59 protein-coding genes (1 of these 59 running past the window's edge) are annotated in these 55906 nt (G+C 54.0%); 34 read left to right on the forward strand and 25 right to left on the reverse strand.

Annotation, left to right across the window (positions count from 1 at the left end; translation table 11 throughout):
* The 3 genes from I5P96_RS00260 to I5P96_RS00270 all read right to left on the reverse strand — a co-directional run.
* Nucleotides 1–267, reverse strand: the 5' portion of a protein-coding gene (locus I5P96_RS00260) for a hypothetical protein (protein ID WP_223382673.1). It extends 30 nt beyond the left edge of the window; 267 of the gene's 297 nt are visible here — the first part of the coding sequence; the start codon lies at nt 265–267; its stop codon lies beyond the left edge, outside the window.
* A gap of 18 nt (nt 268–285) precedes the next feature.
* Nucleotides 286–585 (reverse strand): helix-turn-helix transcriptional regulator, encoded by a 300-nt coding sequence (locus tag I5P96_RS00265; protein WP_223382674.1) that lies wholly within the window; start codon nt 583–585, stop codon nt 286–288.
* 85 nt (nt 586–670) lie between these two features.
* The gene (locus tag I5P96_RS00270; RefSeq protein ID WP_223382675.1) at nt 671–1000 is read right to left on the reverse strand and encodes a hypothetical protein; all 330 of its coding nucleotides are present in this window, start codon (nt 998–1000) and stop codon (nt 671–673) included.
* Between the two features lie 348 nt (nt 1001–1348).
* On the opposite strand from I5P96_RS00270, the gene I5P96_RS00275 reads away from it, so the two are divergent.
* From I5P96_RS00275 to I5P96_RS00290, 4 genes are read left to right on the forward strand one after another with little or no spacing between them, the layout of a single operon-like run.
* A complete protein-coding gene (locus I5P96_RS00275; RefSeq protein ID WP_223382676.1) occupies nt 1349–1579 on the forward strand; it encodes a hypothetical protein in 231 nt (76 codons plus the stop codon).
* Nucleotides 1580–1581: 2 nt separating this feature from the next.
* A complete protein-coding gene (locus I5P96_RS00280; RefSeq protein ID WP_223382677.1) occupies nt 1582–2301 on the forward strand; it encodes an SHOCT domain-containing protein in 720 nt (239 codons plus the stop codon).
* A 20-nt stretch (nt 2302–2321) separates the two neighbouring features.
* Entirely contained in the window at nt 2322–3164 is an 843-nt protein-coding gene (gene dinD / locus I5P96_RS00285; protein ID WP_411703341.1) for a DNA damage-inducible protein D, read from the forward strand.
* On the forward strand, nt 3161–3391 hold the full coding sequence (locus I5P96_RS00290; RefSeq protein WP_223382678.1) for a type II toxin-antitoxin system MqsA family antitoxin: 231 nt from the start codon (nt 3161–3163) through the stop codon (nt 3389–3391). The genes dinD and I5P96_RS00290 overlap by 4 nt, the downstream gene beginning before the upstream one ends.
* Nucleotides 3392–3856: 465 nt before the next feature.
* Here the strand turns inward: I5P96_RS00290 and I5P96_RS00295 are convergent, their stop codons facing one another.
* The 7 genes from I5P96_RS00295 to I5P96_RS00325 all read right to left on the reverse strand — a co-directional run bounded on the left by I5P96_RS00295 (nt 3857) and on the right by I5P96_RS00325 (nt 8807).
* Nucleotides 3857–4735 carry a sigma-70 family RNA polymerase sigma factor gene (locus I5P96_RS00295; RefSeq protein WP_223382679.1) on the reverse strand — a complete coding sequence of 293 codons (879 nt, stop codon included), beginning with the start codon at nt 4733–4735 and terminating at the stop codon, nt 3857–3859.
* Between the two features lie 484 nt (nt 4736–5219).
* Nucleotides 5220–5720, reverse strand: coding sequence for a hypothetical protein (locus I5P96_RS00300; RefSeq protein WP_223382680.1), 501 nt, complete (start codon nt 5718–5720; stop codon nt 5220–5222).
* Nucleotides 5721–5788: 68 nt separating this feature from the next.
* On the reverse strand, nt 5789–5956 hold the full coding sequence (locus tag I5P96_RS00305; RefSeq protein ID WP_223382681.1) for a hypothetical protein: 168 nt from the start codon (nt 5954–5956) through the stop codon (nt 5789–5791).
* Nucleotides 5957–5960: 4 nt separating this feature from the next.
* Nucleotides 5961–7157 (reverse strand): DnaB-like helicase C-terminal domain-containing protein, encoded by a 1197-nt coding sequence (locus I5P96_RS00310; RefSeq protein WP_223382682.1) that lies wholly within the window; start codon nt 7155–7157, stop codon nt 5961–5963.
* Complete coding sequence (locus I5P96_RS00315; RefSeq protein WP_223382683.1) at nt 7154–7894, reverse strand: DnaD domain protein; 741 nt, start codon at nt 7892–7894, stop codon at nt 7154–7156. The genes I5P96_RS00310 and I5P96_RS00315 overlap by 4 nt, the downstream gene beginning before the upstream one ends.
* Nucleotides 7895–7899: 5 nt before the next feature.
* Nucleotides 7900–8130 (reverse strand): helix-turn-helix domain-containing protein, encoded by a 231-nt coding sequence (locus I5P96_RS00320; protein WP_223382684.1) that lies wholly within the window; start codon nt 8128–8130, stop codon nt 7900–7902.
* A 344-nt stretch (nt 8131–8474) separates the two neighbouring features.
* Nucleotides 8475–8807, reverse strand: a complete 333-nt coding sequence (locus I5P96_RS00325; RefSeq protein WP_223382685.1) for a hypothetical protein — start codon at nt 8805–8807, stop codon at nt 8475–8477.
* Nucleotides 8808–9077: 270 nt separating this feature from the next.
* Here I5P96_RS00325 and xerC point away from each other — a divergent pair, with 270 nt between their 5' ends.
* Together xerC and I5P96_RS00335 are read left to right on the forward strand one after the other, a co-directional pair.
* Nucleotides 9078–10508, forward strand: a complete 1431-nt coding sequence (xerC, locus tag I5P96_RS00330) for a tyrosine recombinase XerC (protein WP_223382686.1) — start codon at nt 9078–9080, stop codon at nt 10506–10508.
* A 450-nt stretch (nt 10509–10958) separates the two neighbouring features.
* Complete coding sequence (locus I5P96_RS00335) at nt 10959–11210, forward strand: DUF6061 family protein (RefSeq protein WP_223382687.1); 252 nt, start codon at nt 10959–10961, stop codon at nt 11208–11210.
* 200 nt (nt 11211–11410) lie between these two features.
* On the opposite strand, the gene I5P96_RS00340 is transcribed toward I5P96_RS00335, so the two are convergent.
* From I5P96_RS00340 to I5P96_RS00350, 3 genes are read right to left on the reverse strand one after another with little or no spacing between them, the layout of a single operon-like run.
* Nucleotides 11411–12247 (reverse strand): NAD-dependent protein deacetylase, SIR2 family, encoded by an 837-nt coding sequence (locus I5P96_RS00340; protein WP_223382688.1) that lies wholly within the window; start codon nt 12245–12247, stop codon nt 11411–11413.
* Nucleotides 12248–12263: 16 nt separating this feature from the next.
* Entirely contained in the window at nt 12264–13145 is an 882-nt protein-coding gene (locus tag I5P96_RS00345; protein ID WP_223382689.1) for an NAD-dependent protein deacetylase, SIR2 family, read from the reverse strand.
* Nucleotides 13142–14122 carry an NAD-dependent protein deacetylase gene (locus I5P96_RS00350; RefSeq protein WP_223382690.1) on the reverse strand — a complete coding sequence of 327 codons (981 nt, stop codon included), beginning with the start codon at nt 14120–14122 and terminating at the stop codon, nt 13142–13144. The genes I5P96_RS00345 and I5P96_RS00350 overlap by 4 nt, the downstream gene beginning before the upstream one ends.
* A 127-nt stretch (nt 14123–14249) precedes the next feature.
* Here I5P96_RS00350 and I5P96_RS00355 point away from each other — a divergent pair, with 127 nt between their 5' ends.
* The gene (locus I5P96_RS00355; RefSeq protein ID WP_223382691.1) at nt 14250–14675 is read left to right on the forward strand and encodes an Rrf2 family transcriptional regulator; all 426 of its coding nucleotides are present in this window, start codon (nt 14250–14252) and stop codon (nt 14673–14675) included.
* Between the two features lie 475 nt (nt 14676–15150).
* On the opposite strand, the gene I5P96_RS00360 is transcribed toward I5P96_RS00355, so the two are convergent.
* From I5P96_RS00360 to I5P96_RS00385, 6 genes are all read right to left on the reverse strand, one after another.
* Complete coding sequence (locus I5P96_RS00360; RefSeq protein WP_223382692.1) at nt 15151–16497, reverse strand: MATE family efflux transporter; 1347 nt, start codon at nt 16495–16497, stop codon at nt 15151–15153.
* On the reverse strand, nt 16484–16939 hold the full coding sequence (locus tag I5P96_RS00365; RefSeq protein ID WP_223382693.1) for a MarR family winged helix-turn-helix transcriptional regulator: 456 nt from the start codon (nt 16937–16939) through the stop codon (nt 16484–16486). Before I5P96_RS00365 ends, I5P96_RS00360 begins: the two co-directional genes overlap by 14 nt.
* 173 nt (nt 16940–17112) lie before the next feature.
* Nucleotides 17113–17499 (reverse strand): transposase, encoded by a 387-nt coding sequence (locus I5P96_RS00370; RefSeq protein ID WP_223382694.1) that lies wholly within the window; start codon nt 17497–17499, stop codon nt 17113–17115.
* Nucleotides 17500–17636: 137 nt separating this feature from the next.
* Nucleotides 17637–18122 carry a hypothetical protein gene (locus I5P96_RS00375; RefSeq protein ID WP_223382695.1) on the reverse strand — a complete coding sequence of 162 codons (486 nt, stop codon included), beginning with the start codon at nt 18120–18122 and terminating at the stop codon, nt 17637–17639.
* 273 nt (nt 18123–18395) lie between these two features.
* On the reverse strand, nt 18396–18983 hold the full coding sequence (locus tag I5P96_RS00380) for a DUF2812 domain-containing protein (RefSeq protein ID WP_118529304.1): 588 nt from the start codon (nt 18981–18983) through the stop codon (nt 18396–18398).
* The gene (locus I5P96_RS00385; protein WP_117530195.1) at nt 18980–19303 is read right to left on the reverse strand and encodes a PadR family transcriptional regulator; all 324 of its coding nucleotides are present in this window, start codon (nt 19301–19303) and stop codon (nt 18980–18982) included. The genes I5P96_RS00380 and I5P96_RS00385 overlap by 4 nt, the downstream gene beginning before the upstream one ends.
* 1245 nt (nt 19304–20548) lie before the next feature.
* Between I5P96_RS00385 and I5P96_RS00390 the strand changes: the two genes are divergently transcribed.
* The 5 genes from I5P96_RS00390 (at nt 20549) to I5P96_RS00410 (ending at nt 26145) form a co-directional block, all read left to right on the forward strand.
* A complete protein-coding gene (locus tag I5P96_RS00390; RefSeq protein WP_128117557.1) occupies nt 20549–21514 on the forward strand; it encodes a tripartite tricarboxylate transporter substrate-binding protein in 966 nt (321 codons plus the stop codon).
* Between the two features lie 90 nt (nt 21515–21604).
* Nucleotides 21605–22120, forward strand: a complete 516-nt coding sequence (locus I5P96_RS00395) for a tripartite tricarboxylate transporter TctB family protein (protein WP_223382697.1) — start codon at nt 21605–21607, stop codon at nt 22118–22120.
* Nucleotides 22121–22131: 11 nt separating this feature from the next.
* Entirely contained in the window at nt 22132–23640 is a 1509-nt protein-coding gene (locus I5P96_RS00400; protein ID WP_223382698.1) for a tripartite tricarboxylate transporter permease, read from the forward strand.
* Between the two features lie 14 nt (nt 23641–23654).
* Entirely contained in the window at nt 23655–25010 is a 1356-nt protein-coding gene (locus I5P96_RS00405; protein WP_117535515.1) for a sulfatase-like hydrolase/transferase, read from the forward strand.
* Nucleotides 25011–25026: 16 nt separating this feature from the next.
* On the forward strand, nt 25027–26145 hold the full coding sequence (locus I5P96_RS00410; protein ID WP_118529301.1) for a GntR family transcriptional regulator: 1119 nt from the start codon (nt 25027–25029) through the stop codon (nt 26143–26145).
* A 41-nt stretch (nt 26146–26186) separates the two neighbouring features.
* Here I5P96_RS00410 and I5P96_RS00415 read toward each other — a convergent pair whose 3' ends face one another.
* Nucleotides 26187–27296, reverse strand: coding sequence for an anaerobic sulfatase maturase (locus I5P96_RS00415; protein ID WP_128117473.1), 1110 nt, complete (start codon nt 27294–27296; stop codon nt 26187–26189).
* Between the two features lie 146 nt (nt 27297–27442).
* On the opposite strand from I5P96_RS00415, the gene I5P96_RS00420 reads away from it, so the two are divergent.
* The 3 genes from I5P96_RS00420 to I5P96_RS00430 all read left to right on the forward strand — a co-directional run bounded on the left by I5P96_RS00420 (nt 27443) and on the right by I5P96_RS00430 (nt 30456).
* Nucleotides 27443–28030: a chromate transporter gene (locus I5P96_RS00420; RefSeq protein WP_117535512.1), complete on the forward strand. Its 588-nt coding sequence runs from the start codon at nt 27443–27445 to the stop codon at nt 28028–28030.
* Entirely contained in the window at nt 28027–28590 is a 564-nt protein-coding gene (locus I5P96_RS00425) for a chromate transporter (RefSeq protein WP_015536709.1), read from the forward strand. The genes I5P96_RS00420 and I5P96_RS00425 overlap by 4 nt, the downstream gene beginning before the upstream one ends.
* A 144-nt stretch (nt 28591–28734) precedes the next feature.
* Entirely contained in the window at nt 28735–30456 is a 1722-nt protein-coding gene (locus I5P96_RS00430; protein WP_223382699.1) for a recombinase family protein, read from the forward strand.
* A gap of 43 nt (nt 30457–30499) precedes the next feature.
* On the opposite strand, the gene I5P96_RS00435 is transcribed toward I5P96_RS00430, so the two are convergent.
* Nucleotides 30500–30715 (reverse strand): hypothetical protein, encoded by a 216-nt coding sequence (locus I5P96_RS00435; RefSeq protein WP_223382700.1) that lies wholly within the window; start codon nt 30713–30715, stop codon nt 30500–30502.
* Nucleotides 30716–30992: 277 nt separating this feature from the next.
* Here I5P96_RS00435 and I5P96_RS00440 point away from each other — a divergent pair, with 277 nt between their 5' ends.
* Nucleotides 30993–32075, forward strand: coding sequence for a LacI family DNA-binding transcriptional regulator (locus I5P96_RS00440; RefSeq protein ID WP_223382701.1), 1083 nt, complete (start codon nt 30993–30995; stop codon nt 32073–32075).
* A 107-nt stretch (nt 32076–32182) separates the two neighbouring features.
* Here the strand turns inward: I5P96_RS00440 and I5P96_RS00445 are convergent, their stop codons facing one another.
* Entirely contained in the window at nt 32183–33307 is a 1125-nt protein-coding gene (locus I5P96_RS00445; protein WP_223382702.1) for an enolase C-terminal domain-like protein, read from the reverse strand.
* Between the two features lie 403 nt (nt 33308–33710).
* Here I5P96_RS00445 and dctP point away from each other — a divergent pair, with 403 nt between their 5' ends.
* The 10 genes from dctP to I5P96_RS00495 all read left to right on the forward strand — a co-directional run bounded on the left by dctP (nt 33711) and on the right by I5P96_RS00495 (nt 42822).
* A complete protein-coding gene (dctP, locus tag I5P96_RS00450; protein ID WP_223382703.1) occupies nt 33711–34820 on the forward strand; it encodes a TRAP transporter substrate-binding protein DctP in 1110 nt (369 codons plus the stop codon).
* A gap of 103 nt (nt 34821–34923) precedes the next feature.
* Nucleotides 34924–35412, forward strand: a complete 489-nt coding sequence (locus tag I5P96_RS00455; protein ID WP_223382704.1) for a TRAP transporter small permease — start codon at nt 34924–34926, stop codon at nt 35410–35412.
* Nucleotides 35413–36714 carry a TRAP transporter large permease gene (locus I5P96_RS00460; protein ID WP_223382705.1) on the forward strand — a complete coding sequence of 434 codons (1302 nt, stop codon included), beginning with the start codon at nt 35413–35415 and terminating at the stop codon, nt 36712–36714.
* A 6-nt stretch (nt 36715–36720) separates the two neighbouring features.
* On the forward strand, nt 36721–37470 hold the full coding sequence (locus I5P96_RS00465) for an alpha/beta hydrolase (RefSeq protein ID WP_223382706.1): 750 nt from the start codon (nt 36721–36723) through the stop codon (nt 37468–37470).
* Nucleotides 37471–37476: 6 nt separating this feature from the next.
* On the forward strand, nt 37477–38190 hold the full coding sequence (locus tag I5P96_RS00470; RefSeq protein ID WP_005938401.1) for an RraA family protein: 714 nt from the start codon (nt 37477–37479) through the stop codon (nt 38188–38190).
* Nucleotides 38191–38193: 3 nt separating this feature from the next.
* A complete protein-coding gene (locus tag I5P96_RS00475) occupies nt 38194–38529 on the forward strand; it encodes a UxaA family hydrolase (RefSeq protein ID WP_223382707.1) in 336 nt (111 codons plus the stop codon).
* Between the two features lie 14 nt (nt 38530–38543).
* Nucleotides 38544–39770 carry a UxaA family hydrolase gene (locus tag I5P96_RS00480; protein WP_223382708.1) on the forward strand — a complete coding sequence of 409 codons (1227 nt, stop codon included), beginning with the start codon at nt 38544–38546 and terminating at the stop codon, nt 39768–39770.
* A 15-nt stretch (nt 39771–39785) separates the two neighbouring features.
* Nucleotides 39786–40586 carry an SDR family NAD(P)-dependent oxidoreductase gene (locus I5P96_RS00485; RefSeq protein ID WP_223382709.1) on the forward strand — a complete coding sequence of 267 codons (801 nt, stop codon included), beginning with the start codon at nt 39786–39788 and terminating at the stop codon, nt 40584–40586.
* Nucleotides 40587–40645: 59 nt separating this feature from the next.
* Nucleotides 40646–42058 (forward strand): glucuronate isomerase, encoded by a 1413-nt coding sequence (gene uxaC, locus I5P96_RS00490; protein WP_223382710.1) that lies wholly within the window; start codon nt 40646–40648, stop codon nt 42056–42058.
* Between the two features lie 14 nt (nt 42059–42072).
* Complete coding sequence (locus I5P96_RS00495; protein WP_223382711.1) at nt 42073–42822, forward strand: SDR family NAD(P)-dependent oxidoreductase; 750 nt, start codon at nt 42073–42075, stop codon at nt 42820–42822.
* A gap of 528 nt (nt 42823–43350) precedes the next feature.
* Here the strand turns inward: I5P96_RS00495 and I5P96_RS00500 are convergent.
* Nucleotides 43351–44301 (reverse strand): LysR family transcriptional regulator, encoded by a 951-nt coding sequence (locus I5P96_RS00500; RefSeq protein ID WP_223382712.1) that lies wholly within the window; start codon nt 44299–44301, stop codon nt 43351–43353.
* Nucleotides 44302–44428: 127 nt separating this feature from the next.
* Between I5P96_RS00500 and I5P96_RS00505 the strand changes: the two genes are divergently transcribed.
* The 4 genes from I5P96_RS00505 (at nt 44429) to I5P96_RS00520 (ending at nt 48690) form a co-directional block, all read left to right on the forward strand.
* Nucleotides 44429–44731: a UxaA family hydrolase gene (locus tag I5P96_RS00505; RefSeq protein WP_223382713.1), complete on the forward strand. Its 303-nt coding sequence runs from the start codon at nt 44429–44431 to the stop codon at nt 44729–44731.
* Nucleotides 44732–44744: 13 nt separating this feature from the next.
* A complete protein-coding gene (locus I5P96_RS00510; RefSeq protein ID WP_223382714.1) occupies nt 44745–45905 on the forward strand; it encodes a UxaA family hydrolase in 1161 nt (386 codons plus the stop codon).
* 21 nt (nt 45906–45926) lie between these two features.
* Nucleotides 45927–47165 (forward strand): dicarboxylate/amino acid:cation symporter, encoded by a 1239-nt coding sequence (locus I5P96_RS00515; RefSeq protein ID WP_223382715.1) that lies wholly within the window; start codon nt 45927–45929, stop codon nt 47163–47165.
* A gap of 244 nt (nt 47166–47409) precedes the next feature.
* Entirely contained in the window at nt 47410–48690 is a 1281-nt protein-coding gene (locus tag I5P96_RS00520; RefSeq protein WP_223382716.1) for a serine dehydratase subunit alpha family protein, read from the forward strand.
* Between the two features lie 58 nt (nt 48691–48748).
* On the opposite strand, the gene I5P96_RS00525 is transcribed toward I5P96_RS00520, so the two are convergent.
* Nucleotides 48749–49744 carry a LacI family DNA-binding transcriptional regulator gene (locus I5P96_RS00525; RefSeq protein WP_223382717.1) on the reverse strand — a complete coding sequence of 332 codons (996 nt, stop codon included), beginning with the start codon at nt 49742–49744 and terminating at the stop codon, nt 48749–48751.
* Nucleotides 49745–50158: 414 nt separating this feature from the next.
* Between I5P96_RS00525 and I5P96_RS00530 the strand changes: the two genes are divergently transcribed.
* A complete protein-coding gene (locus tag I5P96_RS00530; protein WP_118553767.1) occupies nt 50159–51130 on the forward strand; it encodes a dihydrodipicolinate synthase family protein in 972 nt (323 codons plus the stop codon).
* A 128-nt stretch (nt 51131–51258) separates the two neighbouring features.
* Nucleotides 51259–52563, forward strand: coding sequence for an Nramp family divalent metal transporter (locus I5P96_RS00535; RefSeq protein ID WP_223382718.1), 1305 nt, complete (start codon nt 51259–51261; stop codon nt 52561–52563).
* Between the two features lie 167 nt (nt 52564–52730).
* Here the strand turns inward: I5P96_RS00535 and I5P96_RS00540 are convergent, their stop codons facing one another.
* Nucleotides 52731–53384, reverse strand: coding sequence for an HAD family hydrolase (locus tag I5P96_RS00540; RefSeq protein WP_223382719.1), 654 nt, complete (start codon nt 53382–53384; stop codon nt 52731–52733).
* A 455-nt stretch (nt 53385–53839) separates the two neighbouring features.
* Between I5P96_RS00540 and I5P96_RS00545 the strand changes: the two genes are divergently transcribed.
* Together I5P96_RS00545 and I5P96_RS00550 are read left to right on the forward strand one after the other, a co-directional pair.
* Nucleotides 53840–54919 (forward strand): branched-chain amino acid aminotransferase, encoded by a 1080-nt coding sequence (locus I5P96_RS00545; protein ID WP_223382720.1) that lies wholly within the window; start codon nt 53840–53842, stop codon nt 54917–54919.
* Nucleotides 54920–55109: 190 nt separating this feature from the next.
* Nucleotides 55110–55877: an alpha/beta hydrolase gene (locus I5P96_RS00550; RefSeq protein WP_223382721.1), complete on the forward strand. Its 768-nt coding sequence runs from the start codon at nt 55110–55112 to the stop codon at nt 55875–55877.
* Nucleotides 55878–55906 lie beyond the last annotated feature (29 nt).

Raw genomic sequence — 55906 nt, forward strand, 5'->3', positions numbered from 1 at the left:
CAGTGTCTTTGCTGTGTCAAGCAGTTCAGCTTGTGACTTGTCAATGGCTTCGATGATGCTCCACAGAAGCGTGTAGTACATGGGCAGCTCACGCCAGAGGGCTTCCAAATCGTACTCACTACAATCAACTTCCCGCTTGAGTTCATCCACCTTCCCGCGGGTGCACATCCAGCTGTCCATGATAAAGAGAAGGTTCTTCAGGTCGGCCAGATGCCCCATCGTGGTTCCCACGTCCAACGCTTCCACTTGCTTTGCAGTCAGGATCATTATCTTGTCCCCCCCCCTTCAGGCTCTGATAATGCCGCTTGCGAAGATCCACACCAACTGCACTTTGTCCGGTGCCGCCTTCTGCAAACGGGTGTTGATTGCGTCGATTATGTTCTCCTTCTGGTCGCCCAGATCGCCAAAGAACAGTGCGTCCACGCTGGTGTCAAGCAGAGCTGCCAGTGTCTTGGCCTCGCAAAGCCGGAACTCGGTTTCCCCGTTCAGCTTCTTATTCAGCGTGTTGGTGGTGATCTGCAGCGCTCTTGCCACGTTCTCCTGCTTCAGACCGCGTTCCCGAATCATAGCACGAATATCGTTCATACCTCAACTCTCCTATCTGGGGCTGGATCGTGCCCCGCTCTACCCGGCGGGCTTCCATCTTCCCGCCGGGGATCCTCTGACTGTGTTACTGGACTTCCAGCGGCTTCACCTGCGATGCACCAAAGAACGATGCCCGGTAGGTCTGGCCGTCTCCCTTGCTGCTGTGGATAAGCACCGCCTGAAACAAGGCCTTTGCGCCATGCTCTACCATGTACCCGGCGGCCTTCCAGCCTGCCCAAGTGTTCACCGGCTCGGTGATCCCGGCGGTCTGCTGGGCTTCCTCGATGCGCTGGGCGTTGACCGGAGCAGCCTTTGCGCTGTTCCATGCCCGGTGCAGGGCTTCGGCAAAGCTGCTCACGCCCTTGCGGTACAGCTTCCATGCCTTGTGCATGATCTCGGAAAGATTGTACTTCATTTTAAGACCTCCGCTTTACTTTGCGGGTCCGCCTTGTTATAATGGGCTTGACCCTGTTGTGGGTTTGGCGTGGTGTGTAGTTGGTAGCTGGCACCGCGCCATTTTCTTTTATACAGCTTATCAGGAAGTGGGTTACTGTCTTAGCTGGCGTTCTGCTCTTGCGCTCCCGGTACATCCTTCGCCCCTTGCCTTCCGGTCGTGCTTCCCTTGCTGTGTTTTTATTATAGCACATTAACGTGCTTTCATCTATTGACAAATTGCATAACGTTAACGTTCGATAATCGTTCATATTGTACACGTTGACGTGCCGCACGCTTTGTGGTATAATCATCATAAAGAGGTGATAAAATGCCTATCAGTGAAGCAAAGAAAAAGTCAAACGCAGCTTATAACCGCCGTCAGGACAATATCATGCTGCGCCCGACTAAGGAAGACGGCGCACGTATTCGCAAGGCAGCCGCAGATGCTGGCAAGAGTGTCCAGCGGTTTTGTCTTGATCTTGTCCTGCCCCATTGCCCGGAAGTGACAGATGTGCTTACAAAGGACACCGCCGGGGAAGTAGAAAAGAGTGAGGTGTAATCATGGCAAATACCTGTCCTGTATGCGGCGGCAAGCTGGGTTTGCTGAACCGTGAGAAAAGCGCGGACGGTCTGATCTGCGCCGGATGTAGCAGTTTCTTCTTTTCAAAACTGGGATTTCGGGCTGCAAAGCAACCGACAGATGTTCTTGTGGCTTACTGGGCCACACTAGAACAGCGTCGGAAGGCGTTCAAAGAAACCGATTCCATCTATGATGGTGATGCGCTCTTTGTGTCCATTGACAAAACCAACCGGCTGTTTTGTTTTGGGCACCGCGGCGGTGATAAAGGCCCTCGCATGATCTACAGCTTTGATGAAGTCGCCGGTTACGAATCTGACGCGCCAGACGATTTGACGGTGACAGAGACCAAAGGCGGCATTGGCCGGGCCGTGATCGGTGCAGCCGTTGCCGGTCCTGTGGGTGCAATTGTGGGCGCTGCCACCGCCAAAACAGAGACCCGCAAAGGTAGCCGCAGCAAAGAAAACGTGTCCATCCGTTTTACGCTCCCTCTTGGAGAAACCAGTCTGCCGACAACGGTTTATCCCGGCGGCATGACCGCTTTTCTCAAGAGATGCAAAGTCAGCCAGGAGAAGCCACAGGTCGCCGCTCCAGCTGCATCCAGCGTTGCTGACGAGCTTTTGAAGTTTAAGCAGCTGCTGGATATGGGAGCCATTACGGAAGCGGAGTACAACGCCAAGAAAGCCCAACTGCTGGGCTTGTGATACAGGGAAGGAAGTGTAAAATGATGGACTCTAATCAGGTTCTACAGTTAAAAGCCGTTTTTGACGGGATTGTACATACCACAGAAGATGGTACGGAATTTTGGTATGCACGTGAGCTGCAAACGGTTTTAGGTTATAATCGCTGGGAATATTTTGACTTGGCTGTGAAAAAAGCTGTTACATCAGCAGAAAATTCAGGATGTACTGTAACAGACCATTTTCGGGGCGCCCCGAAAATGGTCCAAATCGGTAGCGGCGCAACGCGTGAAGTTGCAGATTATATGCTCACGCGGTATGCCTGCTATTTGATTGCCCAGAACGGTGATCCGCGAAAGCCTGAGATTGCTTTTGCACAGGCATACTTTGCCTTACAGACACGTAAGCAGGAACTAATTGAACAGCGCATTTCTGATTTGAATAGGGTGCAGCAGCGTCAGCAGCTGCGTACGTCTGAAAAACGGCTTTCTCAAAACATCTATGAACGTGGTGTAGATGACCGTGGTTTTGCACGGATTCGCTCAAAGGGCGACAGTGCACTGTTTGGCGGGCGGACAACAGAAGAAATGAAGATACAGTATGGAGTGAAGAGTGGACCGCTTGCGGATGTTCTCCCGCCTGTTACTCTGGCTGCAAAGAACCTTGCAACAGAGATGACAAACCTCAATGTTGAACAAAAAGATCTTCAGGGAGAAAGCTCTATCACGCATGAACATGTCCAAAACAATTCAAGTGTTCGTTCGATGCTTTTAGGTCGTGGTATTCGGCCTGAGGATCTTCCGCCAGAAGAGGACATTAAAAAGCTGGAACGCAGATTGAAGTCTGAAGAAAAGAAACTTGCCAAAGGGAAAGACGTTCTAAAATGACTTGCCCACTTTGCAAGGGCGAAATGAAACCCGGCACGACCATTCACACAGTTCAGCTGAAGAACTGTGTCGTGGTCATCAAGAATGTGCCCTGCCTGAAGTGTGAACAGTGCGGCGAGGTCGTTCTGTCAGCTGACACGGTGGAGAAGATAGAGCACATCTTGCAGACGGTCGAAAAGGCCGTGGCAGAGATCACCGTTGTGAACTTCCCTGACTGCGCGGCATAAGCCCGCCGGGGCTGCCAGAGCGTAGATAAGACCACGGTAAGGAAAACACCCACGGAAAGAAGAAAAGCCCTCGGACACGCGCTGTCGCGGTCTGGGGGCTTTGTCATGCAGCGATTTTGTTGAGGTCAACAGAATCGTGTGGCTGAAGTGCTGCGCCCGGCGGGTGCTGCACGGTCAAAGGGTTTGGGATGCTGCCCAACAAGTCCTTGCAAGGCAAGGGGCTTTGTACATACAAAGACACTGCTTGCAGCGCCTATGGTGGTACCACGGCGCACTGCTTGCCGTGGTTTGGCGCTTCTTTTTTTATAGCTGCCGGAAAATCCGGAAAATTTTGCAGACACGGTATGTGCGAAATCGGGAGGCGCTTTATCACCGCTTTACCACCGCTTCACAGTTTGCATGAAACACTGTACTTTCACCGCTGAATCACCGCTGAACTGTGTAGCGCGCCCGGCGGGGTGCAGGTCAGATGATGGCAGAGATTCCGTACAACTCGACCAGCTCGCGCACATGCTCCTCGTATTTCTTCACCTGTTCGTCCCAGTATTCCACCGTGCGTTCCTGAACGCTGCCATAGCGGTTCCATGCGTTCCAGCCGGTGCCGCGCCATGCTCTGGTAGTGATCACATCATCATGCCAACGCTGGATAGAGGACAGGCCTTTTATTTTGCGGATTGCTTTAACCTCGATCTGACGCACGCGCTCGGCCTGTACACCAAGTTCCACGCCAACGGCCCGGAGGCTCTTTTCGTCATAGTAACGACTGCGTAAAACAGTTGCTTCCCGCTCGGTCAGATGTTGCGTCATGGCTGTTTCAAGGGCTGTGTGCAACTCCTCGGTGTAAACACCATCCTCTGCCTGTTGAAACGCCTGTGTAGCCGCTGGGTCTTCGATGGTCTCCCCTTTGGTGCTGCTGCCTTCGTCCGATTCATCAAGACGAATGTCAAGACTGCTGCACTCGTTCAGTGGGTTTGCAGATACAGCCACGCGCCTGCCGTCATCGGTGGTGACACCCCGTGTGTGCTCTCCACAGGTGGCGGTGCGAATCTGCTTCAACAGTGCGTAGCTCAAATACGTTGTGAAACTGCCCTGTTCTTCGTTGTAGTGCTTGGCAGCATAGTCCACCGCAAAATAACCTTCCTGCACAAGATCATCAAAAGACAGGCCTGCACTATCGGCAACGGGCTTGTTCTTCTCATACCATTGCCACAGCTGCCGCCGTACAAAGCCCTTGTTGACCTCCCACAGCTGGCCCAGTGCAAAGCTGTTCCCGGCGGCTGCCAGAGCAGCAAGGGCTGCGTTTGTGGCCTGCTGGTCGGTCTGCTTTGGTCGATTCTGCTCCATTGCTACATCCTTCCTTTTTTCGTGCGCATTTTTGTTCACAATGAGAGTTTATTGACACGATACGCGGGCGCGTATGACTGTGTGAACAAACTACGCACCTCGCCTTTTTTAGTGCGCACAAACGCGCACATTGACGTTCTCTTTTTTTATGCCGCACAAATCCGCACAGACTTCTTTTTTAGGCTGCAAAAACTCGAATTTATATACACGATAACACGCGCCTGCGGGTAATGTCAACAAAATGCTATTTTACGTCACTTTCGTTCTATAAAATGTCCGCTTTTTTGCCTGTTCATCGCCTGCTTGCTCCCTGTACAAATATTAGTCTTTTTCGCCGCTGAACCACCGCTGAAATGCTGTTTTGCGCCGCTTCACCGCCGCTTTCATTCATCACACGGCAACAACGAGAAAAGGCGCACAGGTTGCCCCATGCGCCCGGTGTGTCTCGTGTTTTCTCGTGGTTCGCTCGTTGTTTGGTCGGGGTTCACTGCTGCGGTTGGTCAACGGCGATATCAAGCACCGGTTTGCCGTATGCGTTGATTGCGGGGATGATTTTCAGTTCCGTGCTGGGAGCCTTGGTGTTGCGCGTGGCCTGAAACTGCAAAATGATGCCTGCACTGGGGTCGATGCCGTCGGCTGTATCCAGCGGCTTGCAGTTGCCGAAGTAATCTGGCAGCTGTGCAGCAATATCGTCCGTACTGGGATTGCCGGAAGGGTCAAAGGCCGCGGCTCTGGGGGCTTCATGGATGGTCAGTTCATCCGTGGTAATGGCGGCCTGAAGTTCGGCCGCACGATCAAAAGCGTTGTTCTCTGCCAGCTCCACAGCTTCACTCACCGCCAGATATAGCGCATCCTTGGTTTCAGGATCGTTGACCTTTTTGAAAAGCTGGAAGCATTCATGCAGCTTGTTCATCAGGGGTTTGCAGTTGGAACGGTCGATAGCTTTGCAAAAAAGTGCATTGTTGTCAGTATGGTTGATGATCATGGAAAAGTCCTTTCTGTGCCCTTACTGGACACGTTCAAAATCAACACCGCCGGGGTACGGTCGGTGGTTCAGCTGTGCATATAGGGCAGCAGCATGTGATAGATCATCTGCAAGACGTGCAGTGGAATGCTTGGCCCATGCTGCAAGGCTGTTTCAATACATGCGATATACTGCGCACCGGTTGCATCATAATGATACGGCTCCCGGCGGTGCGGGCGGTTTGGATTGTGTTTCATGGCTTCACCTTCTTTCTAACTCGCTTGTGACAGCGAGAAAACGTTGGCGGGGCTTGTCGAAGGTCAGGGGGATCTCACCCACACGGCCCTCTTTGTTTTTCGCTAGGACGGCTTGATATTGCTCTCCATCGTCCGAAAGAAGCAGGATAGCGTCTGCGTCCTGTTCCAACTGGCCAGATTCCTTCAGATCGGCGGCAGAGGGGGCACTGTGGGCGGCGTTGCGGTTGAGCTGAGCCAGAGCTACCACCAAGATTCCGGTGGTCTGTGCCAGCTCATGCAGGGCAATGGAAATACCCGTTATCTGCTGGTATCGGTCTTTGGCCTTGCCGTCAGAAAGCAGTTGCAAGTAATCGATAAAAACGACCTGCGCTTTCATCCGCTGCGCCTGTGCCTTTGCCCATCCAACACCCTTGCCGGACGCTGAACGGATGTACAGCGGCAATTTGTGCAGATCTGCAAGGTCGTCAAGTTCAGACTGTGGTACTCGCTTGGCCTTCACATCGGCCAGCGGGGCCGCCAGACGGTTCGCAATGATGCGGGCGGCAAGAGTATCCGAGTCGGTTTCCAGCGAGAAATAACACACTCTCAGCCCCCGCCGGGCCTGTTCGCAGGCCATTTGCAAGGATAAGGCCGTTTTGCCTGCGCTGGGTCTGCCGCCGATGATAAACAAGTTACCCGGGGACAGCTTGAGGTACTTGTCCAGCACCGGAATGCCGCTGGGAATGTACATCGGTTTTTCATCCAGTTTGCGGATGTAGCTGGCTACCAGCTCCCCGATAGGCTTAAAATCCCGTTCTTCCCGGTCAAGGGTCAGTGCCTCACCCATCCGGGAATACAGGTCAGGCAGGTCTGCAAAGGTGGTCAGGCTGCTGCCTGCCTGCAGGGCCAGACTCTGGAACTGCGTCAAAGCGGCCTGCTCCCGAATGACCTGCGTCCAGCTCTCCACGCTTTCACGGGTTATGCGGATGCACTCGGCTTCACACGCCTGTGCGCATTCCACAATGGCCGTGCTCTGCTCTGGATATCGGGCGCAAATCTCCACAGCGTCCAGCTTCCCGGTCGCATTCCAAAAGCCAGACAGGGCGACGAACACTGGTTGAAGGTCAGCCGGGAAATATTCGATTTCCAGTTCCGGCAGAGAATAGGGTGCAAGGTCGGGCTTGATGAGCAGAGCACCCAGTAAGATTTTCGGTGTATTCACGTCAGCACCTCCCATTTGCGTTCCTGCTGTTGGTCGGGCTTCTTCCGGGCTTCCCGGCGGGCCTCTACGTCACCCAATGTGCGCACCCCGTCGGCCTGCCAGCTTTTCAGGATGCCGTTTGCGTACTTCCAAGACCTGTGCCCGCTCTCGGCGGCTTCGTCAAACGCCAAACAGATTACCTCTGCCGGAATAGAATCGCGGTAGCGTTGTAGCTTGTCCAGTGCCGAACGTGGGAAGTCCCCTATCACCTGTTGGAAGTGCTGCACGATCTCGGCAAGGGCTGAATCTGTGCGAGAATCGGCGGCAGTTGTGGCGGTAGTATCTGGTATATCTGTAACTGTAACTGTAGCTGTATTTGTATCTGTATCTGTACGGTGCGAATGCACACCGTCATACCCAGTTAAATGCGTTTGCATCTTTTCGGATGCGTTCGTATTCGATTGCATTTCAGATTCAGCACTCGCTTGTGCGTTTTTTCCCCATCGTGCATTCGCAGACGCGGTAGCCTTTTCTGATTTTTCCCGATACTTTGCAAAGTCTTTATCTATGCCGTCCTTCATCGAACGCCAAAGGCCACGCATTCCACGATCTTTATATTGTTGTGGGACTGCTCCCTCTTTGGCGTAGCTGTATAAGTCGCGAACAATCTGCCCGATTTCATCGTTGGTATAATCCTGTGTTAGATTTTCCAGCCAGACGAAACGCAGGACGATGCTTTCAGGACTTTTTCCTTTCAAGGCTATCACCTCGCTACCCGGCGGATGCCCTGGGCGGTTTCTTCCACGTCCGTCGGGTCTCCCTGTTCAAAGTACCGGGCCAGACTGTCCAGATTCACAAGCCAGCGGTGCCCGGCGTTCACATACCGGATTTTACCTTGCTTGCACAGCCGCCGGATATAGGCCGGAGATAGATCGTAAATTTCAGCGGCCTTCGCTACGGTGCCCATGTTTGGGTATCGGATGGTATCACCCATTCTTGTACCTCCCAAGTTGTTTTTTGTGTTGCTTCGTTCGTCGTGGCCGCATAATATCACGGTCGAAAAAGAATTGCAATACCGCCAAATTTCAACCGAAAATAAAGGCGATGCAGCATTGTTGGAACCAAGTCTTTTGCGTCAAAATCCATCTGTTGCCATCTGGTGTCATTTGGTGCCATCCAGTGTCATGCAGTATCCCAGAGTGCCAAGGATTACCAAGGGTTTTCAGGGGAACGCTTGCCTGCTTTATGGATAGATGATGCAGAATAGTCACACCGAAAAAGATAGATGAAATTGATTCACCTAAAAAATGAATGGATACGATGATTGACTGGCTCTTATCAGGAGTGCTGTCTGGACTTCTTCATCCGTTCAATGGCATTAAAGCAGTCTTGCTTTTCGCTTTCCGAAAGTTCTCGGCGAAGTTTCTTTGAAAGAGTTCCATCTGTAATGCCAAGTTCTGCCGCAAGCTGCCAAAGATAAAAGCCCTCATCGGCGACTGCAAGCCGGATGTCCCTGTTTGGCTTTGAAATTCTGGATAAATTATTCATGAAGTTTCCTTTCTCTCTTGTACAGAGCAGCCCAACGTGATATGCTAAAACTGCAAACAATTTTCGTTGCGGTTGTTGTGCTTGCATGATGCCACACTTTGCAAAAGCAGTCAACATCTCCAATAGCCGATTTTCTAATTGCTAAAAAATTATGAACTGTAAACATTTTTCACAAGGCGCACAGATTGAACTTGTTGGATTTTTCTTGCCATTTTTTTAGACTTGCTCAGACTTTTTCAGAGCGTTTCAGGTGTGTTCTGGTTTCTTCAAGCCCTAGACGCATCGCTTTTGCAGAACATGGAGTTTTGTTTTGAATGTTTACAAATATTGTAGCTGATTATCTAAAGTGTAAAATTTCTGTGAATTCATTTTTTTCGTAAAGGAGTGTGCAAGATGGCTAAAATCGTAAAGCGGATGAAGAAGGACGGCTCTTGTTCGTACTGCATCCGGGTTTCCAACGGCTACGACCAGCAGGGCCGTCAGGTGATGGTAAACCGCACCTTCACTCCACCGCCGGGTATGACCGGGAAGAAGCTGGAAAAAGAGCTGCAACGGCAGGCAGATGCCTTTGAACAGGAAGTACACAGCGGTATTTCTCTGGATGCGTCCATGAAGCTGGATGAGCTGATAGAACGCTGGTTCACCGAGTACGCAGACCGCCAGCTGAAGCCCAAGACGGCCACCGAATACAGAAAGCTGGTGCCGCGCGTGTCCGCTGCTCTGGGTCACATGAAGGTCAACCAGATACGCCCGGCGCACCTCATGGCGTTCTATGCGAACCTGTCCGAGGACGGAGTGCGGCAAGATTCCACCTATACGGCAACGGCTGCGCTGCTGAAGCTGCTGCCGAAAGGCCAGCGGGCAAGGATCCGGGAAGTCGCCGGGGTGGGCGAGGAAACCATGCGAGGGCTGTGCAGTGGCAAGCCTGTCAGCCGTAAAACTGCCGAGAAGGTGGCCGATGCCGCCGGGCTGCCCATGTCCAAAGCATTCACCGAGAAGGTCAGGGCGGGTGGTAAGCTGGGCGGCAACACGCAGCTGCACTATCACCGCTTTTTGTCGAGCGTGTTTGAAAAGGCGGTCAAGTGGCAACTGATTGATGAAAACCCCTGCCGGCGCACAGAAGCCCCAAAAGCGGCAGAAATCGAAGTGGAAGCCTTACAGGAAGAGGACGTTGCAAAGCTGTTGGAAGCCCTGCAGGACGCGCCAGCACAGTACAGCGTTATCACACAGCTTGCCTTGCTCACAGGTGCCCGCCGGGGCGAGATATGCGCCTTGCGCTGGTCGGACATTGACCTTGACGCGGGTGTGATCTCCATCAACAGGACGGTGCAGAACATCGCCGGGCGCGGCACGGTGTTCACAGCACCCAAGACAAAACGCTCCCGGCGGTACATCAAGATAGGCCCGGAGTGTGTGCAGCTGCTGCGGGAGTACTGCCAGCACCAGAAGGCCGAACGGTTTAAGGTCGGCTCCGAGTGGGTGCGCCGGGTGGAGATCGAGAACGGCAAGACTGTGGACAATGATCTGCTGTTCACCCGTTGGAACGGCCAGCCGTTCGACCCCAACGCGGTTACATCGTGGTTTCCGGGCTTTCTGGCCGCCCATGACCTTCCGGCGGTTCACTTCCACAGCCTGCGGCATACCAACGCCAGCTTGCTGATAGCGGCTCATGTGCCTGTTACCACGGTGTCGGGTCGTCTGGGCCACGCCAAGACAAGCACCACCACAGACATTTACGCCGGGTTCATCCGTTCCAGCGATGCGGCGGCAGCGGACGCGCTGACAGACGTTTTCAGCCGTATCAAGGAAAAGTCCCACGCATAACAAAAGACGGCTCACAGGGGCGTTTCTGCTGCTCCTGTAAGCCGTCAACTTTTTCACTCTTTTCATTCTGTCCTATTTATGGGATGATACGCCCTCTTGAATGTGCCTTGTTTTTGCCTTACTGAATCGAAAAGAAGTGAAACGAAGATGCACGAAGAATAACGAAAACAACGATGAATCTATATAAAACGCAACGACCGAAAACGTCAAAAAACGTATAATGGCTTTCTACGAATCAGTAGGCCGGGGGTTCGAGTCCCTTCCATCGCACCAAACCATGAAAATCCGAACCTTTTCTCGATAGGAGAAGGGTTCGGATTTTTTGTTTTCTTCGGAAACGAAAACAAGGGCTCTTCCCTGACGGCTGTGTGTCCGAAACCTTATCAGAAGAAAGACCGTATCACGAAAGTCACAACTGTAAAGGTGCCGTAAGGCGGAAAGGACACGAGTATGAAGTACGATGAAAGAACCTGCAAATTCAACATGGACACCGGCTGCGTGGAGCTGCTGCTTCGGGATGGGAGAATGATCTTCATTGACTGCACTGGGGTCGAGGATGAATTGGACGTGACCATGGCGCAGAGGTCAGAACTGGATTATCTCATCTACAATGACCCGCTGGGCTACGCGGATTTGATTATGAATGGCGATCCGAAGGAATATTTGAAAAATGTAACTGGGAGCCACAGGCTGGAAATCTAAATGAATGCTGGACAATACCATTTTTGAGCTGGTGTTGTCCAGCATTTTTTTGGAGACCATCCCAATAGTTGCGTAAACCTCCGGAGAGGTGTAAAATTGAACCGACCCATAAAAATTAGACAATAGACAAAAAGCCTCCCCGTGTAGGATAATAGAACTACACGAGGAGGTTTTGCTATGTCCGGAAAATACGTAAATCGTTATGCCTCGCACGCCTCCCGGAGAGCAGGCAGCAACTCATCCAGCCGCCCGTCCAGTCCAAAGGACTTCTCTTTGATATTGTCCGCAATGTAGACCTCGCCCAGATTGATGGTCACATAAGTGGCGTTTGGCTCGCTGGCCACCAGGCGCATCATCGGAGCCTTGATCAGCTGATTGCGCCAGCCAATGCCCAGCTCCAGAACCACCAGTTTCTTTCCGTGGTAGGTTTTCAGAAAGTTTTGGAACCGTGCCTGGGCAGTGGTATCCGGAATCATTCTCTGACCCGCGCCCATGTGGATGTCCATGGGACCTCCGCACTTGGGACAACGCGGCACCAACTCTGTAGGCACATGGCCGCCCTGTTCGGCAGCGGATAATTTTTCGGCCACCTCTAAACTTGAATAGAGGGTGTCGTGGCAGGGATGGGCACACTGCATCGTAAACCAGTTGCCCTCGATCTCATAGATTTTCGTCGGATCGAAGCCACACAGTTCAAAGTGACCTTCTCCGTTTGATGTGACGACAAAGTAATCTTTCTCTCCCACAATGGCCTTCAAATCGTTCATCACCGGCGTAGGCTGGTACTGCCCGCAGTAATGATGGATGAGCCGAGCCCAGAAGGCCCACTTTTCCTCCTCGCTGGGCCATCCGGCCATCATGCCCTGCAAAATACAATGTAAGCCGTATTTTTGTTTGAAATCTCCAAACAATTCATCAAAGGCTGCATTATCTGCAAACAAATGCAATCCTTCGGTGATGGACAGGCCGTTACTGGCCCCGATCAGGATAGCGTCCGCTTCTCTGAATTTTTCCGCAATAGGGTTCCAATCAATCATATTCGTTCGCCCCTTTCTATTTTATGGTTGCTGCGCTGGAGCGCTCCTGCCGGAGGGCAGCTAGAGTTTCCGCCAAATCTCCTTGCAGATACAGGCTGCGTCCCCGCAGATGCTCTGGCCTATGAGATGACTCTCGATTAAGACATGCATAAAAGACGTTTTCGTTTTTGGCAGTAAGTTCCCAGAAGGGTAGTTTGATGATACTGGGCGTCATCTCACCCACGCCAAGTTCCAACAGCAGGACTTTTTTGTCGGACTGATCCATTATCCAGCGTCGCAGGAATCTATGGTAGCGGTGCAGGTTATCCTGCCAGAAGGTTCCCTCCAGAAAGGTATCATCTCGTACCCAAGGCACCAGCACCCGCCCGCAATCCGGGCAACGAGGAACAGCTTCCTCCGGCAGGTGCACACCCACCAAGCGACCGGTCAGTTCCTTTACCAGTTCGCGGTTTTTCCAAATATCATCCCGGCAAGGCTGACTGCATTGGCAGTAGCTAAAGTCTCCCTGAAAGGCGCAGATTTGTTTCTGGGGAAATACCCGAAAAAACTGCTGATCCACATTGGTGGTCAGCACAAAAGCAGGTTTATCCGCAACAAGCGCCTGTAGGTCCAAATAGGGCTGCCCGGTAGGGGCTTCCCACAGGAAGCGCATATATTGGCTGTAATACCCCCACTGTTCCCCATAGTTGGAAAAGCAATGGTAGAATCCAGCCAGCGGGGAGGTGAAGCCATACTGTTCGCGAAAGGGAGCCAATGCCTCCGAAAGTGCCGGAGACCAATGGTAGTGGTCGTATCCGGCCGCGCTGGACAGGCCGGAGCCGCCTCCGATCACAACGGCATCTGCTTGATTAATACGCTCGGCAAGTTTCTGAAGCGCCGCTTGGTTTCCAATCCTCATTGATCGTTATCTCCGTTTTCCATGGTGTCCCGTGCATCCCGTAGTACTTGAGCAATGTCGGCCACAATGGTCATGCCCTTGTCCTCCAACTGCTTGGGAAGGAAGTCATACTTGTTGTTGATCGCAATATATCGAGCATGGGGAAAGCTGAGGGTCAGGTTCCAGAAAGGCTCCTGAATGAACATGGGAGTCATTCGGCCAACGCCCAGCTCCAGAAACAGGATTTTACTGTCTTTATGTTCCAGCACATAGCGAGAAATTTTTTCGTACTGTTCTTCGTATTTCTTTCCTTGCAGGAAATTCCCATATCCTCGCACCCATGGGAATGCCTCGCCGCCGCAGTGAGGGCACCGGGGAATAAGATCTGTGGGGATCTTCGTGCCATCCCCCATAGCGGCCACCATATCAGCCACCGGCTTTACCGCATCCCAGGTGTCATCGGTACAGCAGGCGGCGCACTGGAAGAACCGGTGATCTCCTTGGATCTCCGCCACCTTCGCCTCCGGGTAAAGTTTGACAAACTGGGTATCCTGGTTGGTGGTGAGGATGAAGAAGTCCTTGCCCTTCAGCAAAGCGTCCAGATTCAGATAGGGATGACGCACAGGTGCGGTCTGGGTGGTGTGAAGGAAGGTGGCGAGATACCCCCAATACTCTTCCCGGGTCTTCCAGTGGTGACCCATCCCTGCAAAAGCACCTTTGAAGTGGTACTTCTCAGCAAAAGGCCGGAAGTATTTGCGGTAGGAGTCGTTGTCCTCGTAGTAAAAATCTCCGCCGCCGGCAGCGGACAGACCGGAGGTCCCGCCCACTACCACACAGTCAGCTTCCTTTACCTCCTGTACCAAACGATGGATCTGTTCGCTATACGGCAGCGGCTTTTTGTCAGTCAGCTGATAAGGCGTACTGCCGGAAGCATAGATAGGATAGTACTTGGAATAATTCATCTGGGTCTGCATGACCAAATCATCATAGAAGTTCATTGTCGTTATTCCTTTCAAGTGGGTGTTATTTTTATTCTTACTTCAAATGATTTTAGCATCCTCTTGCGTCGCTGTCAATATGCTGTTATAATAAAAATAACATCAAAGCAAAAAAGGAGATCAGGCTATGAAATATCCCACCCGCCTTAGCGATGCTGTTCATATTCTGGCTTTTATCGCTCTGTACCCAGACTGCGACCTGACCAGCAACAAGCTGGCAGAGAGCATTCAGACGAATCCTGCCTATGTGCGCCAGCTCATGTCCGCCCTGCGGAAGGGTGGACTGCTGGTCAGCGTGAAGGGACATCCCCGCCCCGCTCTGGCTCGTGAGCCGGAGAAGATCACTCTGCTGGATGCCTATCGGGCAGTAGAGGGCAACAAGCCCCTGCTCCATCAGGACATCCACACCAATCCTGCCTGTGGTGTGGGCGTAAATATTCAACTGGTGCTGCGGGATTTTTACTTGGACATTCAAAAAACAGCGGAACAAAGAATGCAAGAGATCACGCTGAAAGATGTGCTGGAACAGTACAAAGCCAGGATACCTCTATGATGAGAGCTACCAAAGCCAGCAAGGTATCGGCTGGCGGACCTATCTCTACATCGCTGACGCAGCAGCAGCGATCGTCCTTATCGGACTGGAGATCATGGTGCTGCGGGGCTACCAAAAACGCAAAGCAAGCGCTGCTTCCGAAAAGCGCAGCGAATCATAGTCAAAACCACCGGCAAACGCTGATGGCCTATGGGCGGCGGTGCAGGAGCATCGCCGCCCATTTTATATGAGGAGACGCTATGAAACACCCTGAAATTCTCGCAAAGCTTTCCCTTGAACAAAATGTGCCCTGCTCTCGGGTAGAGATCAACTCGATATAAGGAACAAGCCCACAGGTCTGCCGTATTTTATATGCGGTCTATCCTGTGGGCTTGTTTGCTATTATCGACTCATGATTGAATTTGAAATTTCAAGCACGACCGTATCATATTTGTAGGTGGCAACAATCATCGGCAGGCTTTTCAGCCTTCAAAACCTATGCACACGTCTGATTTTCGTACCGTTTGAGCCAGAGGAAAAAGCAGATGTTTAATAAGATGCCCACTGCGGTGGAGGTGGGTGCGGACAGACCGATCATCGTCAGGCTGGCGTTGGGCTGGATACTCATAATATACGCCATGGGGAGACGCACCAGCAGAGTCTGCACCAGCCCCTGTACCATGACCCAGAGCGTTTTGTCGTTGCCATTGAAGTAGCCTACCATGCTGAACAGGATGGCAGTGGCGATGGTTTCGGGCGCAAAGCCCATGAGGTAGGCGTAGCTGTTGGCAATAACAGCGGCATCTGCCGTAAACAGACCGGAGAGAACGTCACCCTTGCACCACACCAGTGCAAATACGGCGCAACCGAACACTAGACCGATGCCAATGCCGGTGAACATGGACTGCTCGGCGCGTTTTTTATTGCCAGCACCCACGTTCTGGGACACAAAGGATGCCATGGACTGCATCAGAGAACTGGGGATCAGCATGGCAAAATTAACGATCTTGCACGCCACACCGTAGCCGGAAGATGCCTCCAGCCCCAACCGGTTGACGAAAGCGCAGAGCGCCAGAAAGGAAAGCTGGGTCAAAAACTCCTGCAAAGCCAGCGGCAGACCGATGCCCAGAAATTTTTTGCACTGGGGGTTCAGCTTGAAATCAGAGCGATGGATTTTGAAGGGCAGCTCCTTCTTCAGCAGCATTGCGATTGCACAGATTACGCTGACGGCTTGTGCTGCTACCGTAGCAATGGCGGCACCGGCAGCATCCAGATGAAAACCAGCCACCAGCACCAGATCGCCAATAACATTCACAATGCACGCCACCAGTACAAAGATCAGCGGAGAGCGGCTGTCGCCCAGACCGCGGAAAAGAGCCGAGAGCATATTATAGGCTACAATAAAGAAGATGCCGCTGCCGCAAATGCGCACATAGCTGGCGGTCAGGTCTAGGGCTTCGGCAGGAGCCTGCATCAGACTGGAAATAAGCCGTGCAAAAAACACCAGCACCACGAACAGTGCAGCTGCCAGAAGGGTGAACACAATAGCTGCCCCACCAATGACTTGCCCGATGTACTGCGGTCGTTTTTCGCCCAGATAGCGGGCAATGAGCACTGTGACGCCCATGGCAAGCTGGGTGACAACAAAGGTGACGAGATTGAGTACCTGGCTACCAGTAGAAACCGCAGACAAGCCTGAAGTGGAGCCAAAGCGCCCCACTACCAGAAGGTCTACTGCGCCGTAAGCGGCCTGCAGCACCAGCGCACCCAGAATGGGCAGCATGAAAAAAGCGAGCTTTGGCAAAATGCGGCCTTTGGTAAAATCGGTCTTATCGTTTTTCAAGAGAATCTTTCCTTTCGCGCATAATAGCATAGAATTTTTCCAGCGTTTGGATGGTGCACGCTGCATCCTCCTCGGAAATGCTGTCCAGATACGGGAGCAGTTGCGAGAAGTAGTCCGTATTGTACTTCTGGGAAAGCGCTTGCCCGCTCTCGGTGAGAAACAGATAGGTCACGCGGCCATCTTCAGCGGATACCTGTTTCCTCAGATACCCTTTGTGCTCCATCTCTTTTACGGTACGGGTCACACCGGGGCGGGGCAGGTTCAGCGCATCGCTGAGATCAGAGATCTTCGGCTGGATGCCACGGGTCTGCAATTTCTGAATAACATCCAGACACTGGATATAGGAGGATGTCACACCCTCCGGCAGGGCAGGCAGCATCTCCCGTGCCCGCTTTGCCAGATAGCAGGCATCCAGCAACTGCTTGATCAGTTCGATGGTCATAATGAAATTCCTCTCCAAACGATTATCGAAGGTAATTAACATTGATAATTATATAGAACTGCCCGGGAATGTCAAGTCTTTTTGAAAAATCGGAGATGTCGGCAGCTTTGAGGCAGCTGCTTCCGGCATACCATTCTTGAGAGTGTTTGAGCGAATACAGTCTGAACCATGGATTAGAAGATCAAATACGAAACAAAAACAGGGTGCGCCCCTGCGGACGCACCCTGCCATCGCAATTCACGATTTGATTCGTTGGCAACAACCGTGAATTGCATATCGCAAACAAGTTGTTGAGAATTGCACTGCTTGTAAAACTTGCGATTAAAGCCACAGACAATAGCGATATGTACAGCAGGGAGTTCCCCACCGGAGGGAACTTCCTGTTTTTCGTTGTTTGCATGATGAGCCTGTTCCGCCTGCCATGCAGCAAACTCCCGCTGGCCTTCCTCGCTGTTCCAGCAGGCAAGGATCGCCGGATAGAATGCCCGTGCCAGACGGTCGATGACTTCATCGGGGTAAGGGGAAGTGTTTGTGGACTTTTTCTTTTTGTTCAAACGCACGCTCCTTTGATTGTCCCACCGTGGCAAAGCCGGGCGAGAAAATCAAAGTTCCAATTTTTATCAGGCGCAAGGGCGCAGATATTTTCCGCCCTGCTCTTGCGGCTGGCGGCTCGTTGATGGCTTACAAGTGCCTGTCGTTATGCGATTTTTTCATCGTTCAGCATTTCTTCAAACTGTGCCATATACACCTTGTGCTGCTTCAGGATCTTCGTGGTCTCCACTTTCACATAGGCATCATCAGGCACCTTGGGGAGATACTTCATCAGGAAATCAACATCCTGCTGGATTCGCCGGACGGCAGCTTCCAGTGCAGAATAGTTGATCCCGTAGATTCGTTTCTGCGGAGCAGGGCGGTCCTCCGGGTGCAGAATTTCGTGCACGATCTGCTTGCGGTTCGGAAAATCGGCTCTGGCGAGGCGGTGCATATCGGCATCACGGACTTTGAACTGCCCGGACAGAATCTTCTCTTTCGTACCGGGCATCATCTGCTCCATGATCTCCACGCCCCGCATGAACTTTTCCGAGCGGACAACATAGGATTCGCTAACGTTGTTCCGCTCTGCAATCTGCTTGCGGACGCTTGCTTCCGCAGAGGTGGGAGGAATTGTGTCAATTTGACACAATTCCTCCTGAACGGCTTCCTGAGTGGTTGCTGTATACTGATTGTTGCCGTTTCCACCGGGCTTCCGATGCTCCACACTGTACTGTTTTCCAATGAGGAACTTCTTCTGCTCCGGCGTGAGATTGCGCCGCCCCAGCTGATTCTTGCAGATCCATGCGAGGACTTCTTCTCTGCTTTCAAACGGAAGCGGTATGGTGGAGAAAGAGATTTCGGGATTTCTATAAATAACAATCAAGAGGGCGACAGCTTTTGTTGTCACCCTCTTGATTATTATTTATTGTTCCCACGTTTTGGCTTTTTGTCGGACATTTATAATTTGGAGCTGGTATAGAATGCTGGGAATTGCAGAAACCAATGAAAAAATACCCAAGACAATAGAATGCTTGATAATGGCAAACAGTGCAAATAGGAGCAGCAGGAATAGCCATGGGTTACGCAAATTGCGGTAGTATTTTTCTTTATCGGCATAAGAAGTATGAAGTTCAAAAGGCTTTCCGTCGTTTGATTTTTCTACAATCAATAGTTCCCTGTTAAAAGTTGTTGCGTTTGTTGCAATACAACCGCCCATTTCCGCCCATGGACGCAATCGAACTTTTCCGACAGAATAGTTTAGATTGATATTTTTGAAAAATACCTTGTAGCCCATATCCTCCAAAAAATCAGCGTAGTCCGTTGCATTCTCTTTTGATTTTTCTCCGATAAACTCTACACAATAGGTCACTTCATCAGGACTGCATTCTTCAAATTCATAGAGCACCCTCCCTGTCCGGACAAGTCGATAGCCTTTTTCGGACATTTTGTTTAACCATTTTGCCTGTGCATTTAGCAATCCACCAAAGAAGCGATAACATTTTTTACTCATACTGCACCTCCAATAATTTCACTTGCAATGCTTACAAGTTCGTTTAGTCTTGCAAGCTCTTTTTCTGCAATTTCTTTTCCCTGTGCTGTAATGTGGTATTCTTTTTTTCTTCCCTCACTATCGCCATAAGGTTCAATCCACTTCTTGTCCTGCAAAGAGTTTAATGCTCCATATAAAGTGCCTGCGCCTAGGGAAAGCCGTCCGTCTGTTTTTTCTTCAATAAACTGCATAACAGCGTATCCGTGTTTTGGCGTATAAAGAGAAAGCAAAATATAAAAGGTGACTTCTGTAAGCGCACCACCTTTTGCATTATCGCGCATGGTTTGCCTCCTTGTTACGGTTACTGTAATAAATATATCACTAACCGTAACATTCGTCAAGCAGATTCATGAAAATTATTTAATGGGTGTGTGAAAGAAGAACGGTCTGCTCTCTATTTGTTTTGTTGTTTGGCGTGTCGTGGCGGTGGGGCGTGCTGGGATTTGCTTTGACATTCGTTTTGGTCATTGTACCTCCTGTCTGTTCGATAACTCCTCGGTGGAGCTATGTAAGCACGACACGCCGTTGCTGTTCGCACCGTCAGGTGCGAACCATGATCAGGGTTTGGGGTGGGACCGCGTTTGCGTAGCGCAGCGCAGCAATGAAAGCCCCAGTGGGGCTTTTAAGCGGCAGCGCGGTCTGCGACAGCAGATGGAGGGGCGTTGCCCCGACAAGCGCTACCCCAACAAGATCACTTGAAAACTCGCAAGAGTTTGAGAAGTGAAGTCCCGGATGGGCAGGAAATTTTCAAGAATTGAAAATTTGTGGCCACGGGACGGTTCTTGCCCTCTACCGCTGCGCTCAAAATCAACTTTCGGCAAATGTTTCCGAATTGTTAAGACGCAAAAATAAGTAGAGGTGGTGCTGCTCATGTAATGGGGTCACCGTTTGCTCCGAGCGAAGTTCCTGCCCCTGTTTTGCAGCGGCGTTGACAAAAAGTCGGTATCACGTTCGGACGGTTTATGAAATTTTCAAGGTGCGTTTCCCGGAAAAGAAAAATACCGCCCACGCAGCGCAGCGATGATTTTGTCGGGTGAATCGGCGGCAAAATGAATCGGGTGTGTTGCGGGGCGGTAGCTTCTTTCGTGGATTTTTCCTCACTGAAGTGGTGGGTCTCACGGTGATAACCAACCACTTTTGCAGAAGATTTGCAATCAATCTACAAGTTCAGTGGGATTTGTGATAGAGAATATCATGGTTCGTAGAGTACGTCAAGATGATTCCGAAGAAATTATTTATGAATGGAGACAATAGTAAGACTTCTATTATGAATATGATACACTTTACATCATGAAAGAATTTAAGCTGCACAAAGATGATTCAAGCCGATGTGCAATGTGCACAATAAGTTTTCTACAACAAAATACAGATGTGGTCATTTAGCTCTTTTACCAGACAACTTTTTTTGTAAAATAAAAAAATTTGTTGACTTGAAATTGCTTGAAATGTTATCTTGTTGGTAACAAAAGCACGGTGAAGTGCTTGCTACCACACGAAAAGGCAAAACAAAAAAGGAGAGTAAAATGATGAAAAAGCGTATTGCGGCGTTGGTCACCGCCGGTGTCCTTGCTTTGTCGATGCTTACCGGCTGCGGAAGCAAACAGGAGAGCTGGAAAGTTACCTGCCCGTGGGCACCGTCTGGTGTAGCAGCGATGGTCAGCCAAAAGGCTGCTGCCAAGTCCCCTGATTATTCTGATAATAAAATCACACTGGTTGCTGAAGCCGTCAAGGGCGATGCTGCTACTGTCAACACTTGGGTGTCCAGTACTAAGGCAAATGATAAGGAACTGGTCTTCGCCGGTGAGGGTCTGTTCGCCATTACCGAGACTCTGGATCCGGCCAAGCTGCAGTTCAGCTACGACGATTTCGAGTTCGTGGAGAACTTGTACTCCTCCGTCTTCGTCCTGTCCGCTGATTCTTCACTGAACCTCAAGAATCTGGACGATCTGGAGGCCTATGTCAAGGCAGGCAACCCCGTATCCGTGGCCGTTAACGGCGCTACCGGCTCCGAGGCTTTCCTGGCAGCGGCTCTGTTCGGCTCTATGGGTGCCGGCGACCAGCTGAAACTGACTCCGTACCAGTCCGCTGCGGAGGCTGCACAGGCTGTAGCTAAGGGTGAAACGAACTTCGCGGTCTCTCACCAGTCTCAGATTCTTGAGACCTACCAGCAGGGCGGCGTTGATGTGGTTTGCGCATTCGATGACAAGGCTATCGAAAACGGCCCCTTCGCAGGCGTTGAGGGCGTTGGCTCCAAGGGCTACCCCTACTTCCGCAACCGCTGCTTCGTGATGGCTCGCAAGGGTACCGATGCCGCGAAGGTTGCAGAACTGAAGGAACTGTACGACAAGATCCTTGCCGATCAAGAAATGGTCGAGTGGTTAAACGATACCATGCTGCTGGAAGTTGATACGATGAGTGAAGATGACGTCAAGGCTCATATCGAAAACGTCAAGAGCATCGTTGAGCAGTATAAGGACATCGTAGCCGGCTGATAAAAGACCTCATAGCGAAAAAAGCCGAAGCAGGGGGAACGGGGTCATCCCTTCCCCCTGCTTTTACATTTCAAAAAGGAGTTGAAACTGGTGAAAAATCTGATAGAACATACCGCGGCAAAGCTGGATGACTGGGGCGCGAAGCTCGAGAAGAAGAACATCGAGTACCCTGTTGATTTGATCTGCGGCATTCTGTTTCTGGTCATCGGCATTGTGTTGCTGCTCATCATGCCACAGCAGGTACAGATCTCGGAAAAGGACGTTGTGAACGGCCGCGCCTTCCCGACGATGCTGATCTGGCTCATGCTGGCCATGAGTGCCCTTCTGGTGGGCCGCGAGGCATATAACATGGTAATGCACCGCCCGGCCAAGACTAAGACGCTCAACCTTCTGGTGGAGGTCAAGGCTCTGGTAATCGTCCTTATTCTGGTGGTCACTTACCTGCTGGCGGAGGTCACAGACCTGTTTGTGGTGGGTGCTGTATTCTGCGCGGTGGCATTCCTGCTGTTTTTCCGCTGCAAGAAGCCCCTCTACTACGCCATCACCGTCTCGATGGCGGTGCTGATCTGGGTCGTATTCCACTTCGTGCTGAATGTTAGTTTCTGAGGAGGCAGAATATGGGTTTGTTTGACTTTATCGGCCCGGCCTCCGGGCTGCTTTTTACCCTTGAAAATATCATATGGATCAACCTCGGCGTCTTCATCGGCTGCGTATTTGCCGCCATTCCTGGCCTGAGTGTCATCCTCTGCATCATCCTGTTTCTGCCTGTTACCTACACCATGAAGGCCATTCCCGGCATGATGTTCCTTCTGGGTATCTACTGTGCGGGTGGATACGGCGGCTCGGTGTCGGCTATCCTCATCAACACCCCGGGCACTCCCCATGCAGCGGCTACCATGCTGGACGGCCACCCGTTGTCCAAGATGGGCCGCACGAAAGCGGCGCTGAAGATCGCGCTCTACGCCTCCACCTTCGGTGGCATCTTCTCTGCACTGGTGCTGCTCTTCCTCGGCCCGCAGGTGGCCAAAATTTCGGCACAGCTGGGCACGGCGGAGTACTTCATGGTCTGCCTGTTCGGCATGACCATCATCGCAGGCGTTTCGGGAAAGAGCCTCGTCAAGGGCATCATCGCCGCTTGCCTCGGCCTGCTCATCTCCTGCGTGGGTGCAGACCCCATGACCAGCTACGACCGCTTTACCTTCGGCGTCCACCGCCTGTATCTGGGCCTCGACCTTGCCGTTACCCTCATCGGCCTGTTCGCACTGGTGGAGATCATCGGCAAGGCGGAGCTGAAGCGGAGCGAGCTGAACCTCCACGCCGGAAAGATTGGCAACGACGACGGCAAGATTACAAAGGATGAGTACAAGCGGATGCTCCGCCCGGTGCTCATCGGCTCTCTCATCGGCTCCTGCGTGGGCATTGTGCCCGGCACCGGTGCATCGGAGGCCTCTTGGTTCTCCTACAACACTGCAAAGAATATGTCCAAACACCCGGAAGAGTTCGGCCACGGTTCTGTGGAGGGCGTTGCGGCGGCGGAGTCGGCCAACAACGCTGTCTGCGGTGCGACCCTCATCCCCCTGCTGACGCTGGGCATCCCCGGCGACGGCTGCGTGGCCATTATGCTGTCCGCTCTGATGATCAACGGCCTGAACCCCGGCCTCTCGCTCTTTACCACGGATGGCCCCATTATGTATGCCATCATGCTGGGCCTCATCCTTGTGAACATCTTCATGTTCCTGCAGGGCAAGTACCTGACCAGCCTGTTTGCAAAGGTCGTCTCCATCCCCCAGCAGATCCTGACCCCTATCATCGTCATCTTCTGCTTTGCCGGTGCTTACTCGGTGAACAGCAGCTATTTCGACCTGAGCGTTGCGCTGGTGTTCGGCGTGATGGCGTGGTTCATGCGCAAGCTGGAACTGCCCGCTGTCCCTGTGCTGTTGGGTATGGTGCTGGGCAACATGACGGAGACCAATTTCCGCCGCGCCCTGCTCATCTCGGACGGAAGCCCCAGCATCTTCTTCGGCAGCGTGTACTGCTGGATCTTCATTGCGCTGATCGTGGTGGTCATTCTCGGCATCCTGCGCGGCAAGATGAAGGAAGCAAAGAACACCAAAGCAGAACAGTAAAGGAAGGTAAAACCATGGCATATAATATCATTTTCTATTTCAGTGACCAGCAGCGCTGGGACACCTGCGGCTGCTTCGGCCAGCCACTGAATATCACGCCTAATCTGGACAAGCTGGCGGCAGAGGGTGTGAAGTTTGACAATGCCTTTTCGCCTCAGCCGGTGTGCGGCCCCTGCCGCGCTCTGTTCCAGACCGGCAAATATCCCACCGAGACCGGTTGCTTCCGCAATAATCTGATGCTGCCCTCCAACATCAAGACGCTGGGCGAGTACATGGAAAAGGATGCCGGCTACGAGACGGCCTACATCGGCAAGTGGCATCTGGCTTCGGACGGTGAGCTGGAGAAAAAGCCCACCGTTGACCACACCATCACCGCTGTTCCGCTGGAGCTGCGCGGTGGCTATACCGGTTACTGGCGTGCTGCGGATGTGCTGGAGTTCACCTCCCACGGCTACGATGGCTATGTGTTTGATGAGAACAACAACCGCATCGATTTCAAGGGCTACCGTGCCGACTGCATTAACCAGTTTGCGCTGGACTATCTTGACCAGTATGCCGGCGAAAAGCCCTTCTTCATGACCGTGTCGCAGATCGAGCCGCACCATCAGAACGACCATAATCACTACGAAGGCCCCAACGGTTCCAAGCAGCGATTCGCAGATTTTGTTCTGCCGGAAGATCTGAAGGCTCTGGGTGGAAACGCAGCGGAAGAGTACCCGGATTATCTGGGTCAGTGTGCCAGCCTTGATGAAAACCTTGGTAAGCTGGTGTCAAAGCTGAAAGAAAAAGGCCTGTATGATAATACAGTTATCCTCTATGCTTCCGACCATGGCTCTCACTTCAAGACCCGCAACCGTGACGCGCACCTGAACGGCTATGATGATTACAAGCGCTCCTGCCATGACGGTTGCCTGCATGTGCCGCTGGTCATCTGTGGCGGCCCGTTCAAGGGTGGCAAGGAGATCACCGACCTGGTCAGCACCGAAAGCATTCCCAAAACTCTGCTGGCTCTGGCAGGCGTGGATGTCGGTGATAAGATGATCGGTGAAAATCTGCTTGACGTTGTGGAAAAGAAAAACCATAATAGAGTCAATGAGGTTTATGCACAGATTTCGGAAAGCCGTTGCGGACGCTGCATCCGTACTGCAGATTATATGTATTCTGTCTATGCACCCGGCGTCAACGGCGGCGAGGCTGCGGCATCCGATGTTTATGCAGACGACTTCCTTTACGATATGCAGAAAGACCCGTGGCAGCTGAACAATGTGGTCGCGGATCCTGCATATGCTGCGGTCAAGGCGGAACTTCGTGAACGTCTGCTGAACTGGATTCAGCACGCGGAAGGCAGCCGCCCCACTATCACCGACTGAAAAGGAGCGCTTGCCCATGCTCTCGGCTGTTGAGAAAAAATCCGATCAGGTTTATCGCTGGCTTCTGGCTTATATTGACGAAAACAAATTTTCCGGGAACCAGCGTTTGCCTTCGGAAAATGCGCTCTGCCGGAAGCTGGGTGTCAGCCGAGAAACGATACGAGTGGCCATCGACCAGTTGGTAGCAGAAGGACTCGTGTACAAGCTCAAGGGAAGTGGGACTTATTTCCACCGGGAAAAAGTAATGACGCGGGATTTGAACACAGATGATGCCCTTTATAAAATCGGCCTTGTCCTGCAGGGACAGGATACAAGTGCCAATTCGGGATTAATCGAAGGGGTTCGCAGTGTTCTGACGCAGGAGCAGGTTGACCTCCATGTATTTCTGACCGATAACAAATTCTGCAACGAACGCCGCTGTCTGGAGACTGTGGTACATCAGAATTTTCACGGTTTCATTGTGGATGGTGTCAAATCGAGCATCCTCAGCCCAAACCTTGACTGCTACAAGGAGCTTTACCGACGTAAGATCCCGGTGATATTCTACAACAACTTCTATCGGAACTTGCGCTGCCCCCGCGTAACGATCAATGACATCGAATGTGCCCATCAGCTGATAGGACGCCTGATGGATGCCGGACACAGCCACATTGCAGGCATCTTTGTGTACGACAACTACCAGAGCGTAGAAAAGTTTCAAGGCATGGCGGAAGCGATGCGAAATCGTGGTTTGGAGCTGAACGATGATTACATCAAGTGGTGTATTTCGGACGAAGCCCACAACGAAAGCTATGTCCGTTCCATTGAAAGATTTCTGAAGAGCATCCCTAAATGCACCGCTATCGTCTGCTGCAACTACATCATCTATCGGCTGGTCATGAAAACCCTGCAGAAAATGGGGAAGACTGTACCCGAAGATTATTCGCTGGTCTGTTTTGATTATTCCGAAGAAACTTATCGGCAGGAGGATGTTACCTGCTCCGTGGAGCAAGGCTTCGAGATGGGACGTCAGCTTGCGCTGCGGCTTATGGAGATGATTTCCACCGGCGAATGCGATGACCGGAACTACACTTATGTCATGAAGCCCATCCTCTACGATGGCCATTCCATCCGGAAGATCAAAAAGGTAAAATAAAGATTCTCCCGGAGGCAGTACTGCTCTCCGGGAGAATCTCTTTATCGGTTTTGTTGTGCCAGAAAATGTGCAGCAGTATGCAGGCGCGGAAGCACATAGGCAAAGAACTGCTTATACGCTGCGCAAAAGCGGTTGCTTCCAGAGGCATCCCAATCTCGCTTGCATCCGCCCCGACAGAGCAGCTGATAAGCACATGCTGCGCATTCCGCCGGGCGTTTGCGGCCCTGTGCCAGAAATGTCTGGCTTGTGGGAGAATCAAGCGCATCTTCAACGGTACAGTGGCTCAGATTTCCCAGCTTCCACTCATCCAGAACATAAAAGTCACAGGGATAAAGGCTTCCGTCACCTTCTACGGTAAGATAATGTCCACAGGAACCGGAGGAAGCGCAGGAGGTAGGCGGCATTCCCAGCAGGATACGCAGATAGTCCTCAAAATTGCGAACGCTGATATAATTGCCTCGTTGCAGCTGCTGATACCAAGTATCAAAGACGCCGCACAGAAAACGACCATAAAGTTCCGGCGTTAGAGAATATGCCTGCCCTCCAATCGTATCAAGTGGGTCAAGACATGGGATGAATTGCAGATTGTGCTGTCCCAACTCGCAGAGGCTTTTGAAGGCTCGCTGCGGCTTTCTGGCCAGCTGTCCGGTTACAACACAGAGCAGATTCGTTTCGACTCTGTAGGCATCCAGCAGCGCAAGCGCATGAGTTACTTTATCCCATGTGCCCTGCCCAGCTGCGTCCAGCCGATAGAGATCATGGTTCTCCTGTGTGCCGTCCAGAGAGAGGCCTACGAGGAAAGAGTTGGCTTTGAAAAAGGAAGCCCACTCTTCATCCAGACAAATGCCATTGGTCTGGATGCTGTGGAACACAGAGATATTGCGCTGCATGGAACGCTCCGTTTCCAGAAAGAACCGGAAGAAATCCAACCCGGCAAGAGTCGGTTCGCCGCCCTGAAACAGAAAATGGACGCTGCCGCCTTCCTCTGTGGTTGCAAAAGCCTTTTCAACCAGTTCTCCTGCCATTTCATGGGAAAGCAGTCCCATATTTTTGCAGGCTCGGCTGTTGGAAACATCGTCATAAAAGCAGTACCGGCAACGCAGATTGCACAGGCTGGACGCTGGCTTGACGAGAAATGTATTATGTTTCATAGAGATTCCCTCCGTGCTTCGCAGTTCTTAAAACAAGGATACCGGAAAATACGGGCTTTCGCAAGCAGTAACAGTTAAAAGCTGTTTGAAATAGTAAGAAAACAAATATAGTTGTCCGAAAATCAAAAAAGGGGAAGAAAACTTGTATGGATGAAAATAAAACATACGGTACACGGTTAGCACGGCTTTGGAAGCTGTTTTTGAGTACGCTGTACATTAGCAGCTTTACCTTCGGCGGCGGCTTTGTCATCGTGACCTTTATGAAGAAAAAATTTGTAGATGAGCTGCACTGGATCGATGAACAGGAAATGCTGGATATGACAGCGTTGGCGCAGTCCTCTCCGGGCGCAATCGCGGTCAATGCTGCAATTCTGGTAGGCTGGCAGGTAGAAGGCTTGATTGGAATGATCGTGGCAGTGTTGGGCACCATCATCCCACCTATGGTCATTCTTTCAGTCATTTCTGTGTTCTACAATGCTTTTGCCACCAATCGCTATATCGCGTTGTTACTCAAGGGAATGCAGGCTGGTGTGGCGGCGGTCATTCTGGATGTTGTATTCGACCTCGGCGGCAAGGTGCTGAAGACCCGCTCATGGGTGTATATTGTCCTGATGGTCGCAGCGTTTGTCGCAAATACGGTGTTTGATGTCAATGTGGTGGTGGTCATCCTTGCCGCTGCAGTATTCGGCGTGGTGCTGGCTCTGGTCCAGTGGAAAAAAGGTGGTGCAAAATGATCTACTTACAGCTTTTTCTCAGCTTTTTGCAGGTGGGTATGTTCAGCGTAGGCGGCGGCTATGCGGCCATGCCGCTGATCCAGAGCCAAGTGGTGGAACAACATGGCTGGCTGACGATGCAGGAGTTTACTGACCTCATCACGATTGCAGAAATGACCCCTGGTCCCATTGCGGTCAACTCGGCAACTTTTGTTGGTTTGCGTATCGCGCAGGTACCCGGAGCCATCATTGCAACACTAGGTTGCATTACACCGGCGCTGTTCTTTGTTTCACTTCTATCCTACATCTATCGTAAATACAAGGATATTTCTCTGCTGCAAAGTGTTCTGGCCTGCCTGCGTCCGGTCATTGTAGCACTTATCTTTGGTGCAGGTCTTTCTATACTGTCTATGGTGGTGTTCGGAGAGAGTGCAAAGACGCTCGCCAACGTAGACTGGATCGGCATCGGCAGTTTTGCATCGGCATTTTTTGTGCTACGGAAGCTCAAGTGGAATCCCATCCTGACCATGTGCCTGTGCGGCGTGGCCGGGCTTGGACTTCACATTTTGCTCGGAATATAATCTTAAGACAATTTGTCTGTTGGAATCATGAAAATAAATCATTGGGCTTGCAATCAGGGCAAAACTGTGGTATATACATTATACGAAACATTACTTTAATGAACGTATTACCGTTCAATGACGTATAAAATGGAGGTGCCCGCCATGACCGCCGTGATCTATGCTCGCTATTCCTCGGACAACCAGCGCGAAGAATCCATCGAAGGCCAGATCCGGGAATGCACGGCTTATGCCGAGAAAAACGGCATCACCATCGTCAAGCACTATATTGACCGTGCTATCTCCGCCAAAACGGACAACCGCCCGGAGTTCCAGCAGATGATTAAGGACAGCGACAAGAAGCTGTTTGACATTGTGCTGGTCTGGAAACTTGACCGCTTTGCCCGAAACCGCTACGACAGTGCCCGGTACAAGACCCAGCTGAAGAAGAACGGTGTCAAGCTTATGTCGGCTACGGAAATCATTTCCGAGGGGCCGGAGGGCATCATTCTGGAATCGGTGCTGGAGGGCTATGCGGAGTACTACTCTGCTGACCTTGCCGAGAAGGTCGTGCGTGGACAGACGGAGAACATCTTGAAAGGCCGCTGCAACGGTGGCCGTGGAACATTTGGCTATACGCTGGATTCTGAGCGGAAATTTCACATTGACCCGCTTGCCTCTCCTTTTGTGCTGGAATCGTTCAGGAAGTACCGGGATGGCCTCACGATGAAAGAGATTCGGGACTGGCTGAATGAAAATGGCATTAAGAACCCGGTCGGCAGCGCGTTCACCTATAACAGTGTCGAGCATATGCTCAAAAATCGGCGTTACATCGAAGAGCTGAAATTCCGGGACGTGGTCGTGCCGGATGCGATTCCGCCCATCATTCCGCTGGAACTGTTTGAGGATGTGCAGGTGAGGATTGCCAAAAACAAGAAAGCCCCTGCCCGGAGAAAGGCAGAGGATGATTACCTGCTGACCACCAAGTTGCACTGTGGCTGCTGCGGTGCTTTGATGTTTGGTGAAAGCGGAACGAGCCGGACGGGAGAAGTCCACCGCTATTATAAATGTGCGACTGCCAAAAAGCACAAGGGCTGCAAGAAAAAGACTGTCCGTAAACAGTGGCTGGAAGATCTGGTGGTCAACCAGACCATGCAGCTTGTCAAGGACGATTCCGCCATGGAATCCATCATCGCCAAGGTCATGGAACTGCAAGACCGGGAGAACACCAATCTTCCCCTCTATGAGAAGCAGCTCCGGGATGCGGAATCGGGTATCCAGAATATGCTCAATGCGATTCAGGCCGGTATCCTGACCAGCTCCACCAAGGAACGGTTGGAGCAGCTCGAAGAAACCAAGCGCGAGCTTGAAGCCCGCATTGCGGAAGAAAAGCTGGCAAAGCCGAAAGTGACCGAAGAGTTCATCCGGTTCTGGCTGCTGCGGTTCCGTAAGCTGGATATGAGCCTGAAAGACCAGCGGCAGGCACTGGTGGATACCTTCATCAATGCGATTTACCTGTATGATGATAAGGTTTTGATAACCTTTAATTATAAAGAAGGCACACAGACCATCACATTTGAGGAAGCGGCAGAAGCCGCATCAAAGGGAAATGGTTCGGATTTGGATTGCTTTACTGCACCAAGAAAAACCAGTACACATTGTGTGCTGGTTTTTCTTTTTTGTTTGCGCGATGGAAGGGGCTCGAACAGGGCGGCGGAGCATAGCGCCGCAAGCAATCAGCCCAGTGGGCTGTTGCTTAGCCTGCGGGTCCCAACGGTTAGGAATGTCTACTGTGGAAGCTGTGGATCGAAAGATTTCATGGATTTTTTGTTTTGTAAGCCACGAGTGCACGGTTTCTGCACGGTCGGTGTTATCCATGTCCGATGATGTAGGGCGCTGTATTGCATTGCAATCAGCGCCCTTTTTTGCATCAGGTGAGCAGGGTCAAGCGGAGCTTTGCCTTCATTTCCGGGTCGGCATCCTTGAGCAACTCCAAAAGAGCCGTCATGGAGATGGTGGGTTCGCCTGCGGCGGGTACAGCCTGCGGGTTGGGGGCGTCGGGCTTGGCATAGAAGTCGCTTTCAAACTTAATCAGCCGGAACCAAGGTGTAACACACTGGACTTTGCAAGCAAAGTCGTATGCCAAAGGGGGGCTGCCTCTCGCCTGTCGGCTCGGTCAGGTGCTTCAAAATGCACTGCATTTTGAGGTCGCCACTGGCGACCCGCACCCCTTTGGAAACCCAAGAGAAACGCCCATCAACTGCGCTGCTCGTCCTCGGCCAGTGCGCTGATCCGCTTGACCATGGGGTGCTGCAGAAACTTCTGCTTATTTACAGTATACCTCGTGCGTGCTATACTAAAATCAGTACCCTTTTCACGCATCGTTTTTGCGAAACAGTTGTTTTTTAAGAGAGAGTGACCTTATGAACAAAAAGATTACGATCCGTGATGTGGCACAGGCAGCGGGCGTTTCCATCAGCACGGTCCATCAGGCACTGAACGACAAGCCTGGCGTCAGTGAGGTCACCAGGGAGCATATCCGGAGGATTGCGGATGATCTGGGCTACCGGCCCAATAAAATGGCTTCCGGCCTGAAACGCCGCACCCAGCGTGTAGCTGTGCTTCTGCCGGATGAGGTGGGCCGAAACCGCTTTTATTATCCGCCTTTGTGGCAGGGTGTGCGAGACTACTTGAAAAACTCTGAAGATCTGAACGTGGAGTGTACCGAGTTCAGTTTTCCCAATGAGATCGACCCTTCCCACTCCCGCGGAGTGGAAGAGGTGCGCGCTCTGCTGGCCGAGGACAAACTGGACGGCCTGCTGACAGTGGGTCACATGGAAGCTATGACAATGCAGGAGTGGCAGCATGCCCGGGATGCCGGTGTGGCGGTGGTGCAGGTGGGGTTTAGAAACCCGAAGATCGCACCGCTGTGCAGCGTGCAGCCCGACTATGAGGTCATTGGACGGACGATGGCGGAGCTGATTTTCAGCCATATCCCCTCTTTCGGCAGTGTGGTGCTCTGTGCCGGAAATCCCAAATGGGAGCAACATGCCCGCATCGTGCAGGGGTTTGAGGATTATATGCAGGAAAACGGTGCGCAGAACCGCATTTATCTGGACAATTCCTGCGGCATCGGCTCAGAGGCACAGAGGAACATCCTGAATCTGCTGGAAAAGCCGGATGTTGCGGCCTGCTGCAGTGTGCTGTCGCAGGGGAGCGTGATGCTCGTGCAGGGGCTGCAGCAGTGCGGCAAAGCGGGTAAAGTGTTCGCGGTGGGCAGCGACGTATTCGAAGAAAATCTGGACGCTCTGCGGAACAGAATCCTGGACAATATCGTGCAGAAAAACCCTTACGCTCAAGGGTATCTTGGCATCAAAGCACTGGTGGAATATCTCGTGCAGGGCAAGGCTCCGGAACAGCGCACCATTTACGTGGGCTCTGAAGTGGTGTTCCGCAGCAACGCTGTGATGTATGACCGGGACAATTTCCGGGGGCTGCTGCTCTGAAAACAAAAAAACATGAAAAAGGCGGACTGGTTTCCAATCAGTCCGCCTTTTTCATGTAAATGGAGAAGTAAAAAGAGCAAGAAGTAAACGTCAAAAAGTCAGTGGGATCAGCCCTTGTACTCGAGCTTGCGGTAGCTGCGGCAGCTCTTCTCGATCAGATCCCAATCCAGTTCGGCACCCACGCCCGGACCCTGCGGCACATGGATGATGCCATGTTCGTCAATGGGCAGTTTGCCCTTCATGGGCAGGGTGTAGTTTTCTTCCGGTACGAAGTACTCGAAGTACTCACAGTTCTTGATGGCGCAGCTGACATGCAGGTTGACAAGATCCATGTAGTTCATGGTGGTGGTGTGGATCTCGCAGTTCAGGCCGAATGCTTCTGCCAGATGTGCAATCTTCAGCGTGCCGGTGATGCCGTCCTTCCAACTGACATCCGCGCGGACGATATCGGCAGCGTGCTGAGCAATGACCTGCGCCACACCCCAGTGGCAGCCGCGGGTGGTCTCGGTGGCAGCGATAGGGATATCCAGTGTGCGGCACAGCTCGGTGTATTTATACAGCTCAAAGTCGCGGAAGGGCTCTTCGAACCACTTATAATTCAGCCTTTCCAGCTGACGTCCCACGGTGACGGCTTCGTTGATGGTATAGTCGCCCACGGGGTCGGTCATCAGCAGGTAGTCGGGGCCGACAGCGTCGCGGATGGCCTGATGCACTTCCATATCAAAGCTGACCGGCCCGCCCGGATGGGCTTTGTAGCCGGGAATGCCTTTGCTCTGGTAGTAGAGAGCCTCGTCCACATACTCCTTAACAGTGCCGTGGAAGTTTCCGCTGGCATAGACCGGCAGGCTGTCGCGGCAAGCGCCGATGTACTTATAAAGAGGAAGCCCGGCTTCCTTGGCACAGATATCCCACAAGGCTACATCCACGGGGCCGGGCAGGAACACGGGAAAGAATGCCTCATGACGGTCGATGGTCCACAGTTCCTGGAAGATGGCCTCACGGTCATGGGGGTCACGTCCCAGAACAACAGGGCCGATGCTCTCCTGTAAGTAAGCTTCGCTCACAGCGCCGCTGCGGGCTGCCATGCAGGTGGCAACGCCCTCAATGCCGGTGTCGGTGGTCAGTTTGATGGCGATGACATCCCAGCCCATTTTGGCACCGCCCTGACGCTTTTCGTCAAACAGGCAGCGGCCGCGCTCGACCCACCATGTCTCGAACTTGGTAATGATCATAAAAATGCTCCTCTCGTTGATCGTGTTAAAGGAATTGGCTGCTTGATAACCGGAACTTTACTTTGCGGAAAAGGATCTTTAACGGAAATACGTCAATAAAATACAACCGAAACGTTTTGCTTAATTATAATGCAAAATTACATAAAAGTAAAGAGATTACAGAATTTTGGTTGAAAAATCGTCACACTGCAAAAACGATTTGGTCAAAAACTATGATATATGACAAAAATATATCCGAAACAGACGAAAAAATTGAAAAATATTGACCTTGCGCACAAGACGTGCTAAAATGTTGCCAAAGAAAGCTACAAAAACGTTTTTGTGGCAAGGAGCAGGCGGGACACGAAGACGCTGCCCCGAACACGTATCCGACACACGATGCCAAGAAAAAAGGAGATTTCTTATGAAAAAAGCAATTTCTCGTCGTGACTTCCTGAAGGTTGTGGGCGTTTCTGCCGCAGCGCTGGGCATGACCGCATGCGGCGGTTCTTCCGCTTCCACCTCTACTTCCACCGCAGCTTCCTCCACTGCCTCTTCTGCAGCAGCAGGTGCAGGCGAGGGCGGCTCCGGCAATGACTACAAGCTGACATGGAACGAGGTCAACGGCGAGGACTACGGCGCAACCGTTGGCGCACACACCTTTGCTGAGAAGATCGAAGAGCTGTCCGGCGGTCACATCACCATTGACCTGTACATCAACGGCACGCTGGGTTCCGAGGCTGAGTCCATGCAGGGCATCCAGATGGGTACTCTGGATATCTTCCGCGGCAACGCTTCTTCTCTGCCCAACTACGGCGCTGAACTGATCGGCACCACCGGCCTGCCGTATGTCTTTAAGGATATGGCACAGTTTGAGGATGTGGCTGAGAGCAGTCTGGGCGACGAGCTGCTGCAGAGCGTGGAAGATGCCAACTGCGGTTATGTTGCTCTTGGCTGGCTGGTCGAAGGTCCTCGCAGCCTGTTCATCACCCCGAAGGTCTACGAGCGTCTGGGCAAGCCCACCGACTTCACGCTGGACAAGATGAAGGGCCTGAAGGTCCGCGTGCCCGAGACTGACCTGATGATCAGCACCATGGATGCTCTGGGCGCTTCCGCCACCGCAATCGCTTACTCTGAGCTGTACACCTCTCTGCAGTCCGGCGTCGTCGATGCTGCTGAGAACGGCGTTACCTCTTACATGAGCAACAGCTTCAACGAAGTTGCCCCCTACTTCATCACCGATGCACACACCTTTGGCTGCGGCGTCATTCTGATGAACGCTGACAAGTGGAACGGCTTCAACGATGCCGAGAAGGGCTGGATCAAGGAAGCCGCTCTGGCCGCACGTTCCGCCTGCTACGAGTACAACCAGAAGCAGGAGCAGGCCTGCTTCGATTCCTTCGCCGACAAGGGCATCACCAAGCTGGAGGTTTCCGATATCGAAAAGTGGCAGGAGGCCTGCGCACCTCTGTATGAAAAGCAGAGCACCGACGCTCAGGACATCATCGCTAAGATCCAGGGCGGCAACTACTGATCCCTGCCGAGACGTTTTGACGAACCAATAAAGGACGAACGTTCCCCACGGCTGGCAGCGGTCGTGGGGAATTTTAGAAAAACGAACAATCAAGGAGCCGATTATGGACAAATTCAGAGCCGTATGGGAAAAGATCGACGCCGTGCTGTTCCAGCTTCTGCGCCATGTCTGCGCAGTGATCCTGGGAGCTCTGGTAGCGGTGGTCTTTTACATCTTCTTCGGACGTTATGTGATGCATAACTCTCCCATGTGGGGCGAGCCGTTCTCCCTGCTGTGTCTGGTATGGCTGAGCCTGTTGGGCAGTGTGCTGGTGGTGCGCAAGAACGAGCATCTGGCCGTTACCATGTTTGACGAAAAGCTGGGCAAGACTGGTGTGTTCGTCACCGATATCCTGTCCGCTGTGTGTGTGGTGGGCTTCTCCATCTTCCTGATCGTGTACGGCATCAAGCTGGCACAGTCGGGCGCAAGCAACAACATGGCCGGCATCAATGTGCCCTATGCCTTTATGTACAGTGCACTGCCTGTGACCGGCGTACTGAACATCTTCGCTGTTCTGGGCCACTGGGTGATGGGTCGAAAGGAGAAAAAGTAAATGTCTACTGCAACGATCGCAACCATCCTGCTGCTGGGTGTGTTCCTGGTGCTGGTTTTCCTCCGAGTGCCCGTGGTATATGCCATTGGTGTGGCTTCTCTGCTGGATTTCTTCTATCTGGGCATCAACCCCATGCAGATGGCTCTGAAATTTGTCAGCAATCTGAACTCCTATACGCTGCTGGCGGTGCCCTTCTTCATCCTGATGGGTGAATTGATGAGCGCGGGCGGTATCACCGATACCCTGATCGCTTTCTCAAAGGAACTTGTCGGCTGGATGCATGGCGGTGCTGCCATGGTCAACGTGGTGGCCTCCTTCTTCTTCGGCGGCATCTCCGGCTCTTCTTCCGCCGACTGTGCCTCTCTGGGCCCCATCGAGATCAAGATGATGGAAGAGCAGGGCTATGACCGCGAGTTCTCCACCTGCCTGACCATGGCATCCTCCGTTGAAGGCATTCTGGTTCCCCCCTCTCAGAACATGGTCATCTTCACTCTGGCTGCTGCCGGCGTCACCACCGTTTCCATCGGCCAGCTGTTCGTGGCCGGCTACATGCCCGGCGCTGTGTTGAGCATCGTGCTGATGATCTACTCCTACTACTACTCCAAGAAGATGGACATCCCGGTCACCGGCAAGTTCAACCTGAAGAACTGCATCAAGGCGTTCTTCAAGGCCATCTGGGGCATGCTGGCTGTTATGTTCGTGGTCGTCGGCGTTATCGCCGGTGTCTTTACCACCACCGAGTCCGCCGCTGCTGCCGTTGTGTGGTCGCTGTGCGTCGGCCTGTTCATCTACAAGGGCTTCTCCTTCAAGGATATCCCCCACATCTTTGCAAACGTCGTGGAGACTCTGGGCAAGGTGCTGATCCTGCTGGGCGTGTCCGGCGCATTCACCTACCTGCTGACCTATCTGCGCATCCCCACCATGATCGCTACCGGCCTGTTCTCCATCACCAGCAACAAGATCATCATTCTGATCCTGCTCAACATCCTGATGTTGTGTCTGGGCTGCCTGATCGAGATGGCCTGCCTGATCCTGATGCTGACCCCCGTCATCCTGCCCATCTGGATGCAGCTGGGTCTGTCCCCCATCCATCTGGGCATCGTCATGGTGCTGAACCTCGGCATCGGCCTGCTGACCCCTCCTGTCGGCTCTACCCTGTTCATCGGTTCTGCCATTTCCGGCATCAAGATCGAGACCCTGTCCAAGAAGATGGCGCCGTTCTACATCACCATGTTCATTGCGCTGATCATCCTGACCTACTTCCCGCAGACCTTCATGTGGCTGCCGAACCTGCTGTACTAAGCGCGTATGGAAACAATGAATCTGCCGCTGGGGGCGCGGCTCTGGATCGCAGATGCCCCCAAAGACCCAAAAGGAATGATCCTGATCTGCCCCGGCGGCGGATACCAGTGGCTCTCGCCGCGTGAGGCCCAGCCGGTGGCCCACGCCTTTGCCGCCGCCGGCTGGGCGGCTGCGGTGGTGTACTACACCGTTCGCGAAAAGCCCGGCCAACCCCCGCTGGGCACCCTGCCGGTGCGCCAGCTGGGCGAAGCACTGCAGACCATGCAGCAGCGTTTCCCGGCACTGTCGGCGCTGGTCTGCGGCTTCTCCGCAGGCGGCCATCTGGCAGCCAGTCTGGGCGTGCACTGGCGTGAGTTGGGCCTGCCCCGCCCCGACGGCATGATCCTGGGCTACCCGGTGATCACCGCCGGAAAGTACGCCCACCGCGGCAGTATCGAAAACCTGACCGGGGCCGATGACCCGGCGTGGTTCTCGCTGGAAAAACAGGTCACGGCCGATACGCCGCCCGTGTTCTTCTGGCACACCGTCACCGATCCGGAAGTTCCGGTGCAGAACAGTCTGCTGCTGGCCGATGCGCTGAGCACCGCCGGTGTCCGGTACGAAATGCATCTTTACCCCCGCGGGGTGCACGGTCTGAGTCTGGCAACGCCCGAAGTGGACGAGCCGGAAAAGCACCGCGTTGCAGATCCCCACATCGCCGGCTGGTTCGGGCAGTGCCTCGAATGGCTGGATATTCTAAAAACGACAAAGGAGTGATTCCCCATGGCAATGTGGAAAAACGACGATGAAATGTTCGCCCTGATGAAAGAGAAGCTCTATACCCCCGTTGTGGGTGATATTCTGGATCAGATGGGCTATAAGCACCAGTTCCTGCCCGCTTCCATCCGCCCGCTGGCTGCACAGGTGCCTACCGCACCCTACATCCTGCCCGGAGAGGAAGAGGACAAGCGCCTGAAGGTGGCTGGCTACGCCTGCACCGTTCTGGAAAACGATGTGTTTGAGTACCCCGCCGAAAAGCCCTTTGGTTATATGACTGAGGCGCTGGATGACCTGAAGCCCAACGAGATCTACATCGCTACCGGCGCACACAACAGTGCTCTGTGGGGCGAGTTGCTCACCGCCTGCGGCAAGGCCCGCGGTGCAGTTGGCGCTGTTCTGGACGGCTACACCCGCGATACCCCCAAGGTCATCGAGCAGAACTTCCCTGTTTTCTGCTCCGGTACATGGGCACAGGATTCCTCCGTCCGTACCTACGTGTTCAAGTGGCGCTGCCCCATTGAGATCGGTCAGGTGACCATCCACAATGGCGATATCGTCTTTGGCGACATCGACGGCGTGCTCATCATCCCCAAGGATATTGCACCGGAAGTCATCGAGAAAGCCCTCGTCAAGGCAAGCACGGAAAAGACCATGCGCAAAGCCATTGAAGACGGCATGATGGTCACGGATGCATTTGCAAAGTTCGGAGTGCTGTAAACTATGGACGAAAAGCAGAACGCCTTTCAGATCAATCGGGAAGACAATGTGGCCACGGCCCTGACCCCGCTGGTGCCAGGCCCTGTGGAGCTGCGCGGCGATGCCTGCGCCCCCGAAGTGGAAGCCGCCACCGAGGTGCCGATGGGCCATAAAATTGCCCTGCGGGACATCAGGAACGGTGAGGATATCGTCAAGTACGGCATAGTCATTGGCCGCGCTACCGCCGATATCCCGGCTGGCAGCTGGGTACACCTGCACGTCATGCGCAGCGTCTACGACCAGCGTTCCAGCCATCTGGACGTCAGGACCGGTGCTCCCAAAGACACGAAGTACGAGTAAAGGAGAGGCTTTTAATGGATTGGAATGAACTGCAAAGCCTCACCTGGCCCGGCTACGCCCGCAAAAACGGCGGCAAGGGCATCCGTAACCGGGTGTTGGTGATCTACACGGTCAAGTGTGCCGAGTTTGTGGCGCAGCAGATCGTAGCCAAAAGCGGCAGTACCAATGTGGAACTGCTGGGCTTTGACGGCTGTACCGACAACCAGTATGCGGTGAACCTGCTCATCAGCTTCATCCGCCACCCCAACGTGGGTGCGGTGCTGGCCGTAGGCCTTGGCTGTGAATACGTGCAGCCGGAATGGCTGTCTAAAATTGCCGAGGAAGAGGGCAAGCCCACAAGCTGGATGTTCATCCAGAACGAGGGCGGCACCCAGCCTGCCGTCCGCAAGGGCGTGGAGTGGGTGCAGAGCGCACTCAAAGAGCTGGAAAACACCCCTCGCGTGGAGATGTCCGTAAAAGATCTGGTCATCGGCGCAGAGTGCGGCGGCAGTGACTACACCAGCGGTCTGGCTGGCAATGTGGTCGTGGGCCGGTTCTACGACTGGCTCACCGATCAGGGCGGCACGGCCATCTTTGAGGAGATCGTCGAGGCCATTGGTCTGGATCATCTGCTGCTCAAGCGCGCTGCTTCTGAGCAGGCCGCAAAAGAGCTGCGCTATACCTATGATAAAGCGCTGGAATACTGCCGCAGCGTGCGTCAGTATTCGGTCAGCCCCGGCAACTTTGCAGGCGGCCTGTCCACCATTGAAGAAAAGAGCATGGGTGCCGTCATCAAGAGCGGTTCCCGCCCCATTCAGGGCGTCATCAAGGTGTCCTGCCCGGCACCCCACCCGGGCCTGTGGCTGCTGGATTCCACCCCGGACCCTTACTGGATGCAGTTTGGCATCACCAATCCCAACGACAACGAGGGCTTGATGGATCTTGCCAGCTGTGGCGCACACATCGTGTTCCTCGTTACAGGACGCGGCAATGTGGTGGGCAGCGCAGTAGCCCCCTGCATCAAGATCACCGGCAACGGTGCGACTTACGCCCGCATGGAGGGCGATATGGACTTCAATGCCAACCCCGTGCTCCGGGGCGAATGCACCCAGAACGAGCTGGCTCGCCGCCTGACCGAAATGGTGGTAAAAACTGCCGCCGGTCAGCCCACCAAGAGCGAAGCCCAGGGACACCACGAGTTCTTTGTACCGTATAAATATCAGGAAAAGCAGGTCGCTTTCAGGCATGCCTGCGAAGAGTGAGGAGGACTGTTCCCCATGGCAGCATTTACCGAAGAACAGGTGAAGGATTTCAGCATCAAGAACTGGTACGACCTGTCCGGTCAGGTCGCCGTCGTCACCGGCGGTGCCACCGGTCTGGGCCTTGCCATTACCCGCTGCCTTGTTTCCGCAGGCGCAAAGGTGGCCGTTGTGGCTTCCCGCGCTCCTGAGCTGGTGGCCGATACTCTGGCAGAGTTTGGCGGCAAGGCTGTGTACTATCAGTTCAATATCACCGATACCGATCACGCTCAGGAACTGGCCGATAAGATCACCGCTGAGCAGGGCCCCGTGAGCATCCTTGTGAACAACGCAGGCAACCATTGCAAGAAGTTCATCTGGGATATGACCGTGGACGACTACAAGCGCGTTCTGGATGTGCATCTGGTGGGTGCATTCGCACTGACCAAGGCTTTTGTTCCCCAGATGAAGGAGCAGGGTCATGGCCGCGTCATCTTCCAGGCCAGCATGACCAGCTACATCGGCCAGCCCCAGGTGGCAGGCTACTCCACCGCAAAGGCCGGCTATCTGGGCCTGATCCATACCCTGACCGCTGAACTGGCCGAGTACGGCATCACCGTCAACGCCATTGCTCCGGGCTGGATCGACACCCCCATGTTCCACAAAGCTACCGACAACGACCCGCCGCGTCTGGCCAAGATCATGGGCCGCATCCCCGCCAAGAGCGTGGGCGACCCTATGGATGTCGGCATGTGTGCAGCGTTCCTGTGCAGTGACGCAGCCCGCTATATCAGCGGCACCTGCATCCCTGTTGACGGCGGCGCTCTGATCGGATTCTGATGAAATGAGCCCACCCATCTCCTGAACAGACGGGTGGGCATTTTTGGAGGATATTTGTTATGAATGATCGTTTCAGCGAAGAGCTGTTCCTCACCAATGAGACCGGCAAAATGCTCTACCACAAGTATGCAGAGCATATGCCGATCATCGATTACCATTGCCATCTGCAGCCCGTGGAGATCGCCGAGAACAAGGAGTTTGAAGATCTGGGCGAGATGTGGCTGCGCGGCGACCACTACAAGTGGCGCTGTATGCGCACCTTTGGCATCGACGAGAAGTACATCACCGGTGACGCCAGCTACTACGAAAAGTACATGAAGTTTGCCGAAATTCTGCCCCAGCTGGTGGGCAATCCCATCTACATCTGGTGTGCACTGGAGCTGAAGCGCTACTTCGACATCGACGAACCCCTGACCGCAGCCAATGCACAGGAAATTTATGACCGCACCAAAAAGCTTATCACCGAAAAGCACATGACCCGCCGCTGGTGCATGGAGCACAGCAATGTGCGTCTGGTCTCCACCACCGAAGACCCCATCGACGACCTGCGCTACCACAAGGTTCTGAACGAGGAAAAGATGTTCACCCGCGTGATCACCGCCTTCCGCCCCGATAAGGCCATGTTCTGCGCCAACGCCGATTTTGCTGCTTATCTGGTAAAGCTTTCTGCTGCTGCGGAGCAGCCCATCGACAGCTTTGCCGAGATGCTCACCGCATTGGAAAAGCGTTTGCAGTATTTCCAGCAGATCACCGGCACCACCGTCAGTGACGACGGCATCCCCTACTTCAACTGGGCAGATTACACTCCCGCCGAGGTAGAGGGCATCTTTGCCAAGGCACGCAGCGGCGGCAAGCTGACCCAGCATGAGATCGACCAGTACCAGAGCGCATTCCTGTTCGAGATGGCCCGTATCTACAACCGAAACCACTACGTTATGCAGCTGCACATCGGCACCTATCTGGATGCCAACACCAGCCATGTGAAGAGTGTGGGCCAGTCCACTGGTTTTGATTGCTGCGACGATGCCGCACCGGTCAAGGGCGTTGGCGAGCTGCTGAACAACCTGACCACTATCGGCGAACTGCCCAAAACCATCATCTACCCGCTGGACGGCACCAAGATTGAGACCTGGGCGATCTTAGCCGCAGGCTTCTGCGATAATGGCACCAAAGCAAAAGTTCAGCTGGGCGCACCCTGGTGGTTCAATGATCAGGCCTTTGGCATCCAGCGCCAGTTCGAGGCCTGTGCAAACCTGTACCCGGTCTCACTGTCGGTCGGCATGCTGACCGACAGCCGCAGCTTTATTTCCTATCCCCGTCATGAGCTGTACCGCCGCGTGCTGTGCAGTTATCTGGGCAGTCTGGTGGAGCGCGGAGAGTATTTCTCCGGTGAGGAAGAGCTAAAAAAGACCATCGAGAATGTCTGCTTCAACAATGTGAATGAGTTCTTTGGCTTCAACGTTAAGGTTTGATAGGAGGATTTATTATGGCAGATCTGAAGGGTAAGGCCGGCATCGTCACCGGCGGCAGCAGCGGCATTGGTTTCCAGATCGCAAATGTGCTGGCAGAGGCCGGCGCAACGGTTTACGTGATCAGCCGTACCGGCAGGCCCAAAGAGGGCGTGGGAGAAAGCGCATCGGGCGTTGTCCACCTGAAGGGCGATGTGGGCGATGTAGAAGCCATGAAGGCTATGGTGGCAGAGCTTGCCGCAAAGCACAATGGCTGCATTGATTTTCTGGTGAACAATGCAGGCGTCAGCTATAAATGCCGTGCCGAAAACTTCCCTATGGAACAGTTTGACAACATCATGAACGTGAACGTCAAGTATTTGTTTGAGATGAGCGTTGTCTGCTACCCCTACCTGAAGAAGAGCGCGGACAAGGGCCGCATCATCAACATCACCAGCATGAGCGCACATCTGGGCTTCAGCGAGGTGGTGCCCTACTGCACCAGCAAGGGTGCTGTTTTGGCTATGACCCGCGCACTGGCTGTGGAGTGGGCCGGGGACAACATCACCGTCAACAGCATCGCACCGGGCTGGTTCCGCAGCAAGATGAACGAGCAGGTGGTGGACGCCGCCCGTGAGCAGAAGATCCTGAACCGGATGCCCCTGCATGCTTACGGCGATACCCGCGATCTGGGCAAGATGGCCGAGTTCCTGGTGGGCGATGGAGCCTCCTACATCACAGGTCAGGATTTTGCCGTGGATGGCGGTGCCCTGGCGTATGGATACTGACCGAACTTGATTTTTGGTGTGCGGTCACTCGAACCAATACCGTCAAGTCGTTGTCGGATGAAGTGGTTTTTAGTTTGTCCGGGAGTAAGTGCACGGTTTCTGCACGGTTCTTGCACGGTTTCAAAACGTGCAAAGGGTGCAAATTGTTGCAAAATTGGACAAAGGGTGCAGAAACTCGAAGTTCAAAACCTGCGATACATCGCAAAGAAATAACGTTAAAACGTAACTTCCAAAAATTGAGGGAATCGCCCGGCGTGCGCTACAAATCAGTAGGCCGGGGGTTCGACTCCCTTCCATCGCACCAAACCATGAAAATCCGAACCTTTTCTCAATAGGAGAAGGGTTCGGATTTTTTGTTTTCTTCGGAAATGAAAATTCCGGCTCTTTCCCGGCGGCTGTGTGTCCAAAACCTTATCAAAAAAGACGTATCACGAAAGTCACAACTGTAAAGGTGCCGTACCCTGTCAATCAGAGCGACTACAATATCGGTCAGTTCGGGGTGTTTCTGGGCTTTGGCTCGAATCAGGCTTAGAGATATGGATGATAATAGCTGCTGATTGATTCAATAAACGCCTTCTGCGGTTTGGAAAGATAATTCCGGCTGGAAGACACCACATCGAATTGACGAACGGCCAGCGGATGCGCTATTTTATAGTAGCGCATATCGTCGTGGTCGTAGAGTACCATCCAATCGCTGATGAACGCCGCACCAAGGCCGGAACAGACCAGATGATACGCCGTCACAAGCTGTGACACTTGAAGCCGGACGATGGGGTCGATCTTGGCATCCTCAAACAACGCAATAGAGCGGCTGTACAGGTTGTTGCCCTTGGTCAATAGGATAAACGGCACATCCGCAAAGGGAGCAAGCGAGGTGATTGCCGGACAATCCGGCATGAGATTGCGGCGGAACATAATGTCTCTTGCGGTCAATGCATAATTCTTCAGAGTTTTGTTGATGGGATAAGAGGTCGGGACGGCGACTAGAACATTGTCCTTGAAAATGGGTGTTCGCCGGAAATTGTCCTTCGGGTTTGGGATACAGTTAAAGGTCAGGTCGATTTTATTTTCGCGCAGCATTTCGATAAGTTCGTTGGAACTGGCTTCCACCAACTCCAGATGGACCCCCGGATATTGTTTCTGGAAAGCCGTCAGTACGGGCGGCAGGATATACGAGTTGAGATAGTGCGTTCCGCCCAGAACCAGATTGCCAGTATTCAGATTGGAAAGGTCGCTCAGCTCTTTGGACAGCTCCGCTTCAAGGTGCAGGATCTCCTTGACCTTTTCGATGTAGACTTTTCCGGCATCGGTCAATTCCAACGGCTTTTTATCCCGAATGAACAGCGGCATCCCAATCTCCGCTTCGACTTTCTGGATGGCGATGCTCAGAGCGGGCTGCGTTAAATAGAGAGCCTGCGCTGCTTTGGAAAAGCTCCCCGATTGATAGACTTGGTAGATATACTGCATTTCCTGCTTCATAACGTTCACCCTGCCGTATTATAAAAAATACTTATAGCTTTATAAAATCTATAAAATTGATTATACTGCACATTGGTGGTATTGTAAAGTCACAAAGAGAGTACACCATGTCGAAAGGAGAATGAACATGGAAATCAACGCATTGCTCATGGACGAAAAAGACAATGTTGTGACTTGCGTGACAGAAGTTGCCGCCGGACAGGATGTTGTCTACCGCAAGGGGCAGGAGTTCTGCACCGTGAAAGCAGAGGAGAACATCCCTTACTGCCACAAGGTCGCATTGGTCGATTTGAAGAAGGGCGACGAGGTCATCAAGTACGGCGAGAGCCTTGGTGCAATGACCGAGGACGCCGCAAAGGGCCACTGGGTCTCCCACAACAATCTGGTCAGCGTGCCGCGTGACTATGACAGCGAAATGGTACAGGAATAAGGAGGAATCGGAGATGCAATTCTGGGGCTACAAACGCAAAGAAGGACGCGCAGGCATCCGCAACCACGTTCTGATTCTTCCCACCTGCGCCTGCGGCAGTGAGAGCTGCCGGATCGTGGCAAGTCAGGTGCGCGGTGCGGTCAACATCGTGTTCAACACCGGCTGCTCCGATGTTGCTGCCAACACCGCGATGTCGCAGAAAGTCCTGACTGGCTTTGCCTGCAACCCGAACGTTTACGGCGTCGTTATCATCGGTCTGGGCTGTGAGACCGTTCCCCACGCAAAGCTGCGTGAAAAGATCCAGGCCATGACCAGCAAGCCGGTCGTTTCCTTTGGCATTCAGGAAGAGGGCGGTACTCTCAAGACCATTGAGAAAGCGGTTCGCGCCGCCAGCAAGATGGCAGCGGAAGCCGCCATGCAGCCGAAAGAGCTGTGCGACATCTCCGAGCTGATGCTGGGCATCGAGTGCGGCGGTTCGGACGCCACTTCCGGCATTGCCAGCAACCCGGCAGTCGGCGAGCTGAGCGATCTGCTGGTCGATCTGGGCGCAACTACCATGATGAGCGAGTCCATCGAATGGATCGGCGGCGAGCATCTGCTGGCAAAGCGTGCGGCTACCCCGGCCATCCACAACCAGATCATTCAGGTCTGCAAGGACTACGAAGCCCATCTGAAATCCGCTGGTCAGGACTGCCGCGCCGGTCAGCCCACCCCCGGCAACAAGGCAGGCGGCCTGTCCACTCTGGACGAGAAGAGCCTTGGCTGCATCCGCAAGGGCGGCACCCGTCCTATCGTTGAGGTTCTGGAACAGGCTGTTCCTCCCACGAAGCGCGGCGCAGTCGTTATGGACACCGCTGGCTATGATATTTCCTCTGTCACCTCGATGGTCGCTGCAGGCTGCGACGCAGTCATCTTCACCACGGGCCGCGGCACCTGCACCGGCAACGCCATCGTCCCCGTCCTGAAGGTCACGGCAAATGCCCGTACTTATCAGCACATGGAAGACAACATGGACGTTGACCTCAGCCCCATCGTGCGCGGCGAAAAGACCTATCAGGAGATGGGCGCAGAGATGCTGAACAACATTCAGGATATCTGCAACGGTAAGATGACCAAGGCAGAAGCGTTCGGCTTCTCGGATATTGCAGTCGATCACGTCTGCCGCTTCGTGTAATCAAACAGGAGGAATTGCGGTATGAACCTTTTGAAAAAATGGAATAAGCTTGGTTTGTTCAACAAAATCATGATTGGTTTCGTTCTGGGTATTCTGGCTGGTTTTGTGCTTGGCCCAAAGGCTTCTTCTCTGGCCTTTCTCGGTACGATCCTGACCCGTCTTCTGACGATGGTGGTCGCGCCGTTGGTGCTGGGTCTTCTGATCTGTGCAGCCGCAGATGTCAAGGACTTCAAAACGCTGGGCAAGATCGGCGGTAAGACACTGGCAATCTTCTTGGGCGGTACAGCTGTCGCTGTTGCTATTGGTCTGGTGCTTTGCAACTTCATGCAAATCGGTGCAGGCTTTGTGATGGAGACCACTGGGGGCTACGATGCAAGTGAAATTCCCAGTGTGGTCGATACGCTGATGGGCATTATCCCTACCAACCCGTTCAACTCCCTTAGCACCCAAAATCTGCTTCAGATCATTTTCTTCTCCCTGTTGCTGGGATTTTCTCTCATCAAGCTGGGCGATAAGGGTGCTCCCGTTCTGAACTTTTTCCGCGCATGGACTGAAGCATGGAAAGAGATCACCAACATCGTGCTGGAGTTCACCCCCTACGGTGTGTTCGGCCTGATGGCGGACATCGTGGGCAAGTACGGTATGGATGTCCTGCTGCCCTACCTCAAGACCATCATCGCATGTTACCTGACCTGCGCTCTGTTCACCATCTTTGTGCAGGGTGGCCTGATGGCTGGTGTTTACGGCGGCATCAGCCCCATCAAGTTCTTCAGCACTATGAAGGAAGCCATGCTCTTTGTCTTTGCTACCTGTTCCAGCGTGGCAACCATCCCCCTGAACCTCAAGTGCACCAAAAAGCTGGGCGTCAGCGATAAGATCGCCGACTTTGTGATTCCCTTCGGTGCAGTTATGAACATGAATGGCACAGCCATTTACGAAGCTGTTGCAGTCGTCTTTGCATCCCAAGTGTTCGGCATCCACCTGACGGTTTCCCAGCAGGTGATGGTCATGGTCACGGCTGTTCTGGCATCCATCGGTACTGCTGGCATCCCCGGTTCCGGTCTGGTCATGCTGACCATCGTGCTGAATGCAGTCAATTTGCCGCTGGAGACCATCGGTTTGCTGGCCGGTATCGACCGTATCCTGAACATGGCTCGTGTTATCCCCAACATTGTGGGTGATGCTGCTGCCGCCGTCGTTGTAGCCAAGAGCGAGGGCGAGCTGCATCCGGGGCTGGTCAAGGAAACTGCGAATGACTGATTGCCGGTTTAGAAGATCCTCTACATAGATATATTCTTAAAATTATACCTTCTTCATCATACCATTCTCCTTAAAAGGCAACCTCCCTTCCGACGATTACAGTGTCAGAAGGGAGGTTTTTAGCGGACTTCGTTTCCACAAAGCTGATGTTTGGCGAAAGTTCCGCTAAGAAACCTTGTTTTTTGGGGGCGCTTTTTGTACAATGAAGCAAAGCGACTCACAACAACGATAAAGGACATTTGGAATGAAAAAAACCGAACAGAGATACCAGGCATACCTTCAGATCTTAAAAGAGGAGCTGATCCCAGCCATGGGCTGCACCGAGCCGATCGCGGTGGCCTATGCCGCCGCAGTGGCCCGGCAGACGCTGGGGGAACTCCCGGACCGGGTGCGGGTCGGGGCCAGCGGAAGCATGATCAAGAATGTCAAGTCGGTCATCGTGCCCAACACCGACAATATGAAAGGGCTGGAAGCCGCCGCAGCGGCGGGCATCGTGGCTGGCCGTCCGGAGCAGAAGCTGGAGGTCATCGCCGATGTGACACCGGAGGAGACGAAGGCCATCCGCGCCTATCTGGAGCAGGCTGATGTGAAGGTCGAGCATGTGGAGAACGGCGTCACCTTTGATATCATCGTCACGGTCTGGAAGGGAGCGCACACCGCGCAGGTGCGCATCGCGGTCTTCCACACCAACATCGTCCGCATTGAGAAGGACGGCGAAGTCCTGCTGGACCTGCCCGTCCACGGCGACGAGGAGGAGAACTTGACCGACCGCAGCCTGCTCGACATGGAGCACATCTGGGACTTTGTCCATTCGGTGGACATCGAGGACGTGAAGCCGATCCTGGACCCGCAGATTCGGTACAACATGGCCATCGCCGAAGAGGGCCTGCGGGGCGATTACGGGGCCAACATCGGCAGCGTTCTGCTGGACATGGAGGGCAATGATGTGCGGGTGCGGGCCAAGGCCTACGCGGCCGCAGGCTCCGATGCCCGGATGAACGGCTGCGAGCAGCCGGTGGTCATCAACTCCGGCAGCGGCAATCAGGGCATTACTGCCTCGGTTCCGGTCATCGTCTATGCACGGGAGCTCAAGGCGAGCGAAGAGCAGCTGTACCGGGCGCTCACCCTCTCCAATCTGACCACCATCCACGAAAAGACCCCCATCGGCCGGTTGTCCGCCTACTGCGGTGCCATCAGTGCGGGCGCGGGGGCCGGTGCGGGCATCGCCTATCTCTGCGGCGGCGGGTACGAGGCCGTCATCCACACCGTTGTCAATGCGCTGGCCATCGTGTCGGGTGTCATCTGCGATGGTGCCAAGGCCAGCTGCGCGGCCAAGATCGCCACGGCAGTGGAAGCCGGGCTGCTCGGCTATAATATGTACATCCGGGGCCAGCAGTTCCGCGGCGGTGACGGCATCGTCGCCAAGGGCGTGGAGAACTCGCTGCGGAACGTGGGCCGCCTGGGCAAACAGGGCATGAAGGAAACGAACCGCGAGATCATCGACATCATGGTCGGGTGCAAATAACAGAAAACGCAGAGCGACGCCGTCGGCATTTGCCGACGGCGTCGCTGTTTGTACCGGTTCAGGTGGTCTCCCGCTCCGTTAATGTATAAGGGAACTGGATGGACTGGGGCGTGGGAGCTTTTTCGCTGGGGCTTTCGATCTCCATAATGGTCAGCTGGGCGGCTTTTTCGCCCATCTCAAAGGCAGGCATCTCCATGGAGGTCATGCTGGTCTCCAGCATCTCGCCGATGGCGTGGCCGGTCATGCTGATGACCTTGACCTGCTCCGGCACCCGGATGCCCTGTTCTTTCAGGGCACGCAGAACGCCCAGGCCCTGCAGGTCCACCGGGGCCAAGATGGCATCCAGCTCCGGTTCGTCCCGGAGAAGCTGGTTGGTGCACTCATAGCCATACTCAAAGCTATTGACCGGCTGGGTGGATTCGGCAAGAATCTCCTCCAGCCCGTGGGCGGCGATGGCCTTGGAGTAGCCCTCGTACCGGCCCTTGAAGGGGCTTTGGTGGGAGTAACCGGCGATGAGCGCGATGCGGCGGCAGCCTTTGGAATAGAGATAGTCCACGGCGTTCCGGCCGCAGGCTTCGTAGTCGGCTACGATGCTGCTGATGCGTGGCTCCTGACACCGCACGATCTGGGTGACGGCGATGCCGCTGGCCTGGATGCTGCGCAGCAGCCGGTTGTTGCGCCCGGTGCCGGTGATGATGATGCCGTCCACGAAGCTGTTCTGCATCCGTTCCAGACAGCTTTTTTCCCGCTGGGGGTCATCGTCGGTGGTGGAGATCAGGGTGGAATAGCCCAGCCGTTCGGCTTCGTGCTCGATGCCCGGCAGGATCTCAGAGAACAGGGTCAGGTGGAGCCGGGGCACGATGACCCCCAGGGTGTGCCGCCGTCCCTGCCGCAGCGCTTTTGCCATGACATTGGGTCGGTAGCCCAGCTCCTTAGCGGCAGCCACGATGCGGGCTTTGGTCTCCGGGTGAACATAAGAGGTATTGTTTAAGGCGCGGGAAACAGTGCTGACATCCACACACGCTTTCTGCGCAACGTCTTTCAGGGTCGCCATGAAGCAGCTCTCCTTTCTGTTCCGGATGCAAACGTTTGCACAACTTGTAAAGATTCTTAGCCGGAAGTATCCCGGACACCCCTATTGTAATCCTGGCGGAACAAAAAATCAAGAAGCAGGAAAAGGAACGCCTGTCAAGATGATGCTTGGCAAAATGAACAAAATCTGAGCCGGAAAATGCTGAAAATATCAAATTATGCAAGGCGTTGCAGGCAGCATGCAAAACTTTGCAGGGAGGCTAATTTTTATTGACGAGGGGCTTGCACCCGTGGTATAACAGAGTCACAGAAAACAAACGATTGCAGAGAAAAGCCCAAAGACATCGGCGCGCGAGATGATCTCCAAAGCAGCTTCTGCGATCCAGAGAACGAAAACCAACACAACATTGATTTTTGATAAAAGGAGATTCTCATTATGGCTAAGGTTAAAACGTTCAAGACCATCTTCCCCGCTGTGTCCGTTCCTCTGAACGACGATTACTCCATCAACGAGCCGGAGTTCCGTGCTTATCTGCGCTGGATCAAGAGCTTCTACGGCAAGGGAATCGAAGGTCTGGTCTGCAACGGCCACACCGGTGAGATCACCGGCCTGACCCGTGCCGAGCGCAAGCGTGTCGTCGAGATCTGCTCTGAGGAGTGCGGCGACGTGATGACCATCATCTCTGGCGTCAACTGCGAGAACACCGCCGAGTCCATCGCCATGGCCAAGGAAGCCAAGGAAGCTGGTGCAGACGGCATCCTGCTGATGCCCCCGCACATGTGGCTGCGCTTCGGCATGAACCCCAACGCTCCCTTCGAGTATGTCAAGGACGTTGCTGAGGGTGCTGACATCGACATCATCATCCACCTGTATCCCGCAACCTCCAAGGCCTTCTACCCGGTCGAGACCCTGATTAAGATGTGCAAGGAGATCGACCACGTCAAGTGCATCAAGATGGGCACCCGCGTCACCTCTATCTACGAGCATGACGTCCGCCTGCTCCGTCAGGAGTGCCCCGATATCAGCCTGATCACCTGCCACGACGAGACCCTGTGCGTCTCCTGGTTCCCCGGCATGGACGGCGCTCTGATCGGCTTCGCAGGCTGTGTGCCTGAGCTGATCTGCCCGGCATGGGACGTCTTCAAGAATCCTGACAAGCACACTCTGAAGGAAGCACAGGATTGGTCCAACCGCATCTACCACATCTCTCAGGCCATCTACGGCGGCGGCCAGCCCTCCGGTGAGGCTCATGCCCGCCTGAAGGAAGCTCTGAAGCAGCGCGGCATCTTCACCAGCGCTCTGATGCGCAAGCCCGTTCTGCCCCTGAACCAGGAGGAGAAGGACTGGGTCGCTCTGGGTCTGGAGCGCAGCCAGCTCCCTGCAGTGGATATGGAGCAGTACAAGTAAGATAACCCCCATTCCCGCAGCAGCGATGTGCGAAGCTGCTGCGGAGGGTCGGATCATACTCCGGGTGCTGCCTGATGACCTCATCAGTGCAGCACCCTCTTTTTTAAGAATAAAAGGAAGAGTTTATCATGAGCGAGAACAATGCAACGATGTCGGCCGGGATGTCGGCGTCCGCTCCTGCCTTTGGCTCAGACGTGAAGCGTCTGCCATTGAAAGACCTGCTCAAGCGCATTGGCCCCGGTCTGATCGCGACAGGCATCGTAATCGGCCCCGGTGCCGTGACAACAGCCTCGATGATCGGCGCAAACTATGGCTACGACCTGATGTGGCTGTTCTTCCCCATCATTTTCATGGGCATCACCTTTATGATGGTCACCAACCGTCTGGCCATCGTGACCGGGATGCCGACCATCCACGCCATCCGCAAGTATTACGGCCCGGTGGCTTCCGGCGTCGTGGGCTGCGCCATATTCCTTTCCTGCATGTTCTTCACGATGGGCAACATCTCCGGCACCGGTGCCGGTATGAACCTCATCTTCGGCATCGACTGGAAGATCGGCTCCGCCATCATGATCGCGGTCGTGGTGTACATGTACTTTGCCAAGAACGTCTATTCCAAGGTCGAAAAGATCATCACCCTCTGCATCATCCTGATGATCGTGGCGTTCTATGCCACGCTGGTGGGTGTCGGCGGCCCGGACCCTCAGGGACTGGCACAGGGAATGTTCGGTTTCAAGATTCCGGAAGGCTCCCTCAGCACGGCACTGGCGTTCATTTCTACAAATGCCGCCGTGACTGCCGGTATTTACGGCACTTACCTTGGCAAAGAGAAGAAGTGGAAGAAAGATGACCTGTTCAACGGTGTTATGCTGACCGATGCCATCACGCATATTGTCAGCGTCTCTCTGATTTCTGGAGCTATCGTTCTGGTGGGTGCCGTCGTGCTGCACCCGCAGGGGCTGAGCATCAAGGCCCCGGCCCAGCTGGCAGAGATGCTGGTGCCCATCATGGGCGGCAGTGCCCGCTACATCATGGGTCTGGCCCTGTTGGGCGCAGGCTTCTCTTCCCTGCTGGCCAATACCCAGCGCGGCATGGTGCTGCTGGGTGCCGGTCTTGACAAGGACGTCAGCCTGGAGAGCAAGTTCATTCGCATTGGCTGCCTGGTCTGCCTGGCCTTTGCCATGGTGGTCTGTTACAGCTACGGCGGTTCCCCTACCCAGCTGATCCTGATAGCCAACATCGCCACCTCCGTCGCTACGCCTTTTGGTGGTCTGTTCATGCTGCTGATGATCTGGCGCGATGATTTGAGCGTGGGCTATAAGAAGCCCACCGGTCTGCGCATCTGCATGACCATCAGCTACATCTTCGCCGTCATCATGACCATTTCCGGTCTGTCTACTCAGATCCCCAAGCTCCTCGCACTATTCCACTGAGTTTATCTGGGATACCATACCAGAGAGCTACTTAGAGAGCTACTCCAAGATACCTTCTTCTTTCTCCGTTGCCTGTGCGGCTTCCCATTTCGGCCTGCACAGGCAGCAAAAAACACCCGCTGTTCCTGCCGCCATGACAGGGCCAACGGGTGTTTTTGCGTATCACATTACCAGCGATTCGCCTTGAGGCCGTCGAGCACCTCGAACAGGCTCCGGCACTCGGCGGTGTACAGGCGGCGCATCTCGTCGTCGGCGGGCAGCAGATCCGGCACCATCACAGTGACAAAGCCACCGGCGGCTCCGGCGCGGACGCCGTTGTAGCTGTCCTCCAGCACAAGGGCGTGTCCGGGTGTGACGCCCAGCTTCTCTGCCGCCAGAAGGAAAATCTCCGGGTCGGGCTTGGAGCGGGTCACCTGCTGGCCGGAGGCGAGGACGCTGAAATAGGAACGCATCCCCCAGTTGTCCAGATTGCGCTGGATGACGTCCATCCGGCTGGAAGACGCCACGGCCATGGGGATGTGCTGCTCGTCCAGCCAGGCCAGCAGCTCGTCCAGACCTGGCTTTTTGGGCACCGGCTTCTGGAACGCCTTGTCGGCCACCGCGTGCAGGCTGTCCACGATGGCGGCCGCATCGCAGTCCTGTCCGTAGAATTGGCGCACAACATTCCGTAGAGTTTCGCCCGCGGTGCCCCGCGCGGCCTCGCTGAGGCCCTCTTTATAAGGAAGCCCCAGTGCCGCCAGAGCCGGTTCCCAGAATGTGGCCCACATCCGCTCGGTGTCGAACATCAGGCCGTCCATATCAAAAATGACGCCGTTTATCATAAGGTATCCTTTCTGTCCGCGTCCCTGCCCTCTCAGGCGCTTTGCGCCAGCTCTCCCGAAGGGAGAGCCATTGGCAGGACGGTTTTGATCGTAAAAAATGAAGAAGGTGGAGCGGCCCGGAAACATCCGGGCTCCGCAAAAGAGGCAGACAAGAGCTGCCAATGGGGACAGGGCCCACGGCTATGGGAGCCGCAGGCGATCTTGCACTCTGCCCGACATGCCAAAGCCTCTCCCTTTGGGAGAGGTGGCATTGCGTGAGCAATGACGGAGAGGGCTGCTCACAAAAATAATATCACAATTTGCGACAACTTACAGCCCCCAAACATGAAAGATTTTTTGATTCCTTGAAAAATGCGTTCACGATATTATAATAGAAAACAACATTTGACATCTGGAAAGCGCGGAGGGAGCCGCGTGTGTCAGCTGTGTGAGATCAGAAAAGAGGGAAAATTATCATGTTGGATATCAAGATCACCCGGACGACCTGTCCGAAAGAGAAGCCGCAGGATGAGACCAAGCTCGGCTTCGGCAAGAAGTTCACCGACCACATGTTCGTCATGGACTACACCGAGGGCGAAGGCTGGCACGATGCCCGTATCGTCCCCTATGCTCCGTTCCCGCTGGACCCGGCGACGGTCGTGTTCCACTACGCACAGGAGATCTTTGAGGGCATGAAGGCTTACCGCACCGCAGACGATACCATCCAGCTGTTCCGCCCGGACTGCAATGCAAAGCGGATGCAGGATTCTGCCGACCGTCTGTGCATCCCGAAGATCCCGGTCGAGGATTACATCCAGGCCGTTGAGGCGCTGGTGGATGTGGATCGTGACTGGGTGCCCCATGCAGACGGCACTTCCCTGTACATCCGCCCCTTCGTGTTTGCAAACGATGTGGGCCTGGGCGTTCATGCTTCCAAGCACTACATCTTCTGCATCATCTGCGCACCGTCGGGCGCTTACTATGCAGAGGGCATCAACCCCGTCCGCATCTATGTCGAAGATGAGTACATCCGTGCCGCTCCCGGCCTGACCGGCTTCACCAAGTGCGGCGGCAACTACGCTGCTTCCATCAAGGCCGGTGAGCTGGCCGAGGAGCAGGGCTATGCCCAGGTGCTGTGGCTGGACGGCGTGGAGAAGAAGTACGTCGAGGAAGTCGGCAGCATGAACATCATGTTCAAGATCGACGGCAAGGTCTACACCGCCGCCACCGTGGGCACCGTTCTGCCCGGCGTCACCCGCCGCAGCTGCATCGAGCTGCTGAAGGACTGGGGCTATGAGGTCATCGAGGGCAAGCTGGCCATCGCTGACATCATGCAGGCTGCACGTGAGGGCAAGCTGGAAGAGGTCTTCGGCACCGGCACTGCCGCAGTCGTTTCCCCGGTCAAGGAGCTGGTCTGGAAGGGCGAGCATGCCTACATCGGCGACGGCAACATCGGCCCTGTCACCCAGAAGCTGTACGACACCATGACCGGGATGCAGTGGGGCAAGCTGCCCGACACCAAGGGCTGGATCGTTCCGGTGGAGAAGAAGTACTAAGCTGCAAGTTTCTTTCCTTGTTCCGAGTTCTGCAAGCGCCGTCCGGCAGCTCACCGGGCGGCGTTTGCTGTATCAACCGCTCAGGCGCTTTGCAGCGCAATCTGCCCTGTGGTCTTGGTTCAGAATTGCAATTCTGCCGGGATGGTGCTAGACTAAGCATAGAGTAAGAGGATTGAGAGGGACCAGGACCATGATCAAGAAATGGAGCGTCAGCTACCCCGCTGTCAACGGCACCGAGCAGCGCCGTGTTTATGTCTATCTGCCCACCATGTACGAAGCCGACCCGGACCGCCGGTATCCGGTGCTGTACATGTTCGACGGCCAGAATGTCTTTTTTGACGAAGACGCCACCTTCGGCAAGAGCTGGGGGCTGGCAAACTATCTGGACTACACCGACACGCCGCTCATCGTGGCGGCGGTCGAGTGCAACGCCGGGCCGAACAACGAGCGTCTGGTGGAGTATTCGCCCTACCGCTTCGATGATCCGACCTACGGTCACTTTGACGGCAAGGGGGCTGCGACCATGAGCTGGTTCATCCACCGGTTCAAGCCCTTCATCGACCGCAATTTCCGCACCCTGCCCGACCGGGAGCACACCTTCATCGGCGGCAGCTCGATGGGCGGTCTGATGAGCCTGTATGCCCTGCTGAACCACAACGACGTTTTTGGCCGTGCGGCGGCTCTGTCGCCATCCATCTGGGTCTCGCCGGAAAAGCTCAGCGGTCTGTTGGGCCGCGCGAAGCTGGAGCCGGGCACCGTGCTCTACATGGACTACGGCTCCCGCGAGATGGGCAACCACGAGGGAATGCGCAAGGACTTTGCCGATATGTGCAGCAAGGTCATGATCCGCGGCATCCACCTGACCGCCCGTCTGGTGCCCGGCGGCACCCACAGCGAAGCCAGCTGGGAAAAGCAGCTGCCGTTCATGATCCATACCCTGATGTACGAACTGGATTGACCCGACGACCCGATTATAAGGAGGGACCC

Source organism: Faecalibacterium prausnitzii, from assembly GCF_019967995.1.
GTDB classification, from domain to species: Bacteria; Bacillota; Clostridia; order Oscillospirales; family Ruminococcaceae; genus Faecalibacterium; species Faecalibacterium prausnitzii_E.

Bases quoted from the DNA above. Each gene is read 5' to 3' on its own strand.
- I5P96_RS00265 (WP_223382674.1), bottom strand. From the start codon at position 585: ATGAACGATATTCGTGCTATGATTCGGGAACGCGGTCTGAAGCAGGAG.
- I5P96_RS00270 (WP_223382675.1), bottom strand. From the start codon at position 1,000: ATGAAGTACAATCTTTCCGAGATCATGCACAAGGCATGGAAGCTGTAC.
- I5P96_RS00275 (WP_223382676.1), top strand. From the start codon at position 1,349: ATGCCTATCAGTGAAGCAAAGAAAAAGTCAAACGCAGCTTATAACCGC.
- I5P96_RS00280 (WP_223382677.1), top strand. From the start codon at position 1,582: ATGGCAAATACCTGTCCTGTATGCGGCGGCAAGCTGGGTTTGCTGAAC.
- dinD (WP_411703341.1), top strand. From the start codon at position 2,322: ATGATGGACTCTAATCAGGTTCTACAGTTAAAAGCCGTTTTTGACGGG.
- I5P96_RS00290 (WP_223382678.1), top strand. From the start codon at position 3,161: ATGACTTGCCCACTTTGCAAGGGCGAAATGAAACCCGGCACGACCATT.
- I5P96_RS00295 (WP_223382679.1), bottom strand. From the start codon at position 4,735: ATGGAGCAGAATCGACCAAAGCAGACCGACCAGCAGGCCACAAACGCA.
- I5P96_RS00300 (WP_223382680.1), bottom strand. From the start codon at position 5,720: ATGATCATCAACCATACTGACAACAATGCACTTTTTTGCAAAGCTATC.
- I5P96_RS00305 (WP_223382681.1), bottom strand. From the start codon at position 5,956: ATGAAACACAATCCAAACCGCCCGCACCGCCGGGAGCCGTATCATTAT.
- I5P96_RS00320 (WP_223382684.1), bottom strand. From the start codon at position 8,130: ATGGGTGATACCATCCGATACCCAAACATGGGCACCGTAGCGAAGGCC.
- xerC (WP_223382686.1), top strand. From the start codon at position 9,078: ATGGCTAAAATCGTAAAGCGGATGAAGAAGGACGGCTCTTGTTCGTAC.
- I5P96_RS00335 (WP_223382687.1), top strand. From the start codon at position 10,959: ATGAAGTACGATGAAAGAACCTGCAAATTCAACATGGACACCGGCTGC.
- I5P96_RS00340 (WP_223382688.1), bottom strand. From the start codon at position 12,247: ATGATTGATTGGAACCCTATTGCGGAAAAATTCAGAGAAGCGGACGCT.
- I5P96_RS00345 (WP_223382689.1), bottom strand. From the start codon at position 13,145: ATGAGGATTGGAAACCAAGCGGCGCTTCAGAAACTTGCCGAGCGTATT.
- I5P96_RS00350 (WP_223382690.1), bottom strand. From the start codon at position 14,122: ATGAACTTCTATGATGATTTGGTCATGCAGACCCAGATGAATTATTCC.
- I5P96_RS00355 (WP_223382691.1), top strand. From the start codon at position 14,250: ATGAAATATCCCACCCGCCTTAGCGATGCTGTTCATATTCTGGCTTTT.
- I5P96_RS00365 (WP_223382693.1), bottom strand. From the start codon at position 16,939: ATGACCATCGAACTGATCAAGCAGTTGCTGGATGCCTGCTATCTGGCA.
- I5P96_RS00380 (WP_118529304.1), bottom strand. From the start codon at position 18,983: ATGAGTAAAAAATGTTATCGCTTCTTTGGTGGATTGCTAAATGCACAG.
- I5P96_RS00385 (WP_117530195.1), bottom strand. From the start codon at position 19,303: ATGCGCGATAATGCAAAAGGTGGTGCGCTTACAGAAGTCACCTTTTAT.
- I5P96_RS00390 (WP_128117557.1), top strand. From the start codon at position 20,549: ATGAAAAAGCGTATTGCGGCGTTGGTCACCGCCGGTGTCCTTGCTTTG.
- I5P96_RS00400 (WP_223382698.1), top strand. From the start codon at position 22,132: ATGGGTTTGTTTGACTTTATCGGCCCGGCCTCCGGGCTGCTTTTTACC.
- I5P96_RS00405 (WP_117535515.1), top strand. From the start codon at position 23,655: ATGGCATATAATATCATTTTCTATTTCAGTGACCAGCAGCGCTGGGAC.
- I5P96_RS00410 (WP_118529301.1), top strand. From the start codon at position 25,027: ATGCTCTCGGCTGTTGAGAAAAAATCCGATCAGGTTTATCGCTGGCTT.
- I5P96_RS00415 (WP_128117473.1), bottom strand. From the start codon at position 27,296: ATGAAACATAATACATTTCTCGTCAAGCCAGCGTCCAGCCTGTGCAAT.
- I5P96_RS00420 (WP_117535512.1), top strand. From the start codon at position 27,443: ATGGATGAAAATAAAACATACGGTACACGGTTAGCACGGCTTTGGAAG.
- I5P96_RS00425 (WP_015536709.1), top strand. From the start codon at position 28,027: ATGATCTACTTACAGCTTTTTCTCAGCTTTTTGCAGGTGGGTATGTTC.
- I5P96_RS00430 (WP_223382699.1), top strand. From the start codon at position 28,735: ATGACCGCCGTGATCTATGCTCGCTATTCCTCGGACAACCAGCGCGAA.
- I5P96_RS00440 (WP_223382701.1), top strand. From the start codon at position 30,993: ATGAACAAAAAGATTACGATCCGTGATGTGGCACAGGCAGCGGGCGTT.
- I5P96_RS00445 (WP_223382702.1), bottom strand. From the start codon at position 33,307: ATGATCATTACCAAGTTCGAGACATGGTGGGTCGAGCGCGGCCGCTGC.
- dctP (WP_223382703.1), top strand. From the start codon at position 33,711: ATGAAAAAAGCAATTTCTCGTCGTGACTTCCTGAAGGTTGTGGGCGTT.
- I5P96_RS00455 (WP_223382704.1), top strand. From the start codon at position 34,924: ATGGACAAATTCAGAGCCGTATGGGAAAAGATCGACGCCGTGCTGTTC.
- I5P96_RS00460 (WP_223382705.1), top strand. From the start codon at position 35,413: ATGTCTACTGCAACGATCGCAACCATCCTGCTGCTGGGTGTGTTCCTG.
- I5P96_RS00465 (WP_223382706.1), top strand. From the start codon at position 36,721: ATGGAAACAATGAATCTGCCGCTGGGGGCGCGGCTCTGGATCGCAGAT.
- I5P96_RS00470 (WP_005938401.1), top strand. From the start codon at position 37,477: ATGGCAATGTGGAAAAACGACGATGAAATGTTCGCCCTGATGAAAGAG.
- I5P96_RS00475 (WP_223382707.1), top strand. From the start codon at position 38,194: ATGGACGAAAAGCAGAACGCCTTTCAGATCAATCGGGAAGACAATGTG.
- I5P96_RS00480 (WP_223382708.1), top strand. From the start codon at position 38,544: ATGGATTGGAATGAACTGCAAAGCCTCACCTGGCCCGGCTACGCCCGC.
- I5P96_RS00485 (WP_223382709.1), top strand. From the start codon at position 39,786: ATGGCAGCATTTACCGAAGAACAGGTGAAGGATTTCAGCATCAAGAAC.
- uxaC (WP_223382710.1), top strand. From the start codon at position 40,646: ATGAATGATCGTTTCAGCGAAGAGCTGTTCCTCACCAATGAGACCGGC.
- I5P96_RS00495 (WP_223382711.1), top strand. From the start codon at position 42,073: ATGGCAGATCTGAAGGGTAAGGCCGGCATCGTCACCGGCGGCAGCAGC.
- I5P96_RS00500 (WP_223382712.1), bottom strand. From the start codon at position 44,301: ATGAAGCAGGAAATGCAGTATATCTACCAAGTCTATCAATCGGGGAGC.
- I5P96_RS00505 (WP_223382713.1), top strand. From the start codon at position 44,429: ATGGAAATCAACGCATTGCTCATGGACGAAAAAGACAATGTTGTGACT.
- I5P96_RS00510 (WP_223382714.1), top strand. From the start codon at position 44,745: ATGCAATTCTGGGGCTACAAACGCAAAGAAGGACGCGCAGGCATCCGC.
- I5P96_RS00515 (WP_223382715.1), top strand. From the start codon at position 45,927: ATGAACCTTTTGAAAAAATGGAATAAGCTTGGTTTGTTCAACAAAATC.
- I5P96_RS00520 (WP_223382716.1), top strand. From the start codon at position 47,410: ATGAAAAAAACCGAACAGAGATACCAGGCATACCTTCAGATCTTAAAA.
- I5P96_RS00525 (WP_223382717.1), bottom strand. From the start codon at position 49,744: ATGGCGACCCTGAAAGACGTTGCGCAGAAAGCGTGTGTGGATGTCAGC.
- I5P96_RS00530 (WP_118553767.1), top strand. From the start codon at position 50,159: ATGGCTAAGGTTAAAACGTTCAAGACCATCTTCCCCGCTGTGTCCGTT.
- I5P96_RS00535 (WP_223382718.1), top strand. From the start codon at position 51,259: ATGAGCGAGAACAATGCAACGATGTCGGCCGGGATGTCGGCGTCCGCT.
- I5P96_RS00540 (WP_223382719.1), bottom strand. From the start codon at position 53,384: ATGATAAACGGCGTCATTTTTGATATGGACGGCCTGATGTTCGACACC.
- I5P96_RS00545 (WP_223382720.1), top strand. From the start codon at position 53,840: ATGTTGGATATCAAGATCACCCGGACGACCTGTCCGAAAGAGAAGCCG.
- I5P96_RS00550 (WP_223382721.1), top strand. From the start codon at position 55,110: ATGATCAAGAAATGGAGCGTCAGCTACCCCGCTGTCAACGGCACCGAG.